At 43.4% G+C, this 57671-nt stretch carries 56 protein-coding genes (2 of these 56 only partly in view); 13 read left to right on the top strand and 43 right to left on the bottom strand.

Features of this window, described 5'->3' with window-relative positions:
* The 3 genes from ACYUCY_RS01250 to ACYUCY_RS01240 form a co-directional block, all read right to left on the bottom strand.
* Window positions 1–204 carry the 5' portion of a hypothetical protein gene (locus ACYUCY_RS01250; RefSeq protein WP_460224619.1) on the bottom strand. Its footprint begins 135 nt before the window's first position, so only the first 204 of its 339 coding nucleotides appear in the window; the start codon lies at window positions 202–204; the stop codon falls past the left edge of the window.
* Window positions 205–292: 88 nt separating this feature from the next.
* Window positions 293–640 carry a DUF6559 family protein gene (locus ACYUCY_RS01245; protein ID WP_460224618.1) on the bottom strand — a complete coding sequence of 116 codons (348 nt, stop codon included), beginning with the start codon at window positions 638–640 and terminating at the stop codon, window positions 293–295.
* A gap of 87 nt (window positions 641–727) precedes the next feature.
* Window positions 728–1111 carry a hypothetical protein gene (locus ACYUCY_RS01240; RefSeq protein WP_460224617.1) on the bottom strand — a complete coding sequence of 128 codons (384 nt, stop codon included), beginning with the start codon at window positions 1109–1111 and terminating at the stop codon, window positions 728–730.
* Between the two features lie 1438 nt (window positions 1112–2549).
* Here ACYUCY_RS01240 and ACYUCY_RS01235 point away from each other — a divergent pair.
* The gene (locus ACYUCY_RS01235) at window positions 2550–3596 is read left to right on the top strand and encodes an integron integrase (protein WP_460224616.1); all 1047 of its coding nucleotides are present in this window, start codon (window positions 2550–2552) and stop codon (window positions 3594–3596) included.
* 45 nt (window positions 3597–3641) lie between these two features.
* Here ACYUCY_RS01235 and ACYUCY_RS01230 read toward each other — a convergent pair whose 3' ends face one another.
* On the bottom strand, window positions 3642–3824 hold the full coding sequence (locus ACYUCY_RS01230) for a hypothetical protein (RefSeq protein ID WP_460224615.1): 183 nt from the start codon (window positions 3822–3824) through the stop codon (window positions 3642–3644).
* 84 nt (window positions 3825–3908) lie between these two features.
* Between ACYUCY_RS01230 and ACYUCY_RS01225 the strand changes: the two genes are divergently transcribed.
* The 3 genes from ACYUCY_RS01225 (at window position 3909) to ACYUCY_RS01215 (ending at window position 6222) form a co-directional block, all read left to right on the top strand.
* Window positions 3909–4415, top strand: coding sequence for a hypothetical protein (locus ACYUCY_RS01225; RefSeq protein WP_460224614.1), 507 nt, complete (start codon window positions 3909–3911; stop codon window positions 4413–4415).
* Window positions 4416–4578: 163 nt separating this feature from the next.
* On the top strand, window positions 4579–5577 hold the full coding sequence (msrP, locus tag ACYUCY_RS01220) for a protein-methionine-sulfoxide reductase catalytic subunit MsrP (protein WP_460224613.1): 999 nt from the start codon (window positions 4579–4581) through the stop codon (window positions 5575–5577).
* A 3-nt stretch (window positions 5578–5580) separates the two neighbouring features.
* Window positions 5581–6222 carry a protein-methionine-sulfoxide reductase heme-binding subunit MsrQ gene (locus ACYUCY_RS01215; RefSeq protein WP_460224612.1) on the top strand — a complete coding sequence of 214 codons (642 nt, stop codon included), beginning with the start codon at window positions 5581–5583 and terminating at the stop codon, window positions 6220–6222.
* 69 nt (window positions 6223–6291) lie between these two features.
* Here ACYUCY_RS01215 and ACYUCY_RS01210 read toward each other — a convergent pair whose 3' ends face one another.
* The 4 genes from ACYUCY_RS01210 to ACYUCY_RS01195 form a co-directional block, all read right to left on the bottom strand.
* Window positions 6292–7536, bottom strand: a complete 1245-nt coding sequence (locus ACYUCY_RS01210; RefSeq protein WP_460224611.1) for a serine hydrolase domain-containing protein — start codon at window positions 7534–7536, stop codon at window positions 6292–6294.
* Between the two features lie 267 nt (window positions 7537–7803).
* Window positions 7804–9030 carry a serine hydrolase domain-containing protein gene (locus ACYUCY_RS01205; RefSeq protein ID WP_460224610.1) on the bottom strand — a complete coding sequence of 409 codons (1227 nt, stop codon included), beginning with the start codon at window positions 9028–9030 and terminating at the stop codon, window positions 7804–7806.
* A gap of 385 nt (window positions 9031–9415) precedes the next feature.
* On the bottom strand, window positions 9416–9820 hold the full coding sequence (mscL, locus tag ACYUCY_RS01200) for a large-conductance mechanosensitive channel protein MscL (protein WP_460224609.1): 405 nt from the start codon (window positions 9818–9820) through the stop codon (window positions 9416–9418).
* A gap of 462 nt (window positions 9821–10282) precedes the next feature.
* Window positions 10283–10930, bottom strand: coding sequence for an MBL fold metallo-hydrolase (locus ACYUCY_RS01195; protein WP_460224608.1), 648 nt, complete (start codon window positions 10928–10930; stop codon window positions 10283–10285).
* Between the two features lie 231 nt (window positions 10931–11161).
* Here ACYUCY_RS01195 and ACYUCY_RS01190 point away from each other — a divergent pair, with 231 nt between their 5' ends.
* Window positions 11162–11587 (top strand): ion channel, encoded by a 426-nt coding sequence (locus ACYUCY_RS01190; protein WP_460224607.1) that lies wholly within the window; start codon window positions 11162–11164, stop codon window positions 11585–11587.
* On the opposite strand, the gene ACYUCY_RS01185 is transcribed toward ACYUCY_RS01190, so the two are convergent.
* Complete coding sequence (locus ACYUCY_RS01185) at window positions 11584–12516, bottom strand: PhzF family phenazine biosynthesis protein (protein ID WP_460224606.1); 933 nt, start codon at window positions 12514–12516, stop codon at window positions 11584–11586. The two genes, ACYUCY_RS01190 and ACYUCY_RS01185, sit on opposite strands and share 4 nt — an antisense overlap.
* A 199-nt stretch (window positions 12517–12715) precedes the next feature.
* On the opposite strand from ACYUCY_RS01185, the gene ACYUCY_RS01180 reads away from it, so the two are divergent.
* On the top strand, window positions 12716–13432 hold the full coding sequence (locus ACYUCY_RS01180) for a glycerophosphodiester phosphodiesterase (protein ID WP_460224605.1): 717 nt from the start codon (window positions 12716–12718) through the stop codon (window positions 13430–13432).
* A 78-nt stretch (window positions 13433–13510) separates the two neighbouring features.
* Here the strand turns inward: ACYUCY_RS01180 and ACYUCY_RS01175 are convergent, their stop codons facing one another.
* The 15 genes from ACYUCY_RS01175 to ACYUCY_RS01105 form a co-directional block, all read right to left on the bottom strand.
* Window positions 13511–15568: a thioredoxin domain-containing protein gene (locus ACYUCY_RS01175; RefSeq protein ID WP_460224604.1), complete on the bottom strand. Its 2058-nt coding sequence runs from the start codon at window positions 15566–15568 to the stop codon at window positions 13511–13513.
* Window positions 15569–16000: 432 nt separating this feature from the next.
* Window positions 16001–16540, bottom strand: coding sequence for a GNAT family N-acetyltransferase (locus tag ACYUCY_RS01170; RefSeq protein WP_460224603.1), 540 nt, complete (start codon window positions 16538–16540; stop codon window positions 16001–16003).
* A 77-nt stretch (window positions 16541–16617) separates the two neighbouring features.
* A complete protein-coding gene (gene lipA / locus ACYUCY_RS01165) occupies window positions 16618–17601 on the bottom strand; it encodes a lipoyl synthase (protein WP_460224602.1) in 984 nt (327 codons plus the stop codon).
* Window positions 17602–17686: 85 nt separating this feature from the next.
* Entirely contained in the window at window positions 17687–18343 is a 657-nt protein-coding gene (gene lipB / locus ACYUCY_RS01160) for a lipoyl(octanoyl) transferase LipB (RefSeq protein WP_460224601.1), read from the bottom strand.
* Window positions 18343–18615 carry an HP0495 family protein gene (locus ACYUCY_RS01155; protein ID WP_460224600.1) on the bottom strand — a complete coding sequence of 91 codons (273 nt, stop codon included), beginning with the start codon at window positions 18613–18615 and terminating at the stop codon, window positions 18343–18345. The genes lipB and ACYUCY_RS01155 overlap by 1 nt, the downstream gene beginning before the upstream one ends.
* 57 nt (window positions 18616–18672) lie before the next feature.
* Window positions 18673–19794, bottom strand: coding sequence for a D-alanyl-D-alanine carboxypeptidase family protein (locus ACYUCY_RS01150; protein WP_460225101.1), 1122 nt, complete (start codon window positions 19792–19794; stop codon window positions 18673–18675).
* Between the two features lie 205 nt (window positions 19795–19999).
* Window positions 20000–20890, bottom strand: coding sequence for a septal ring lytic transglycosylase RlpA family protein (locus ACYUCY_RS01145; RefSeq protein ID WP_460224599.1), 891 nt, complete (start codon window positions 20888–20890; stop codon window positions 20000–20002).
* A 72-nt stretch (window positions 20891–20962) separates the two neighbouring features.
* Window positions 20963–21961, bottom strand: a complete 999-nt coding sequence (gene mltB, locus ACYUCY_RS01140) for a lytic murein transglycosylase B (protein WP_460224598.1) — start codon at window positions 21959–21961, stop codon at window positions 20963–20965.
* Between the two features lie 59 nt (window positions 21962–22020).
* Window positions 22021–23169: a rod shape-determining protein RodA gene (gene rodA / locus ACYUCY_RS01135; protein WP_460225100.1), complete on the bottom strand. Its 1149-nt coding sequence runs from the start codon at window positions 23167–23169 to the stop codon at window positions 22021–22023.
* Window positions 23169–25061, bottom strand: a complete 1893-nt coding sequence (gene mrdA / locus ACYUCY_RS01130) for a penicillin-binding protein 2 (RefSeq protein WP_460224597.1) — start codon at window positions 25059–25061, stop codon at window positions 23169–23171. The genes rodA and mrdA overlap by 1 nt, the downstream gene beginning before the upstream one ends.
* A gap of 277 nt (window positions 25062–25338) precedes the next feature.
* Window positions 25339–25806, bottom strand: a complete 468-nt coding sequence (gene rlmH, locus ACYUCY_RS01125) for a 23S rRNA (pseudouridine(1915)-N(3))-methyltransferase RlmH (protein ID WP_460224596.1) — start codon at window positions 25804–25806, stop codon at window positions 25339–25341.
* Between the two features lie 17 nt (window positions 25807–25823).
* On the bottom strand, window positions 25824–26165 hold the full coding sequence (gene rsfS / locus ACYUCY_RS01120) for a ribosome silencing factor (protein WP_460224595.1): 342 nt from the start codon (window positions 26163–26165) through the stop codon (window positions 25824–25826).
* Between the two features lie 70 nt (window positions 26166–26235).
* Window positions 26236–26883: a nicotinate-nucleotide adenylyltransferase gene (gene nadD, locus ACYUCY_RS01115; protein ID WP_460224594.1), complete on the bottom strand. Its 648-nt coding sequence runs from the start codon at window positions 26881–26883 to the stop codon at window positions 26236–26238.
* Between the two features lie 16 nt (window positions 26884–26899).
* Complete coding sequence (locus tag ACYUCY_RS01110; RefSeq protein WP_460224593.1) at window positions 26900–28159, bottom strand: glutamate-5-semialdehyde dehydrogenase; 1260 nt, start codon at window positions 28157–28159, stop codon at window positions 26900–26902.
* A gap of 207 nt (window positions 28160–28366) precedes the next feature.
* Entirely contained in the window at window positions 28367–28996 is a 630-nt protein-coding gene (locus ACYUCY_RS01105) for an LON peptidase substrate-binding domain-containing protein (RefSeq protein ID WP_460224592.1), read from the bottom strand.
* Between the two features lie 68 nt (window positions 28997–29064).
* Here ACYUCY_RS01105 and ACYUCY_RS01100 point away from each other — a divergent pair, with 68 nt between their 5' ends.
* From ACYUCY_RS01100 to ACYUCY_RS01085, 4 genes are all read left to right on the top strand, one after another.
* Window positions 29065–29610 (top strand): glycine zipper 2TM domain-containing protein, encoded by a 546-nt coding sequence (locus ACYUCY_RS01100; protein WP_460224591.1) that lies wholly within the window; start codon window positions 29065–29067, stop codon window positions 29608–29610.
* A gap of 153 nt (window positions 29611–29763) precedes the next feature.
* On the top strand, window positions 29764–30084 hold the full coding sequence (locus tag ACYUCY_RS01095; protein WP_460224590.1) for a PepSY domain-containing protein: 321 nt from the start codon (window positions 29764–29766) through the stop codon (window positions 30082–30084).
* Window positions 30085–30124: 40 nt separating this feature from the next.
* Window positions 30125–30805 carry a response regulator transcription factor gene (locus ACYUCY_RS01090; protein ID WP_460224589.1) on the top strand — a complete coding sequence of 227 codons (681 nt, stop codon included), beginning with the start codon at window positions 30125–30127 and terminating at the stop codon, window positions 30803–30805.
* A gap of 3 nt (window positions 30806–30808) precedes the next feature.
* On the top strand, window positions 30809–32149 hold the full coding sequence (locus tag ACYUCY_RS01085; RefSeq protein WP_460224588.1) for an ATP-binding protein: 1341 nt from the start codon (window positions 30809–30811) through the stop codon (window positions 32147–32149).
* Window positions 32150–32177: 28 nt separating this feature from the next.
* Here ACYUCY_RS01085 and ACYUCY_RS01080 read toward each other — a convergent pair whose 3' ends face one another.
* The 13 genes from ACYUCY_RS01080 to ACYUCY_RS01020 form a co-directional block, all read right to left on the bottom strand.
* Window positions 32178–33209, bottom strand: coding sequence for a LysR family transcriptional regulator (locus ACYUCY_RS01080; RefSeq protein WP_460224587.1), 1032 nt, complete (start codon window positions 33207–33209; stop codon window positions 32178–32180).
* A 929-nt stretch (window positions 33210–34138) separates the two neighbouring features.
* Window positions 34139–35431, bottom strand: coding sequence for an adenylosuccinate synthase (locus ACYUCY_RS01075; RefSeq protein ID WP_460224586.1), 1293 nt, complete (start codon window positions 35429–35431; stop codon window positions 34139–34141).
* Window positions 35432–35515: 84 nt separating this feature from the next.
* Window positions 35516–36718 (bottom strand): ATP phosphoribosyltransferase regulatory subunit, encoded by a 1203-nt coding sequence (locus tag ACYUCY_RS01070; RefSeq protein ID WP_460224585.1) that lies wholly within the window; start codon window positions 36716–36718, stop codon window positions 35516–35518.
* Window positions 36719–36781: 63 nt separating this feature from the next.
* Window positions 36782–36967 carry a DUF2065 domain-containing protein gene (locus ACYUCY_RS01065; protein ID WP_460224584.1) on the bottom strand — a complete coding sequence of 62 codons (186 nt, stop codon included), beginning with the start codon at window positions 36965–36967 and terminating at the stop codon, window positions 36782–36784.
* Window positions 36968–37316: 349 nt separating this feature from the next.
* Window positions 37317–38192, bottom strand: a complete 876-nt coding sequence (hflC, locus tag ACYUCY_RS01060; RefSeq protein ID WP_460224583.1) for a protease modulator HflC — start codon at window positions 38190–38192, stop codon at window positions 37317–37319.
* 2 nt (window positions 38193–38194) lie between these two features.
* A complete protein-coding gene (gene hflK / locus ACYUCY_RS01055) occupies window positions 38195–39367 on the bottom strand; it encodes an FtsH protease activity modulator HflK (RefSeq protein ID WP_460224582.1) in 1173 nt (390 codons plus the stop codon).
* Between the two features lie 163 nt (window positions 39368–39530).
* Window positions 39531–40853, bottom strand: coding sequence for a ribosome rescue GTPase HflX (gene hflX, locus ACYUCY_RS01050; protein WP_460224581.1), 1323 nt, complete (start codon window positions 40851–40853; stop codon window positions 39531–39533).
* 13 nt (window positions 40854–40866) lie between these two features.
* Entirely contained in the window at window positions 40867–41118 is a 252-nt protein-coding gene (gene hfq / locus ACYUCY_RS01045; protein ID WP_460224580.1) for an RNA chaperone Hfq, read from the bottom strand.
* Window positions 41119–41431: 313 nt separating this feature from the next.
* Window positions 41432–42403: a tRNA (adenosine(37)-N6)-dimethylallyltransferase MiaA gene (gene miaA, locus ACYUCY_RS01040; protein ID WP_460224579.1), complete on the bottom strand. Its 972-nt coding sequence runs from the start codon at window positions 42401–42403 to the stop codon at window positions 41432–41434.
* A gap of 102 nt (window positions 42404–42505) precedes the next feature.
* Window positions 42506–44380, bottom strand: coding sequence for a DNA mismatch repair endonuclease MutL (mutL, locus tag ACYUCY_RS01035; RefSeq protein WP_460224578.1), 1875 nt, complete (start codon window positions 44378–44380; stop codon window positions 42506–42508).
* Window positions 44381–44444: 64 nt separating this feature from the next.
* On the bottom strand, window positions 44445–45800 hold the full coding sequence (locus tag ACYUCY_RS01030) for an N-acetylmuramoyl-L-alanine amidase (RefSeq protein WP_460224577.1): 1356 nt from the start codon (window positions 45798–45800) through the stop codon (window positions 44445–44447).
* Between the two features lie 24 nt (window positions 45801–45824).
* Window positions 45825–46343, bottom strand: a complete 519-nt coding sequence (gene tsaE, locus ACYUCY_RS01025; protein WP_460224576.1) for a tRNA (adenosine(37)-N6)-threonylcarbamoyltransferase complex ATPase subunit type 1 TsaE — start codon at window positions 46341–46343, stop codon at window positions 45825–45827.
* A 4-nt stretch (window positions 46344–46347) separates the two neighbouring features.
* Window positions 46348–47946, bottom strand: a complete 1599-nt coding sequence (locus ACYUCY_RS01020) for an NAD(P)H-hydrate dehydratase (protein ID WP_460224575.1) — start codon at window positions 47944–47946, stop codon at window positions 46348–46350.
* A 166-nt stretch (window positions 47947–48112) separates the two neighbouring features.
* On the opposite strand from ACYUCY_RS01020, the gene queG reads away from it, so the two are divergent.
* Complete coding sequence (queG, locus tag ACYUCY_RS01015; protein ID WP_460224574.1) at window positions 48113–49198, top strand: tRNA epoxyqueuosine(34) reductase QueG; 1086 nt, start codon at window positions 48113–48115, stop codon at window positions 49196–49198.
* Between the two features lie 47 nt (window positions 49199–49245).
* Here the strand turns inward: queG and ACYUCY_RS01010 are convergent, their stop codons facing one another.
* Both ACYUCY_RS01010 and orn read right to left on the bottom strand, forming a co-directional pair.
* Window positions 49246–50097 carry an alpha/beta hydrolase gene (locus ACYUCY_RS01010; protein WP_460224573.1) on the bottom strand — a complete coding sequence of 284 codons (852 nt, stop codon included), beginning with the start codon at window positions 50095–50097 and terminating at the stop codon, window positions 49246–49248.
* Between the two features lie 51 nt (window positions 50098–50148).
* Window positions 50149–50697, bottom strand: coding sequence for an oligoribonuclease (gene orn, locus ACYUCY_RS01005; RefSeq protein WP_460224572.1), 549 nt, complete (start codon window positions 50695–50697; stop codon window positions 50149–50151).
* A 178-nt stretch (window positions 50698–50875) separates the two neighbouring features.
* On the opposite strand from orn, the gene ACYUCY_RS01000 reads away from it, so the two are divergent.
* Window positions 50876–51679 (top strand): sulfurtransferase, encoded by an 804-nt coding sequence (locus ACYUCY_RS01000; protein ID WP_460224571.1) that lies wholly within the window; start codon window positions 50876–50878, stop codon window positions 51677–51679.
* A 67-nt stretch (window positions 51680–51746) separates the two neighbouring features.
* Window positions 51747–52607, top strand: a complete 861-nt coding sequence (gene asd / locus ACYUCY_RS00995; protein ID WP_460224570.1) for an archaetidylserine decarboxylase — start codon at window positions 51747–51749, stop codon at window positions 52605–52607.
* Between the two features lie 55 nt (window positions 52608–52662).
* Here asd and ACYUCY_RS00990 read toward each other — a convergent pair whose 3' ends face one another.
* From ACYUCY_RS00990 to gltB, 4 genes are all read right to left on the bottom strand, one after another.
* Entirely contained in the window at window positions 52663–54072 is a 1410-nt protein-coding gene (locus tag ACYUCY_RS00990; RefSeq protein WP_460224569.1) for an HD-GYP domain-containing protein, read from the bottom strand.
* 280 nt (window positions 54073–54352) lie between these two features.
* A complete protein-coding gene (gene hemE, locus ACYUCY_RS00985) occupies window positions 54353–55426 on the bottom strand; it encodes a uroporphyrinogen decarboxylase (protein WP_460224568.1) in 1074 nt (357 codons plus the stop codon).
* Between the two features lie 96 nt (window positions 55427–55522).
* Window positions 55523–56941 carry an FAD-dependent oxidoreductase gene (locus ACYUCY_RS00980; protein WP_460224567.1) on the bottom strand — a complete coding sequence of 473 codons (1419 nt, stop codon included), beginning with the start codon at window positions 56939–56941 and terminating at the stop codon, window positions 55523–55525.
* Between the two features lie 57 nt (window positions 56942–56998).
* On the bottom strand, window positions 56999–57671 hold the 3' end of the coding sequence (gene gltB / locus ACYUCY_RS00975; RefSeq protein ID WP_460224566.1) for a glutamate synthase large subunit. Its footprint extends 3776 nt past the window's final position; only the last 673 of its 4449 coding nucleotides appear in the window; the start codon falls outside the window, past its right edge; the stop codon is at window positions 56999–57001.

Genomic DNA, 57671 nt, shown 5'->3' with positions numbered 1-57671 from the left:
ATATTCATGGTATTCAGAGATTTCCTTTGGATTAAACCTTCGCGTCGCCAAATAATATATGGCACAGTAAGAAATCATTAAGACGATTTTTGAAGGAATCGATCCCATGAACTGAAGTAATACAAAAAATGAGAAGAACCACAAAAATGGTCCATAAGCCCGAAGGAAATAATAAGCTGGTTTTTCTGGGGGCTCAATTTTCATTTATGTATAACGCCCAAAGCACGGGCGAGCGACAGCGAGTCCAGCCCGCGTCTTTTTGCGGGCGATTGTGCCTTTGTTTGTTAAATTATTACTCGACATAGTTTGAAGACCCGCCTACCGAGTTACCTACTTTACCAATAGAATTATTTTTAGTTTTGAAATATGGATTGCCATGAAAAAGTACATGCCCAACTTCCTTTTTTAGAGCATACGCATCTTCATTGATCCCGCTCTCTCGTATATATGCAGGAAGCTCGTCATGATACAAAAATATTGCATACGCGTAACGTTCATATTTCGAGCTTAACTTGAGAATCCCTATCGATTTCTCAATTTGTTTGATTGTATAGAAATTCGACCCGCCATATTGTCGCTTAAGATGCGGTGCTAGTTTTCTATAAGCCTTTTTAATATATTGTTTTTCAAATATCTTCATGGGCTTAATTAAATTTAACGCCGCGATGTGCGGATTTTATAAGTGGAGGCGAAGCCGGAGCTTATAAAAGTCCGAACGATTGCCTTGTTAAGCATTTTTTGGAATTTTTACTTTTAGTGGATTTGATAAAGAATACTTGCCACCACTGAGCTCTACAGAACCTGATTTTAGTGCTTGCCTAACTTTAGAAGTAACCTCGTTACCTATAATTAGCTTTACTCCAAAATACAAAACTATAAGAACAGCAGCCAAGGCTTGAAGTAGAAAACTAGCGATATACGCGCCTGTCATGAGCAGGATTAGTATTACAACAAGAGCCCAGCTATAAAGTGAATTATATTGATAAGTAATGCTTGTATCTGATTCTTCAATGACTTTGTAAGGATTCAGCATACTACCTCTTTTATTTTTATGCTTAACGCCAAGGTTTGGGGCGCGACGCCAGGAGCGTCCCGCCGCGTTTAGCGGCATACAACACCGCCTTGTTACGTGTTTTTAGTTTGTGTTTCATTTAAGGCACCATTGCTGCCGATACGTACAAACAAAAAATTTGAAACTACCGCGATTGTTTTAATTTAGCAAGTTCCCGATTAGAACGTTATTGCTGCAAAAGTACTTGCGATAAACATTACAGAGCCGCAAACCACGATACTTATAGAATGAAATTTTTAACCTTGCTCCGTGGCTTCTTGACCCTGCGATAGGGTTTGAGTTACTACCGTGTTCTCTAGCATCTTTTGTAACTTAAAGAATGCACTTTTATTTTTGCGGCGACACTAAATTATAATTTTTTATACACGTAACGCCCACAACAGGGGAAAACTTGTAGTGCAACGGAAAGTTTTTCCCTGCTGCTTGTGCTTGTTAAATGTTTATTCTTTTGGCCCATCACTCATACTTACCTAATAGAAGTCTTATGAACTTACCGATTGCAATAGCCCAACCGTACGCAATCAATATAAAACCACACAGAATACCAATTAACGTCATAGTTATAGAGATGATGAATAGGAACTTGAATTTAAAATAAGAAGCTATAAATCCCAGCAGCACCCCAATCAGTACGACGCAAAATACGACAAAGCCAGGGAACATTCTTTTATTATTCTGATCTGGCAGAAATTTATCAAAATTCATCTTAGCTCTATCAATTACGGACATTTAACGTCCCAAACACGGGCGAGCGAAACAACGTGTAGCGAGTCCGCGCCCAGCGTTTTTTGCTGGGCGTTTAGTGCTTTGGCTTGTTATATGGCTTGCCATGCTAGATTAATCTTGATTGCTTTATTTCTAATGGTACGACGATTTCCCTTAGTATTTCCGATGCTACCCAGACAGTTATTACTAAAACAGCTGACAATGTGGAAAAACCAAAGTTACTTAAGATGGTGAAGCTAGCTAAAAGAGCTGCTAAGTAGAGCACGAAAAAACACAATACATTTATTAGCCAATGTGTGCCAACCAAAGCGCCGCAACTTTTACACTTGGATCTACCCATTAATAAAGAAAGCTTTAGAACAGAGATCGTTTTATTTTTGCAACTAGGGCAACTTCTTTTCATCATACTTAAGCCATATAACAGTTTTAATCATTTGAAAGGTTCTTATATTTACATGTCGAGTATTTCTACTCAAGCACATGGCAAAAAACCATAATTTATTTTTAATTCAATCGGTTAAAGCGTTTTTAGGTTTTGCCGCTGAGGAAATATGGGATCGTTATCAACATATCTTTAATATGTGGAAAGAGTCAACAAAATAATTTTCACCGCAAATCAATAGCTTACGATAACAACACCTAAATACTCGGAATAAGTCAACTGAAAAGCTTGACTTGAGGTCATATAATTTTCATTATACTGTACATTAAAACAGTATTAACTAGATTTCGGATAAGAAGGAAAGATGTAATGGACGACATACGCCACTATGTATCCGCGGATAAACCTAAGCTTTTAGATCGCGTGCGGATTCATATTCGCAAAGCAGGTTTAGCTTATGCCACTGAGAAAACTTATATTCTTTGGATGCGTCGTTATATTAATTTTCATCAGAAAAAACATCCTGCAAAAATGGGAAAGGATGAAGTCGCGGAATTTTTAAATTATCTGGGAATACAAAGGAATTGTTCGGTCAACACGCAGAAGACTGTCTTAAATTCATTAAGTTACTTATATAACAAATTTCTGTTTATCAACATTGATAATTTAGACTTTAAGCCCGCCAGAAATTTTCGTCGTTTACCTGTTGTCTACGACCAAGAAGAGTTGTCGAAAATATTTTCTACTTTAAAAGGGGTTCACCGCTTACAAGCTTCGTTGATGTATGGCACGGGAATGAGATTGGCAGAGTGTTTATCGTTGCGTATTAATGACGTGGATTTTTCGAGTAATAATATTTTTGTTCGCAACGGAAAGGGTGGTAAGGATAGAGCAACGATATTGCCTGAAAAATTGATCCCTCAATTGAAGCGACAAATAGAACAAGTAAAAATTATTCATCAGCAAGATTGTATTGATGGCTATGGCGATGTCTACCTGCCCAATGCACTCAGTAAAAAATACCCGAATGCTGGGCGTGAGTTAATGTGGCAATATTTTTTCCCGAGCGCCAGAATCGGTATGGATCCACGCAGCGGTGTACTCCGTCGGCATCATGCTCACCCAAGCTCTATCAGTAAAGCCTTAAAAAATGCTATGCGAAAATGCAATATAAACAAACCCGCTAAAACCCATTGTTTTCGCCACAGTTTCGCAACGCATTTACTAGAAGCGGGGTACGATATCCGAACCATTCAAGAATTATTGGGGCATTCGGATATTTCAACCACTGAGATTTATTTACATGTCATCAATCGTGGCGGCAAAGGTGTACTGAGTCCCTTTGATCGCACGGCTAATATTGGGGGAGTGGGAGTAGAAGAACCGGAAACTTTGTATCTCACCGCGACAGCATAGCGGCATTAATTCTTATGCTTACTCGTTGTTAATTTTTTACATAAACTAATGCGACTCCAAATACGCTTCGATTCTCAATTGGCGATTTAACAGTTTTAAAAATAATTTTCGCAGCCAGTATTTTCCTTTTTTATCCACACAGGAAAAATCATTCACGGTAATCGCGTTTTCAGCGAGGAGCTGATCCAATTTATTAGCATCGACTTCTAATAATATTCGCTCTGGCATAGAGAACCCCTTTTCAGGCTTGACCCTAATTTAGAATGCCGCTATCTTATTGCAAATGACAATCATTATCAATAAGGAATTCCTATGGCCTATCTTTGTCCTCGCCACCAAATAATCATTTCAGATAATAATCAGCTTGCCCATGAACTCTGGACTGGCGCTATGGAAAGCGGCTACGAGGCGCTGAACCAGCATAATTTCAGTGACGCTCGTAACTTTTTTGGTTCTGCTTACGAAATTGCCATACTTCGAAACCGCGCTAAATTAGCGTCGCCAGCCCCTGAATCAGGGGCTTTTGGTATAGAGCATCTGCTGGATTCCGGGAATTTATTGCTCAGGGTGCTAATGGAGCTAGGCTTATTTGACGAGGCGGAAGTTTGCCTAATGACGGTACACAACAGCTTGCTACAGAGTGCTGCGACTGAACCAAAGCCCTGCAATCTGCGTAGAATGAGGTTATTGAGATCGGCAAATGACAGCTTGGACCGCCTTACAGACGAATTGTCGATTAGCGATAAACTAGAGTTTTATAGGCGATCGAGAGAGCAAGGGGCCATTAAAAATTTATCTAAGAGTGCGAGTCTCCATTAGCTACTAACGATCCGGCATCGCGAGCATGCTTGCAACGGTCCGCAATAATGTATGGGTAGCGGCTCAGTTCTCCAACTTTAATTTCCAATACATGAACCTTTTCGCTATCCTTTTGATCAAAGCGAAGACTTTAACCAATCCAACGCGAGCCAAGTGAAATACTATGCTGATTAAAACTGCAAAACCCAGCCAGGTAAAAGAAAATGAAATCACTCCGGAAACGATCTATACGGAGCGTCGAAATTTACTACAAGGCATGGGGCTGGCCGGATTAAGTTTGGCAGGTATGGGCTTAAGCACTTCTAGTCAGAATACTCAGGCGCAGTCAGCTGCCGTAGCTGTTGGTAAGAATTTAGATTTTAAGAATCTGCAAAACCCAAAACCCGATTTCGACATGACACCTGTCGATAAAGCAACGACCCACAATAATTTTTATGAGTTTGGCACCCGCAAATTCGAACCCGCGATGAACGCCAAAGATTTTAAAGTCGACCCATGGACTTTAGAAATTAGTGGCGAAGTTGACAAGCCCGTTACCATTGATGTTTGGGAATTAATTAATTCAACCGCATTAGAAGAACGCATTTATCGATTTAGATGTGTAGAGGCCTGGTCGATGAATATCCCCTGGATAGGAATCGAACTTGCACAACTTATTAAACAGGCGCAACCAAATAGTCGCGCAAAGTTTGTCGCTTTTGAAACGCTTTATGACCCTGAACAAATGCCCGGACAAAAATCGCGGCGAATTGGTGGGGGCATTGATTACCCCTATGTTGAAGGGTTGCGTATCGACGAAGCCATGCACCCACTAAGTATGATGGTCATCGGTATGTACGGTAAAACTTTGCCTCCACAGAACGGTGCGCCACTACGATTAATGTCACCCTGGAAATATGGTTTTAAAGCCATTAAATCTATCGTAAAAATAAAACTCGTTGAAAAAATGCCGCCCACAACGTGGAATATTCTTGCCGCGAATGAATATGGGTTTTATGCGAATGTAAATCCTGAAGTCGATCATCCTCGATGGTCACAAGCGAGCGAACGCTTTGTTGGCGAAGGTCGACTTGCAAAAAGAAAAGCGACTCTCCCTTTTAATGGCTACGCGGAAGAAGTGGCAAGCCTCTACAGCGGAATGGATTTAACCCGCTGGTTTTAATAAGTGACATCATCTATACAAAGTAACAATAAAATTAAACTCAGTATTGGGCCTCGCTCTGCTCTCGGTTTACAGATTTTCTGTCATATCGCTAGCGTGACTCCTTTGTGTTGGCTGTGCTGGGCTTTTTTCCAAGACCGTCTTGGTGGCGATCCGGTTCAATACATTACCCATTTTTTGGGCTTGGGTGCCTTACGCTTACTCTTACTCAGTTTATGTATCACGCCCTGTGCTAAATTCTTTTCCTCGGCGCGCTTGTTAAAACTTCGCCGGCCTTTGGGTTTATGGTGTTTTGCATGGGCAAGCTTACACTTTGCTGTTTGGATTTCTTTAGACTTGCAGTTTTTTTGGAGTTTAATTGGAGAGGAAATAGTTGAACGGAATTATTTACTCGTAGGCTTTGGTGCTTGGCTTATATTGCTGTCTTTGGCGCTGACGTCTCTCCCCCAATTACGACGAGTGATGGGACGCGCATGGAAGAAGTTACATAATTGGATTTATCTCGTGACGATTTTAGCAGTGGTGCATTTTCTGTGGGCGGTTAAGAGCGGATATATTGAACCAGGGATTTATATTTTAGTTGCCTTGATATTACTTCTACTGCGGAAAGATGTTTTATTAAAATACTTTGTTAAAAAAAGATAAGGTAAAAATAAAAAAGGCCAGCGCAGTTGCTGACCTTTTTACTATATTCATCTATTTTTTCAATATAGCTTAGAGCGGCTTATACATAAGTTGTTTAACTTGGCTTTGCAATTGGCGCGAATAGCGAAGATCGCGGTTCTGAATCATACCTATGAAAATAATGTTTTCGACAGGGTCAATCCAAAACCATGTTCCGGCGATCCCCCACCACCAAAAACTACCTTCTGATACACCATCAGCCGCTTCTGAATCATTCACAACAGCGAAATCTAAACCGAACACGTTGCCGGGGTAACCGCGCCCGATACTTTTTACGGAATCGGGTAGATGATTCTGACGCATTAGTTGTGCGGCTTGTTTCGATAAAATTCGTACACCATTTAACTCGCCCTCATTTAAATGCATTTGTGCAAATTTCAAATAATCACTGGCTGTCGAAGTCAAACCACCACCGCCTGAAAATAGTGAAGGCTTTTCAAGAAATGCGCTATTTTCTGCACTCGTTAATTTTCCACCTTGTCCCGGCGCATATTGCCGTGAAAGTCGATCAGCTTTTTCTGGCTTTACATAAAATGCTGTGTCATTCATTTGGAGAGGATCGAATATTCGCTCCTGTAAATAAACATCAAAAGATTTTCCGGAGAGCGCCTCAACTAAATAGCCTTGAACGTCAACCGAAACGCTGTATACCCATTGTGTACCTGGTTGATGATTCAAGGGGATTTTTCCCATCTTGGTCACCATGTCTTTTAAAGTTGAGTTGCGATCGAGTATGCCTTCTTTGGTGTATAGCTCAGCAACAGGACCCCGCGATAAACCGAGGGTATAAACCAAACCACCCGTATGGGACATCAATTCTCGAATTGTCATTGGGTGATCAGCAGCAACTGTTTCTAAATTTTCTAAAGTAGCGCCGTCTTTTAACACACGCATATCTTTAAATTCTGGAATGTATTTTTCTACAGGATCGTCGAGTTTAAATTTTCCTTCGTCGTACAAGGTCATTAACGCCGTTCCAGCAATAGGTTTGGTCATAGAAAATATACGGAAGATAGTATCCTCGGTCATTGGCGTTTTATTTTCTAAATCGCGATAGCCATGAGATTCGAATAACTGTACCTCACCCTCTTTCGCTACCAATGTGACAATACCCGCTAACTTTCCATCGTCGACAGCTTGTTTGGTTACTGAAGAGATCGCATCGAGACGCGCCTTATCGATTCCTGCTGCATTAGCGCCGGCCCAAGATGCAACAAATACTATGGTCGTTATCGCTGTTAAAATTTTACGTCTTATGAATTTTTTATTGTTCATATTATTTTCCTATCAAAGAAAAGGGCCACTGGCTTTAAATTAAAAATCTCGCTATAGCTACAGAGGGGCTCCAAACAAGTCGTGATCACTGGTGATATTAGATCACCAAGCACGGGACATCTAGCAAACTGCTGTGTAAATTTGTGAAAACCTCAGGAGCAGATACTCATTTGACAGCGCTCACAAGGGACAAGGAGGGAGCAACAACAAAAAAGCCACCCAGAATAGGTGGCCTCTTATCAAATCGTACTAAGTGATACAGAACCGCTACAAGGGCTTATACATTAGTTGTTTGATTTTGTTCTGTGTTTGCATTGAGTAATAGAAGTCGTCATTTTGAATCATGCCGATAAAAATAATGTTTTCAACAGGGTCGATCCAGAACCAAGTACCTGCAATGCCCCACCACCAATGCGTTCCTACCGGCGCACTCGCCTTCTCAGCGTCATTCACTACAGCGAAGTCAACGCCAAATACATTACCCGGATAAAACGCACCAATGTTCTCAATATTATCGGGTAGTAAATTTGATCGCATAATATCTATCGCCTCTTCCGACAAAATACGCTTGCCGTCTAACTCACCTTTATTTAAATGCATTTGTGTAAAGCGCATATAATCGCTCGCAGTTCCTGTTAAACCACCGCCGCCAGAAAAGAATGCTGGTTTCTCTAAAAATGAGCCGTCTTCCGTACTAATTAATTTTCCATCTTTAGGCATATACTTTCTTGCGAATCGATCGGCCTTTTCAGGTGCGACATAAAAACTTGTATCCTTCATGCCGAGAGGGTCAAATATTTTCTCTTGTAAATACACATCAAGTGTTTGACCAGACAACACTTCGACTAAGTAGCCCTGAACATCAACAGAAACACTGTAAACCCACTGCGAACCCGGCTGATGATTTAAAGGGATTTTCGCTAAGGCTGGGATCATCTCATTGAGAGGAACATTTCTGTCTAAGATTTTAGCGTTAATATATGCAGTAGGAATTGGGCCTGCAGAGAGTGGTGGCATGTAGGTTAAGCCACCGGTATGGCTAACCAACTCTTGAATAGTCATCGCGTGGTCTGCCGCTACGGTTTCAAAACTGCCATCTTCATTTTTTGATTTAAATACTCGAGCGTTTTTAAATTCGGGAATGTATTTTTCTACTGGATCACTAAGTTTAAACTTCCCTTGATCGTGTAAGGTCATCAAGGCAGTACCAACAATGGGCTTCGTCATCGAAAAAATTCGGAAAATACTGTCGGTTTTCATCGCAATTTTATTTTCAATGTCTTGATAACCATAAGCTTGAAACATTTGAACTTTGCCATCTTTAGCTACCATAGTAACGGCGCCGGACAATTTGTTCGCATCGATTCGCGCTTGCATTTCTTTAGCGACTGCATCTAAACGCGCCTGTTCAATTTCTGCCGCTGATAACAATGACGAAGACAACACGCCTAAAGTTGTTATCAGCAACAAAGCATTACGTAATGTTTTATTCATTTTTGATTCCTATTGACTAGCTAGAATTTCAAAGTTTTGGTTATTGTGAGAGATGGCAAGTGCTTGGTAGCGGGAGATAGCTACGAACGACACTTTAGTAAAAATCGCCAGTTGAAATTTGGCCTATTAGAGCATCAAATATTATCGACATCCACACCACAAGTGGATATTCAATTAAATTTTTCGAACTATAAAACAGATCTAGTGAGTTTAATAAGGATCGCGTATAGATTGAGAATAAGTGGCAAATAAGATCAGCCACCCGAAAGTTTGCCTGGGCCTTGCCAAACTCGATCCGCTTGTTATTTTTTCACCACAAAAAAACGGGAACTTGTGAGTTCCCGTTTTTATGACAAACTTAACTGATCAGCTAAGCAAATACAAACTACCCTTTATTTCTTAAGGCATCTCGTATTTCGGTGAGCAATACTTCTTCTTTAGAAGGTTTTGGCGGCTCTGTCGGAGCTTCTTCTTCTTTTTTCTTCATGGAGTTTATCGCTTTCACACCCATGAAGATCGCGAAGGCTACAATAATGAAATCGACCAAAGCTTGAACGAATTTGCCATAACTGATGACGACTGCAGGGTTTTCACCGACGGCTTCTTTGAGAACGAAAGCTAGATCTGAAAAGTCTACTCCCCCCAACAAGATGCCAATCGGCGGCATAATGACATCACCAACAAACGATGAAACAATTTTACCAAAGGCCGCACCAATGATAATACCAACAGCCATATCAACTACATTTCCCTTTACCGCAAAACTTTTAAATTCACTTAACATTCCCATGGTTATTGCCCTCTATTTTTTAGCATTGATTGATTAATATTAAACTTTTAGATTTTTATATGCGCTTCGAGATAAATCGAAAAATATTTAAAATAAATCTAACCCCATCACGTCTGGCTATTAAGTTATCGATAACTTAAGTATGTCAAATCTCAAGATGAGAAAGCCTTAAAATACTGGGGATTAAAACTGGCGCTTGTAAAAAGCAAACGTAAGTATGCTGAAGCTTAGAAGTAGAAACAATTAGTATCTCAACTGAAATTGTCAATTATTGTCATATATCTGGGATCCGATAGAAATTTGATCGCTCCAAGAGAAAACCTCCTACTTTTTTATTATTCTTACACCGTCGCTTGTCTAACAAGCAAGTTCGCTAAGATTGCGTCGAAATAGAGATAGCTAAGGCGCTCCATCAACGTTAAATTATCGCGAAAACCGATATTCTGAATTTTTTATAGATGCCTAGCGATATTTATGATCCGCGACAAAGGGATTAGTCGCTCGCTCCTGCCCAAATGTCGACATCGGACCGTGGCCAGGAATAAATTTTACGTCATCACCCAAAGGCCAAAGTTTTTCTCTAATTGATCGAATCAGGGTGTCATGATCACCACGAGGAAAATCACTACGGCCAATCGAACCTTGGAAAAGTACATCACCCACTATCGCCAACTTGCTTTGTGGGTCGAATAAAATAACATGGCCAGGGGTGTGACCAGGAGTATGGATAACATTGAGTTCGACATTTCCTACTTTCACCGTATCCCCTTCGTGCAGCCATTGAGAAGGCTCAAAAGCCTCTGCCGGAGGAAAGCCGGACATACGGCACGCTTCCGGTAAACCATCTAACCAAAATTTATCGTCTTCTTGCGGCCCTATCACCGGCACTTTATATTTACCAGCCAAGTCCATCGTGCCCGCGACATGATCAAGATGACCATGGGTCAAAATAATTTTACGCAAATCAAGTTGATACTGGTCGAGTACAGATTGGATCATATAGAGGTCACCACCGGGATCAACAACAGCCGCTTCATTGGTTTCATCACACCAGAGCACGCTGCAGTTTTGCTGATAAGGGGTAACAGGTACGATTCGGTAGTTCAGCATATTATTTCCAATAACTATCACGACAGTTTTATTTGCCAGGGATTTTAAACTAGATTCGCTGGATATGCAGCCACTCTTCTGAGTGAAGTGCAGCCGCATTTAAGGTGTGCGCAAAGTTTTTATGTTTGCATAATCCACTGTTTTTTATCTAGCGAAATAGTGTAATGTTAGCCACTCGCAAAGCACCAATTTAGGAATTAAAAACATTATGGCGTCAGCCAGAAAAAGTTCATGTTTATAACAATAATCATTAACATCATTATCGTTATGCTAGTTGTGCTGATTCATTACGAAGCACTCAGCCTGATGTCGAAAGGTTTAGTTCGCTTCAAATCACGCCACCGTATTATGGTTGTCGCGGGTGTATTAGGCGCTATTCTTGCTCATGTTACTGAAATATGGGTTTTTGGTTTTGGATTTTACTTTATGTTACACATGGAGGGTCTTGGTGAACTACAAGGAAATTTTGATGGCAGTATTGTCGATTGCGTTTATTTTTCTATCACGAATTATACCTCTTTAGGTTACGGAGATATTGAACCCTTAGGGTATATTCGTTTTCTCGCTTCGATGGAAGCGCTTACCGGATTGGTGCTGATTACCTGGAGCGCATCCTTTATGTTTATCGAAATGCAGAAATTTTGGAAAAACAATTAATGTATTTGGATGATTCCTTCGCAAACTAACACTGCGGTCCCACCAATACGTAGAGTTAAAGTGTCAATTTGTTTATTGTCAATTTCAACATGTAACAAACTTTGGCGTTTTTGTTTTAATCCTCGCTCTGCGATAAAACTATAAGTTCCTTTTTTAACATGTTTATGGGCACACAAAAACGCAGAAAAAGCAGGAATGGCGGAACCAATCGGGGGATCATTCGCCTCGTCGATTAGTGGCCCCAGTAAACGCAAGTGGAAATCGCTTCCGGCAGTTTCAGTTTCTTGAGAAAACAAAATAATTTGCTGTGCTAGGGTGTTGGGAGCGAGGGATTGATTCCACGCTTGCTTATTAAATGAAGCCTCGTAAACTGCTTTCAGTGAGCGGATGGGGACAACAATATAAACTCCTTGATTAGCGACCAGGTAACTTTGGAAATTTTTGATCCCTATTGCCGAGCTAGGAATAGAAAGTAGTTCTGCTAACTCTTCGTTACTAGGAACATAGTTGTCAACAACTGGCTCGGTAACTAAAGACAAAGTGGAAAACAAACTGTCTTTTTCAGTTTGCGTGACATGTACATCGAGGCTGCCATGATTGTGGTCGAATTTTAAGGGAGTGTGACCTTTTTGTAGCTTTAATCGATCAGTAGAGGCTAATACATGTGCCGCAGCAATCGTAGTATGACTGCCAAATTCAATTTCTTTGTGCGGTGTAAATAGACGGAGGCTAAAATGATTATCGCCACCGTCATTTCCACTAACAAAAGCGGTCGACCACAAATTTAGTTCGCTTGCGATTTTCTGCATTTGTTCTTTATTCAGAGTTTCAGCATCAGGGATCACGGCAACTTGCGCGCCACCAAAAGTTTTATCGGTAAAAACATCGGTGGTATAAAAAGGAATTTTTGTTATCGCAGCTTTACTCATTATTTTATGCTCCTAAATTTAAAACAAACTATTATGCATATTTATTAATAGTTCAAGGAAAAAATAGTTGGAGGCAAGTACAGTGTTTTGGAATCTGCACAATATTGGGGCGATCGCTAAAATTTAGCCGTCGGTTTGATTTTTCACGGATTTAAAAAATAATATTTTGAGCTAAATCGTAAGGTCAGAGGAAATCTTAATGCCAGCACAACCACTACTTTGTTTCGCCCACCGTGGCGGTCGGGGCCACGGAACTGAAAATACTTTGGATACGATTCGCCAAAGCCTTGCTCTAGGTGTCGACGCGATTGAGATCGACGTTTGGTTAATCGGGGATACGCTATTAGTGACTCATGATCGCCGCTTGGGCAGAGTTATTCGTGGTGAAGGCCTTCTCCTCGACATTGATACAAGTTTAATTTCAGAACTTCGAAATTATGATGATTCTACGGTGGCAAATTTACGTGATGTATTGGAACTGATTGGCGACAAGGCGATGCTGAATATCGAGATCAAGGGGCCAGATTCTGTAACAACAATCGTCGACACTCTTAGGGTATTCGTTAAAGAAACAGGGATAGACCATCGCAACTACATAATTTCAAGTTTTGATCATCAGCAATTATTTTGGCTAAAACAAAACGCACCGGAATTTCGACGTGGAGTCTTGATCTGCAATATTCCGCTGGATTATGCCGCGTGTTGCGACGCGATAGATGCCTATTCATTCCATCCTAGCATTGATTTTATCAATCAGGCGCTTGTTGACGACGCAAATAAACGCGGTTTAAAAATCGTGGTTTACACCGTGAATGATGAAGAAGATTTTAGAATGCTTAGCGAGATGGGCGTTGCCGGTGTTTTTACTGATTACCCTGACCGTCTTATTGCTTTTAATAATTCGCTTAATAAATAATTTACTTCTTATAGACGACATTGAAAATATCGGCAACGTTATAAGGGCGCGACCCCTGAAAGCACGAACGCTGGATTGTTACACAACAACTTCAGACAACTGCTCTAACAAAGCCGCCAGATCATCTTGCGGCTCAAGACATTCATCGCCGACGCAAACAAGCCCTTGCTCATCTTCCAATAAAAATAATTCTGGCGGATGAATATCGGAATCAAGAGGCACCCAGTAACAATGGACAAGCTCGCCATATTGTATTTGTATAGTTTGTCGCCATTCGCGCATTTGCTCTCCGCCCTTCAGCATAACTTGAACCGGTGCCGAGAGAAATTCAGCCAAACCTAACAATGCATTGTGATGGTTTTTAGGTTGATTAAGCATCGACGCCCAACCACTTAACAAAGTACGCTTTGCGCAATCCAGATAGCGAGGCTCAGCACATAGATGCCCCATACGACCAAATATTTTTGCCGCGACTCCATTACCGGCCGGTAACACACCATCTGAAAATGGCTTCCCGCGGTATGCTAGTTCTTCGTGATCGTGGGCAGAAAAATAAAAACCGCCATTTTCTTTATCTTCGAAATTTTCAATTAAGGATTCCGCTAGACCACACAAAAATCGGTAGTCTTCATCACGCCACTCAATTCTTAACAGCTCGCTTAAACCGTCCATTAAAAATACGTAATCGTCCAAGTAAGCCGTATACTTGGCCTTATCATTCTGCCATGTAGCATATAAACGTTGATTCAACCAAAGATTGTTACGAATAAAATCGACAGCTTGCTGTGCTGCTTTTCGATAACTATCGTCTTGAAAAATTCTCCCCGCAACTGCAAGGCCGCGAATCATCAATCCATTCCAAGCTGTCAGAATTTTATTGTCGCGTATTGGTTTGATTCTTGACGTTCTAGCTTGACGCATTTTTTCGTGGGCGGACTCTAGCAACTCATTAACATTGGTCTCATCTAATTCTAATTCTTCGATGATGCTTCCCCAATCCCGCTCACGGTGTAAGTGCCAAAGATTTTCAAAGTTGGGCACTTTATCGAGTTCGTAAACCGCTCTCACTACGCCGTTCTCTTTGGCACTCAACAATTCATTCAGTTCTTCCACATCCCAAGTATAAAAACCACCCTGACGATTATCAGCATCTGCATTGAGCGAGCCGTAAAATGCGCCATTACTTGAACGCATTTCTTCAAGCGCCCACCGAGCAATACCGCGGGCGCATCGTTCAAAGTCTGAGTAACTGAAAATCGACCAAGCTTGAGAATAAATCGCTAGCAACAATCCATTGTCATAGAGCATTTTTTCGTAATGAGGGATCATCCACTCATCGTCGGTTGAATAGCGAAAAAAACCTCCGCCAATTTGATCATTAATCCCTGAGCGACACATCATCAACAAGCTGCGTTCGAAATGATTGCGTGCACCCTGCGTCAATTCGTTTTTATGCAACTGTGTTACAAATAATCTCTCCAAGCTTGTCGCCATCGCAAATTTTGGAGCACGACCAAATCCCCCGGATTGCAAATCAGCATCATTTAACAAATCAATTGCTGCTCGCTCGATAGGAATTTCGTTAAGTAAGGTATCTGAATGGTCAGCACTTTCTTGTTCGGCCAAACTTTCAAAACTTTCTCTTACTTGGTCCAACACAGAAACAAAATCTTTACCTCGAGTTTGATAATAGTCGTTCACTTTAAGTAGTAATTCCTTAAAGCTCATGCGACCCTGCGTATTTTGTTTAGGAAAATAAGTACCAATTAAAAACGGAAGCTTGGTTCTCGGGCACAAAAATGCTGTCAATGGCCATCCGCCTGGCAAGCCGGTTAAAAATAAATGTGAGGTTTGATAGACAAGATCAATATCGGGTCGTTCTTCACGATCGACTTTAATATTGATGAATTTTTCGTTCATCAATTCTGCTGTTTCTTCATCTTCGAAAGATTCTTTAGCCATCACATGACACCAATGGCAAGCAGAATAGCCAATAGATAATAAAATGGGCTTATCTTGCTGATCGGCAAGCTCCAACACCTCGTCAGTCCACTGTTGCCATGCAACGGGATTGTCTTTGTGTTGTAGGAGATAAAGGCTCGTTGTCGCGCCCAAGGTATTTTTGATAATAGTCATGATTACCGGCAAATAAGGTACAGCTGAATCCCCGCTATAGTGATAATCGGCTCCGCCGATTTATTGCTTATGATCGTAAGAGTTGACCAAACGACCAATCAAATCTTGCAAGCAAACTCGCCTCTTGAAACAGCCAAAACCGTTGTGTTTATTTGCTCTTTTAGAGTCTTATAGCCACATTGATTTCGGAGAAAGTCTGAGCAATGATCTTTAATTCACTACACGCCCCAATGTTGATTAATGCACAGTAACCAATTCAATTAATGAGCGCTAGTAGCATACCCAAATCTACTTACTCAACGGAAGATTTTGTGGATGATCACACAAGAATTCGGCCTAAAAATTTCCCTAGAAAAGGGAACCACTTAGTCGCATAGCTATGTAGACTGAATGATTATGCTAGCAAGATGTATATTCATCATCGCTAGTTTTCTAGCAGGCTTTTAAAGCATTGTATTCCGCAGCGAGCATTGAATAGATGGCTTGGTCTACATACTTTGAGTAGAGCCACTCACTCTGCCTTAATGTTGCTTCGTAAGTGAAACCTAGTCGCTCTGGTATCGCTCGGCTTTTCTCATTGCCAACGGCACAATGAATCTCGATTTTATTAAGATTAAATTCACCATAGCCAATTTCTAGGATTTCAGTGATGGCATGGGAAATAATTCCCTTACCCTCAAAGGGTTGAGCTAACCAATACCCGATAGAACCAATTTTGTGCTGTTTATTTATTTCATGGAAGCCTGCAACACCGCAAATAACGCCTTCATATTTAATTGCATAATTTCGAGCGCCGCCAGTCGAAGACTCTGCAATAGTAGACTCAATGAATTTTTTTGTGTCATGACTCGATTTAATAAAGTCTAACCAAGGAAGCCATTCCCTAAGATGCTCTCTATTTGCTTCCGTTAGATCATACAGCTCCTGGGTATGATCCAGCGTAAGTTGTTCCAATATGATCTCCGGTTTCACTCGATATTCCATTTGTAGTGATATTTAGCAGTAAACTTAGAAGGCGTCGAGAAATGATAATGAATTCGAGAACATAGTTATAAGACTATCTCACCGGACGCCTGTTTATCGGCATGGTAGGAGGACCGAACTAATGGTCCGCAGGCGGCGTGAAGAAAACCTAGCTCTTGTGCAAGCTGCTGATACTCTGCAAATTCGTCGGGATGAACATAACGGTCAACGGGTAAGTGGTCACGTGATGGCTGCAAATATTGCCCTATGGTTAACATATCGACATCGTGCTCACGTAAATCTTTTAGGACTTGAAAAATTTCTTCCTTTGTCTCGCCTAATCCAACCATCAAACCGGACTTTGTTCTCACATCAGGTCGCTTTGCTTTAAATTCTTTTAATAGTTTTAATGACCACTGATAATTCGCTCCGGGTCTCGCCTGACGGTATAAACTCGGTACAGTTTCGAGATTATGATTAAAGACATCTGGCGCATGTTCCTCGAAATGAATTAAAGCCTCTTGCATTCTGCCACGGAAATCTGGTGTTAAAACCTCTACCGTTAAATTCGGAGAGAGTGCACGCGCTTCGCGAATACATTCTGCGAAATGTTCTGCGCCGCCATCTCGCAAATCATCTCTATCAACCGAGGTGATTACGACGTATTTTAATTTCATTTCCGCAATCGCTTCGGCGAGATGTCTTGGCTCATCGACATCCAGAGGGTTGGGTTTTCCGTGGCCTACATCGCAAAAAGGGCAACGTCGTGTGCAGATATCACCCATCACCATAAATGTCGCAGTGCCACCCGAAAAACATTCTCCCAAATTCGGACAACTGGCTTCTTCGCAGACACTGGATAAATTATTTTTTCGAAGGATTTTTTTAATGCGGTCAACTTCTGGTGACGCAGGAACTTTAACTCGTATCCACTCGGGTTTTCGTAACAAGGTATCGCTAGCGATTACTTTAACGGGAATGCGCTCTACTTTATCAGCATCTCGTAATTTTTCGCCCTGAGCTCGACGTCGAGTACGTTGAACAGGAATTTCATCGGAACCGTTTTTCATAATGCTAAGGACACTAGTTTATATTTTAATAAAAGTTTATTGGATACGTAAACGCCGCAACTTAGTTGTGTAATTTCGCGAGGACTCAAGTATTCGGTGGGAATATTTTTTTAAAACTCAATACTTCACAAAATTTTTCTACTAAAGTGGCGGCGACTTGGTCAACATCAATATTTAAATTTTTTGGAGCTTTATCTATCATTTGAACCACGCCCAAGCCTGGATAACCACAGGGATTAATTCTCGTAAACGGCTCGAGATCCATTGCCACATTCATACTCATACCATGGAAACTACACCCTTTTCTAACGCGCAAACCGAGCGCCGCAATTTTTTCATCGTTAACATAAACACCCGGCGCACCATCTTGCCTTTCGGCTCGTATTTGATATTCGCTCAGGGTTTGAATTAAAACCTCTTCAATCTTTTCAACCAATTCACGCACGCCAATTTTAGCGCGCTTTAAATCAAGTAAAGAGTAAGCAATAAGTTGGCCGGGGCCATGGTAAGTTACTTGTCCGCCTCGGTCGCACTGCACGACGGGAATATCTTTAGGCAAGATAATATGTTCTTTTTTACCTGCCTGGCCCAAAGTAAATACAGGTGAATGTTGAACTAACCATAATTCGTCAAGAGTATCTGCATCACGCGTATTGGTGAAGGCTGTCATTGCCTGCCAAGTTTTCGAATAATCCTCGACGCCGAGATCGCGAATTATTAACGCTTGTTCGTTATTTACCACTACAACACCATTTTAACGGCTTGTATGGTTTTCAACTCTTCAAAAATGGATTTCAATTGTGGTTCGCCTGTCGCGGTAATATATACGGTCACCGCCGTATATCGTCCGTTTCGGCTATCGCGAACAGTGATTTTAGTTTGATCGAAATTCGGCGAATGTTTTTCAACAACGGTAACGACTACAGAGTGAAAATCATCAATCGCATCGCCCATGATTTTTATCGGGTAATCTTCGCAGGGAAATTCGATTTTTGGTGCTTCTATTTCACTCATAACACTAACTCATCAATCCTGTCTTTATAAAATATTTCAAATTTGATTGGAAAAATTTTACAGCAAACCAAACAAATTCATAAAAAATAACTTGATGCTATCCCAAGTTCGCGCAAAAAAGCCGGCCTGCTCGATCTCTTGCTTAGCTACTAAAGGCAGCTCTAAGATTTGCTCGCCATCTAAGTCGATAGTGATTTTTCCGATTTCCTGACCAAGCTTGATTGGCGCTTTAATAACTTTGTCGATATGCATTTGTGCTTGCAACTTATCTTGCGCGCCTCTTGGCAAGGTAAGGTTGGTATCTTCTGCTACGCCCAGACTAAGCTCATCGGTTTTACCAGACCACACTCGGATTTTGCTAACTTCGTCGTTTACTGAGTATAGCTGATGGGTTTGAAAGTAACGAAAACCATAAGTCAGTAGCTTTTGCGATTCCACCATACGGGCATTATCGGACCGAGTTCCCATCACAATAGCGATAAGACGCATGCCATTTTTCTTGGCCGATGACACTAAGCAATAACCCGCTTCTTCGGTGTGACCGGTTTTTATACCATCAACACTGGGGTCTCTGGATAACAATCTGTTTCTATTGGGCTGGTTAATATTGTTATATTCGAAGCTTTCTTCCGCATAAATTGCGTAGTGCTCGGGGTGATCATTAATAAGCGCTTTGGCGAGCAACGACAGATCTCGCGCAGTCGTTAAATGGCCTTCTGCTGGCCATCCCGTCGCATTTTCATAATGTGTACTATTCATTCCCAACAAAGCGGCTTGTTGATTCATGATGTCAGCAAAAGCCGATTCACTGCCTGCAACATGCTCAGCTAATGCAACGCTAGCATCATTTCCCGATTGAATAATGACTCCCCGCATCAAGTCACCGACCGAGACTTGCGTTCCTTCGCGAATAAACATTTTGGAGCCTTCCATCTGCCAGGCTTTAACACTGATATTCACCATCGTAGATTCGGACAAGTTACCTCGTTCAATCTCTCCGGAAACAATGTAGCTCGTCATCATTTTTGTAAGGCTTGCTGGCGGAAGTTGCACATCCGCATTCTTTTCTACGAGAACCTCTCCAGTGGTCGCATCAATCAGTAAGTATCCCGACGCTGCCAATTGTGGCGGGGCAGGAATAATGATGTCTTGTGCAAGGGCGCCAGATAAAACCACCATGCAACAGATTCCAAAAACTGATTTTTTCAATACAGCAAACAAAATAATTCCCCTTCTTTTACTATTTGTATTCATTTATTTTCCTAAACTCAACGAATCGCTACTCAACTCATCGCAACTACCGCGAAACACCCTTACTCCGTTGGTAAAATTTTCTGCAGATAAAATTTACGCCGGGATTCTAACATTTGATCTTAAGAATGGCCTATTCATAAACCACATAAGGCTGCGCTAGTTTTTGCTTAATCAATGATTCCTGCAAATTCACCAATTCCCAATTGTCGTCTATCGGACCAACGCGAACTTTGTACAAAACGCTTGCGGAAACCGAGCGAATTATTGATACCGGATAGCGCGTCAATGAGGAAATTTTAGCTTGCAAATTTTCTGCAGAAGCCTGCGAGCTAAACGCCCCCGCTTGCAAATAGGTATTTTCTGGCAAGCGGTAACCCGCCGAATTCACTGGTGCCGGTGCCGATTGCTCACCCGAGCTCTGACTCCTGGTAACACTATTGGATGGGTTAGAAGACTCTCCCGAACTATAGGTGCGAGGATCAATCAATTTAACTTCTACTTGAGCTGTACCAATATGCTGAAAGTCTAGTTTTTTTGCTGCGGCATAAGTTAAATCAATTATTCGGCCATCATGAAATGGGCCGCGATCGTTCACCCGTACAATAATTGTTTTTTTGTTTTTTAAGTTGGTCACTTGAACAAACGAAGGGATGGGCAGCGTCTTATGGGCTGCGGTCATACCGTACATATCATAGACTTCGCCATTTGAGGTGCGTCTGCCATGAAATTTATTTCCGTACCAGCTGGCAATGCCGCGCTCTTGATAACCACTGGGATCACTCATCACCCGATAAGTTTTACCCATTACGACGTAAGGTGATTTATTTCCGGCGGCAGTGATCGGCTCAACTCTTGGAACCGCATCAGGAATATGAGATACGTCCATAGGTCTCGCAGGCCCACTATCCTTACCGGGCGAAGGAGAAGTCGAAGAAGTACGAAAACCGGAAACGCAACCTGCCAGTGATATCGACATTATGCTAAGCAAAATAATTAAATATTTTCTGTTTATCGCTACCATTTTAACGCTCGAACTCCCAAAAAATTTAAAAACAAACTTACTCGACTCTCTATCTTACTAAAACTGCTAGCCTTACATTTGTTGCTTTATCGCCTGACTCAATTGATACACAGCCATCGCGTACAAATGGCTGTGATTGTAGCGAGTAATAACGTAGAAGTTTTTCAAGCCCAAATAATATTCCATACCCTCATCACCCTCTAGCGCCAGTGGGATCGCTTGTTGATCTGAGTCAACGGTTTGATTTGGAACAAAGTTTGAGGCGCTGAGCGTTGAAATAGTTTTCTCAAGCTTTAACTTATTGGTGTCGAGGCTGTTTAAATCCACGCCCGTATACTTCGCTGGCACAAGGACTGCTCCACCCGTCGACCAATGATGCTGTTTAAAATAATTTGCGATACTGCCAATCGCATCGACCGGATTATTCCAAATATCGGCGAAACCATCTTGATCATAATCGACGGCGTAGGCTCTATAACTAGAGGGAATGAATTGTCCGTAGCCCATGGCGCCAGCGTAAGAACCGGTTAAACTGACAGGATCTTGTTTTTGCTCTCTCGCCAACAATAAAAAATTTTCAAGTTCCTTACGGAAAAATGCTGCGCGAGGAGGATAATCGAACCCAAGTGTTGAAAGCGCGTCAATCACTCGGTAACTACCTTGCACTTCGCCGTAACGTGTTTCTACTCCTAAAATAGCAACGATTACTTCAACATCAACACCAAAGTCTTGCTGCGCTTTTTCGAGAGTGGCTCTATGTTTCTGCCAAAATTTCGCGCCCTTTTCAATACGCTCCGGCTTTAGAAAGATATTTCGGTATTGCGCCCAAGTTAAGGTTTTTTCCGCCGGCCGAGAAATAGCATCAATTATCTTCTGCTGTTTATTGGCCTGGGAAAATAGTGAGATTAGATCAGATTTGGAAAATTGATGGCTTGAGACCATGTCATCAATAAATGCGACTGCGAGAGGATTTTTCGTATAGTCGGAATGGGTATTAAAACTGACAATACCCAAAAACAAAAAAACGCATACTGAAATATATTTTTTAGTTAAAAGATAAATGATTTTCAAAATGCCCCCCGGCAAATAATGTTCCCACTAAGGAAATATTTCATTTTAAAAAGTTAATATTAAACCGTGACTCTGCGCTGTTCGGTACTGATCGCCATCAACAAACCAAAGGCCATCATCAGTGTTATCATTGATGTACCACCGTAGCTCACTAATGGTAATGGCACTCCCACGACGGGCAATAATCCCACCACCATCCCGACGTTCACAAAGACATAAACGAAAAACGTTAACGTGAGGCTACCGGCCAATAGGCGCCCGAAAGTATCTTGTGCATTCAGAGCGATAACAAAACCCCGACCTATAATTAACAAATAAATCGTTAACAAAGCAAGAATCCCGATCAAGCCAAATTCTTCAGCTAGCACGGCTATAATAAAATCGGTATGACTTTCGGGTAAAAAATCTAGATGCGACTGCGTACCTTGCATCCAACCTTTCCCCGACAAGCCGCCAGAACCAATTGCCACTTTCGACTGAAAAATATTCCAACCTGCACCCAGTCGATCATCATCCGGTCGGAACATGGTAAGAATTCGTTGTTTTTGATACTCACGTAAAACAAAAAGCCAAATTGGCCACGCACTAGCGACCAACAGAACCAAAGCACCTACAATATAGCGCCAACGCAAACCCGCCAAAAATAAACCCGCCAAGCCCGAGGCCGCAATCAACAAGGAGGTACCTAAATCAGGCTGACGTAAAATCATTAGCGTGGGAATAAAAATGATAATTAACGCCCACACCACGTGTTTAATATTCGGAGGTAAATGTCGCTGTGATAAATATCCAGCGACAACGATGGGCAGGGCTACCTTTACAATTTCTGAAGGCTGAAATCGAAAACCACCCAAACTTAGCCAGCGCTGAGCGCCTTTTGAACCACTACCAAAAAACATCACCAACACTAGAAGAACAACACCGATGATCCAAAAATAAGGCGCCCAACGAATTAATGCATGTAACTGAACTTGTGCGACAACCAACATAATTAAAAACGCGACGCCCAAGCGAATCACTTGTCTTTCAATATAATAATGGCTTTCACCACTAGCGCTATATAAAACGACCAAGCCAAAAGTAGACAGAGCCATCAACATAAACAATAAAGGGACATCAATTCTAAACCGGGCCGCCAGACTGCTGCGACGACGTAAATCGTGACTCGCCTCGGGCATGCGCCTTAAAAAATCTTGATCGGACACTATTACTCCGCCTCGGTGGATAATAATTTTTCGCGCTCTAACTCAACTCGATAATATGTATCCAACACTTTACGCGCGATAGGTGCGGCAATTTCACCGCCGTGGCCTTTATTTTCTACAATGACAGAAATAGCAACTTTAGGTTTGTCGGCAGGGGCATAAGCCACGATTAACGCATCATCACGATAGCGCTCGGCCAACTCGTCTTCTTTATATTTTTCATCTTGCCCTATGCTGATCGATTGCGCAGTTCCGGTTTTTGCTGCCATCCGATAATCCAAATCCTTACTAATACTACGAGCCGTTCCCTTTGGGTGATGAACAACTTGCTCCATAGCCGCCAACACATAATTCCAATTTTCATCTTTCGCGACGACAATATTTTTCGGCTTCGCAACAACCTGATCCATCAATAAAAGATCTGATTGCCATTTTGGCTGTACGACTTTTAATTTCGGCCGCTTGCCGCGCGATGCCATCGTTGCGGTCATAACCGCGAGTTGGGCAGGCGTTAATAGCACATCACCCTGACCAATACCCACATTTAAGGTGTCGCCGAGACCCCAAGATAACCCGCGTTTTTCGCGCTTCCATTGCGGCGAGGGCCAAATTCCCGAACCTTCGCTTGGAATATCGATTTCTGTTTTTTCACCTAACCCAAATTGCCGGCCGAAGGGTACAACTTTATCAATTGTCATTTCGTTGACGAGGTTAAAGAAATACGTATTACACGACTCAATAATTGCCTGTTTTAGGTCAACTGCCTTTCCGTGACCCCAACTTATGTGATCGCGAAAGCGGCGCTTTACACCGGGCAACTGAAAAAAACCGGGGTCATTAATTGTCGTGTGAGGAGTAATAACACCCGCTTCTAATCCAGCCAAGCCCAACATCGGCTTAAGTGTCGAACCCGGTTCGTAAGCGCCTTGTAACGCGCGATTAAACAATGGGTTTTCTGTTGACTCGTTGAGTGCACGATAATCTTTGCTCGATATTCCGGTGACAAAAAGATTTGGGTCAAAACCAGGGTTAGAAACGATAGCAATCACGCCGCCAGTTTCAACTTCGACGACGACAATCGCACCGCGTAAATCTTGCATTGCCTCAATCGCCGCAGCTTGGACTTTGGCGTCGACATATAAATGCAAATCTTGCCCCGGTAACGGATCGAAGCGCTCTAATTCTCGTAGTACTCGACCGCGTGCATCAGTTTCTACATTGCGATAACCCACGGTACCTAGCAACATTTCTTCGTATTGTTTTTCAATGCCAATTTTTCCGATCGCGTTAGTGCCACGATAACGCTCATATTGCTCTTCTGAAAAACCGGATAATTCTTCCGCATTGATTCGACTTACATAACCGACGCTGTGTGCAAAAGCCTCACCAAAAGGGTAGTAACGAACTAATTGTGCCTCTACTTCTACGCCAGGCAAACGAAATTCATTCACGGCAAAACGTGCAATCTCTTCTTCGTTTAATTCGCTACGCAATAATACCGGCTCAAAGGGGCGACGACGTTGTGCAAGATTTTTTTGGAAGCGTTCAAGGTCTGCTTCACTAACCTCTATTAAACTTCCGATTAACGCGAGAGTTTCATCGATATCGTTTACGCGTTCTTTAACAATGGTTAAGGTATAGCTGGGTCGGTTGTCTGCAAGTAAGACACCGTTGCGATCATAAATAAGGCCACGTGTAGGAGGGAGGGCCTGGACTTGAATCCTATTGCGATCTGATTGCGTCGCGTAATCCTGATAATCGGTTATTTGCAAATCATAATAACGATACACCAGCAAACCCATGAGAAAAATAACGACCGCGAACACAAACCATACGCGATGACTAAATATTCGCGATTCATTGTAATGATCTTTTAATTGCAAATGATCAGACATAGAACAAGATTCGTTTTGTGGTTTTATTTTTAAATTGAGATTGAACTGTGTTTATATCGAACAATACTGGCAATTCTGTGTTCTCGTTTTTACATATTCGCCACAATTCCCCGTCGAACATCGCGCAAAAAAAATGGAGGCAGAAAATATAAAACCTAATTGTTTTGCTTTTTAAAAAATTGGTCCATCGACACAACAATTTATCAAAGTAAAAAATAAAATCGAAAAAGCCAAATTAAAATAACTACATTGAAAAAATACTAAAGAACCAACAAATCTACTTATGGTAAGGATGATTGTTTAACAAACTCCAAGCTCGATATAGTTGTTCGACAATAACCACTCTGACCAAAGGGTGAGGTAATGTTAACGCTGACAATGACCAAACCGTGTCCGCTCTTTGAATACATTTCTGCGACAATCCATCTGGTCCGCCCACCAAAAAATTAAGGTCGCGACCATCCATCTGCCATTTCTCTATTTGTTCTGCGAGCTGCTCAGTATTCCATTGCTTACCCCGACTATCGAGGGCAACTACACATTGTTTTTCTTGTACGGTGCTCAGTATTTTTTCTGCTTCTTGATCTTTGGCTTGCTGCACCGAAGCGGTTTTTCCTCGATGGGCGAGAGGGATTTCTTTCACCTCTATAGAAAATTCTTTAGGTAAACGTTTTTGATATTCAAGAACGCCACTGCTCACCCAGGTGGGCATTTTTGTTCCAATCGCTGTTAGCAGAATTTTCATCGCAGAAAGAAAATGCTTTAGTCGCCAGTCCTACCGACCGGCTCCAACGACCACAGCTTTTCTAAATCATAAAATTCGCGCGTGCTGGGCAACATCGCATGTACCACGGTATCACCAAGATCCACCAACACCCACTCACCGTCTTCTTTGCCCTCAATGCCCAGCGGCTGAATACCGGCGGCTTTAACGTCGGCGACGACATTATCCACTAAGGATTTAACATGGCGGTTCGATGTACCGCTGACAATAACTAAAGTGTCCATTACATCAGACATCTCTCTTACGTCAAGACTGACAATATCTTTGCCTTTTAGATCCTCTAGTGCGTTGATAATAATTTCGTTTGTCGAAGACGCCATATTTAAACCTATTCACCCTACTTAATTTAATAAAATTTTCTGTTTTGAATCACAGCTTTTTGATTGCCGCTTAATGCGAACCATAAAGATTATTCGCCTTTATATAGCGTAGTACTGAATCCACCAACAAAAACTGCGGCGATTCCGCCTTTGGAATCATTTCTCGAATCTCGGTTGCGGATATCGGCAACAAGGTCGACTCCAATATCACGATCGACCCCGATGGCCGAGCATGTAAATCGCCCCCACTGCCTTGATGTTGCTGGATAAACTCGGCGATTTCGCCAGATTCTGGTAAGGCTGAGTTTGGCCTTGCGGCAACGATGATGTGACCAAATGACAATAACTCCCGCCAACGATGCCACGTCGATAAATTAATTAACGAATCCATTCCCATCGACAAGCACAACGAAACATCAGAACCCAGTTGCTCTCGCAATACTTCCAAAGTGTGAATTGAAAATGAAGGCTCCGGATTGGCAAGCTCGATCTCATCGATTTGTAAGTGTGGACAATCACTTATCGCTAACTTCACCATGGCCGCGCGCTGTTCTGGACTAGCGACAGGCTCGTAACGATGAGGGGGAATGTGGCAAGGAACCAAGCGCATTTCATCTAAGTGCAATCGCTGCTTTAGTTCCAAGGCGACTCTGAGGTGCCCAACGTGGATGGGATCAAAAGTACCACCAAATAGACCAATAGTTTTTCGCGAAGTCATTAATTACCTTGACCGACTAGGGTCGAATGGTGCCATCGCCAATAACAATCCACTTTTGAATAGTAAGTCCTTCCAAACCAACGGGACCACGCACATGAATCCTATTCGTCGAAATACCAATCTCTGCACCGAGGCCGTATTCAAAGCCGTCGGCAAATTGGGTAGAGGCATTAACCATCACAGAACTAGAATCAACTTCCTTCAGGAAACGCTGAGATTTAGCTAGATCGTTGGTCATGATTGAATCGGTATGCTGCGAACCATAAGTATTAATATGATCGATTGCCTCATCAATCCCAGGAAGAATACGAACCGACAAGATAGGGCCAAGGTATTCGGTGCCCCAGTCCTCTTCCGTCGCCGGTTTAACATTTGCAATTAAGGAGCAGGTTTTTGCGCAACCTCTTAGCTCTACGCCGTGCTCCAAGTAAGCTTCTGCCAATCTTGGCAACACATCTTTCGCCACGTCCTCTGCAACGAGTAAGGTTTCCATAGCGCCACAAACACCGTAGCGTCGCGTCTTCGCATTCAAAGCGACGTCAAATGCCTTATTTAAATCGGCATCCGAATCGATATACACATGGCAGATTCCATCGAGATGTTTAATCACCGGTACTGTTGCATTATTCGCAATTCTTTCGATAAGACTTTTACCACCACGAGGAACGATCACATCAACGAATTTATCCATGGTAATCAGCTCGCCAACCGCCTCGCGATCTCGGGTATTCACTACCTGAACGACGGTATCGGGAAGATTTGCCGCCACTAAACCATTTTTAATACAGGCGGCAATGGCCTGATTGGAATGCATTGCCTCACTGCCGCCACGAAGGATGGTGGCGTTCCCAGACTTCAAGCAGAGACTGGCAGCATCGATTGTTACATTCGGCCTAGATTCATAAATAATGCCGATAACGCCTAAGGCGACTCGCATTTTGCCGACTTGTATACCACTGGGGCGATTCGCCATATCGGTAATCTCACCGCAAGGGTCGGGCAAACCGGCTACCTGTAACAGGCCTTCAATCATGCCGTCTATACGCGCCGGGGTGAGTTCAAGGCGATCCAGCAATGCGTCATCCAGGCCATTTGCTTTACCTGCATCCATATCAAGCTTATTTGCATCAGCAATCGCTTGGCGAGACGCATTCAGAGCATCTGCGGTTGCGGTTAATGCAAGGTTTTTAGTGCCGGTGCCTGCCGCCGCAATCACTTTCGCCGCAGCGCGAGCATTTTGACCTAACTCGGCCATATATTCTTTTGTCGTCGTCATTCAAATCACATAATTCGTTACAGAAAATCAATATCAAGGATAGAGAGGACAATCTAGCTAAGGCCTTGATTTCGCTTCAGATCACCAGACAAAAGTGCCTGACCATCGAAGCCGCGCATTATATCGGTTTTGTGGGAATAAAGCGCCGCAAGACTCGCTAATCAAGTCGCATTTGTGAGCGCCGGCGCGGCCATTGAGATTTTGATCTCAAGCTTCAGCCAAGAGACGGATTTGCTCAGCCAAAAAATCCAGTCGCTGGATCGAATTATCGATCTGCATAGCAGTCATTTTTACCGGGGTAGATAGGGGCAGCAGTTGCGCTAACTGCGAGCTCAATTGGCCAGCGGTGCTTGGCTCAGGTAGGTCCATCTCGGCGAGAGCCGGATGGCGCTTCAATTCTTCCAACAAGTTTTGCAAACCGTCGTGATCCGCAGGGATCGGCTCAGGCCCATCAGCCTTTAATTCTTTTATCGTACCCATCATCAGCTGATCTGATTCAATCTCCTGGTCTATCACCTCAAAAACTCTTTTGCCACACACTTTGATACCGAGCAGTTGGTTCGATTGCTGATACCAATCAACGATTTCAACCTCTACACCAAAAGGATAGATCGACGGCGCCTTCCCGACCTCCGCCCCTTCTTTGATCGTCACCAAACCAAAACTTTCTTCGCGTTTTAATTGCCGAGCAATCATATTTAAATATCGTGGCTCGAAGATCTGCAACGCCATGGTGACCCCAGGAAACAGCGAAGTACCTAGAGGAAACAGGGGTAAACGTCGAGCCTGTGCATTGCCGTCGTTGATGAATTTTTTTGTTTTTGCTTCAGCTTTCATTCAGGTACCGGGGATTAATCTAGGGGCACGATTGAGCGATTACTTTATACCAATGAGGTACAACTATCATGAAAAAGCACTTACAGAAAATGACTGCGACAAAGAAAGCGTTTCTCACTATGGCATTAGTTGCTGGCACATCTAGTGCGTTTGCGGGTCCTCACCGCCATACCGACTTTGCCAGAGTGACGGACGTGCAACCCATCTATAAAACAGTTTCTCACCGCGTTCCAGTTGAACAGTGCCGGATTGAACGGGTAAAAACTAACAACCACCACAGCCGTCGCCACGCCGCAGCGGGCACCATTATAGGTACCGTAATTGGCGCTAATATTGGGAACGAAGTCAGCCATAACCGACGTGTTGGGACAGTTGCCGGGGCAATTATCGGCGCCTCGATCGGCAATGACATTGCCCGCAAGCACGATAGGCGCCACCACAGAGGTGATTATCATGATGTTGAACGCTGCGAAACTCGCTACGAATCACGGTCCGAAGAAAAATTGGTGGGCTATCGGGTGCGCTACAATTATCACGGTGGGGAGTACCACACCAGAATGGATCGGCATCCCGGTCGACGAATCAAAGTAGTCGTTTCAGTAAAACCTGTATGAGGATGCGATCGATTATTAGTTTAGATTTGTACTAAGTTTATAGCGGGTACAGTAAACTACGCAGATAATACTTCCAGGACATTGTTTACTGTACCTTGCTTTACTCTACTTTCACTTCAAAAGTAGATGACAAACTTGAACTAGGATTTTGCCATGTATTTTCGATTCCAAAAATTCATCTCAACCATAGTCCTTATTATGGTTGTTTGCAGCTTTTCGAATATCTCTTCTGCGAAAAGCTATGAGATAGGTGAAAATAATTTTCGGAATGGGCAGATCCAGCTCGCACAGTTATCAATAAAACAAAAACAGAAAAAAACAATTAGCAAAGCCGAAGCAGCAGAGATCGCTCAGAAACGCCACGGTGGAAAAGTGCTGAGTGTCGATACAAAAAAGACCGAGTCAGGCGTCCAGTATCGCGTCAAGCTTTTACTCGATAATGGACGCATTCGGACGGTCACAATAAAAGGCTAGGTGCACTTTACCGAAACAATTTCACAAGGAATCTAAAACCATGCGATTACTAATTGTCGAAGACGAAATTAGCTTGCGTGATCAGTTAGAGAATTATTTACGAAGCTTAGATTTTACGATTGATTCTGGGTCTGATGGCGAAGAAGGGTTTTATTTGGGTTCCGAATATGACTACGACCTGGCGATTATTGATTTAGGTCTACCAAAAATGGATGGCATAAGCCTAATAAAAAAACTGCGCGCCGCAGATAAGAAATTTCCCATTTTAATTTTGACGGCGCGCGGAAACTGGCAAGACAAAGTTGAGGGCTTAGAATCAGGCGCCGACGATTATTTAGTTAAACCATTTCATAATGAAGAGTTACGCGCACGAATTAACGCGCTGGTACGCAGATCATCGGGCCATGCGAGCCCAATCTTTGAATTTGGCAAATTAAGCATCGACACTATCGCCAAGAAAGTAATTGTCGACAATAAAACCTTAGAGCTGACTAGCTACGAATACAACACGCTGGAGTACCTAGCACATCACGCCGGTAAAGTAATCTCAAAAACCGAACTTACCGAACATTTATACGATCAGGATTTTGATCGAGACAGCAATGTAATCGAGGTTTTTGTTGGGCGCCTTAGAAAAAAAATCGACCCTGATGGATCTTTGAAACCGATTTCAACTGTTCGCGGCCAAGGTTATCGCTTTACATTGGAAGCGCAAAATTAAATCATGCCTCGCTCTCTAGCCGCACGTTTTTTTGTCGCTTCGTTATTAATTCTGCCGATTTTGATGGGAGCGAGTGTTTACATGCTCAACCTCGCCTTCAAGCGCAGTTTACTAGCGGGTATTGAAGAGCGTTTGGCAACACAGGCTTTGTTGGTGCTTGCGGTAACTGAAGTGACTGAAAACGGTTTAGAAATGCCCGCTACGCTCCCCGAGCCGAGACTAAACCAAAGCAACTCTGGACTCTACGCGTACATTTATTCCGACGACTTCTCCAAGCAATGGCAATCGCCTTCTACCCTTCTACTCGATGAAAGTAAGTTGTTTTTTGAGAAAAATCCCGTTATCCCCAACAGCTCCCAATTCATTTCGGAATATTCGAGTGATGCTTCTTTATTTAAATACAATTTTGATTTTGCATGGGAGATAGATGAAAACGATGAAAGACTTTATCGTTTAACAATATTTTTCGATCAAGCGCCTTTCCTGGCTGAACTTAACAGTTACCGCAACCAGCTATGGCGCTGGCTTGGCTTAATTGGCATTCTTATAGTAATTTCCCAAGCGTTGATTTTACGTTGGGGTCTACGACCACTAAAAATACTTGCCAAAGATTTAAAGGATGTTGAATCGGGAAAAGCAACAGCACTCGAAGGTGTTTACCCAAACGAAATCCAAGCGGTCACCAATAATCTCAATACCGTATTAAACAGCGAAAGGAATCAGCGCGAGCGTTACCGCAACACCCTTGATGATTTGGCGCACAGCCTAAAGACCCCCCTCGCAGTGATTCAAAGCAGCTTACAACAAGGCTCGGATAAAGAACTCGTCGCAGAACAAGTCGATAGAATGAATAAAATTGTCGGCCACCAACTGAAACGCGCTGTTATTAAACATTCAAACCAGCTCGGCGAAAAGATAAACATTTTAGTAATTGCGAGCAGAATCATTACCACCTTGCAAAAGGTATACAAAGATAAAAATATTTCTGCGAGCGTAGACGTAGAAACTGGCATTACATTCCGCGCCGACGAACAAGACTTGTTTGAACTTTTTGGAAATATTTTTGAGAATGCTTTTAAATACTGTAAACGACAAATTCAAATCCATATTTTTTCAAACGACTCGTTTTTAATGATTGAGGTTTCGGATGATGGCGAAGGTGTACCAGAGAGTAAGCGAGAAATGATCTTGCAACGCGGTGCGCGTGCTGACACTGCCGCCAAGGGTCAAGGAATAGGCTTAACCGTCGCAATTGAGATCATCAGTAGCTACCAAGGAAGCTTAAGCATTTCCGAATCAACACTTGGTGGTGCAACGTTCACAATTCAATTGCCGTTAAATTAAATCGTTTCCGTAACTTCCGATTAAACACTTAGTCTTTTTTTGGCAAAGGCGAAAAAAACCCAAGCCGCCGCCCTACCTTGTAGTCTGAATATGGATCGCCGCTTTCAGTCTCTTCATCAAAACGATGCACGATATTAATTATTTTTTGCCGCAACCATTGATGCACTCCTGAAGCTTCTACACGCCGATGACTCGCTAATACGTAATGAATATACATATCTTCTCCAACGGGCAATTGAATGCTGGTTATGCCGACACCCAATTGTGGATGCCGAGTAATAAATGGCGGTCCATACAATACGCAGTTAGTGCGCTTAACGACTTCGATGGCAGTAAACATATGAGAAGTTTCAAATACGACTTCCGCAAACTTTTGTGCTGTATTTGCCGGGCTATCGCGCTGACCAAAATCAACTTCATCAAGATCAGGGATATACAAACGCACTTGCGGATACGTTGTTACTAATTCACGCATATCCTCCATTGAGAAAACATCTTTTCGCTGAGTTAGAAGAGGATGTCCCTGACGCATCAGTAAAACGGGAGGTAAGTTGGCGATGGGGTCTAAGGTGTAGTCTTGGCCGTAATTCGCATATTTAACATGAATTGCCAAATCCAAATGGCCGCTAGCTAATTGCTCCAACTGGTGCTCAATTCGACTAATTGCGATGAGGCGAAGATGGGGCGCCTCTTCTTGGAGTTCTTCCAGCAAAACCGGTAGTACCGCCATCCCTATATATTCGGGAACGGAAATTTTCAATTCACCTTGGAATGTCCAAGGATCGAATTCTTTGGCTGATACAAGCCCTTGAACACCCTGCAACACTTCCGTGAGTTTCTTTTGCAACTCTTTCGCTTTCGGCGTCGGCACCATGCCATGGGAACTTCGCGTAAATAAGGGATCATCAAACAACTCTCGCAAACGACCCAGCGTCTTACTCATCGCTGATTGCGTGATAAACAGTCGTTCAGCTGACTTGGATACATTGCATTCCTCAATCAGCACCTGCAAAGCAACCAATAAATTCAAATCAATTCGAGAAAGTTGGCGCGTATCCATAACGATTTCCAGATCATGAATCTAAATCATCAATAATATCAAATTGTCGACCAACAGGACTAACAGTTTATTACTCAAAAAAGCCCTAAAATCAGCACGTTATCGCTGACAAAGCTCAACACTAGAAAACTACTGCTCCAGAAAAACATCTACAGCTCAACAAAATCAAAGATATGAATGAAATTCATCAAGAAGATGACTCCATCCCATTTGAAACATAACAGCGATACGCCTATCCTTTGTGCAAGTTACACATTTAGCCAGATTGGCAAAGAGGAATATCATGTTATTAGCAACCTTTGGAGTTTACCTCGCAATACTCGCGGTAGTCGCCTGGGAAGATTTACGATTAGGTCAATACGAGTTCACACTCAAAGCCTAAGTTTATTACCCCCCGAGATTAAGTCAGTTATCTCATATATTTACACTTCTAGCTTATTTCGCCCGTCACCTTGACGGGCTTTTTTTTGCGCTCAATCGCCCCTAAGTGACAATGTGCAAACTTTTTAGGGAAAATTTCCGACATCAAAACTAAGAATTCATGACTTCAGGAACCCAACTATCAGCCCTCATTTTCAAGGAGAGCGCTTCTTTATACGATATGAATACTATTCATATTTAAAATGATTTAACTCCATTTGAAACATATCAGACCAATCCCTATAGTTACCCCATTCACGCGATTCACACGAAGGAGATACGCCATGATGATCACAGCCGCTTTTGGAATTTACTTTGCTTTGCTAGGCGTTATTGCTTACGAAGATTTGAATATTGGAACAGGCGAGACAGGACTCAAAGCCTAAGATTTTCCCTCCGAGGTTGAGCTTTCAACCTCTTTTCCTAAGCTTCTAGCTTACACTTCGCCCGTCAACCTAGACGGGCTTTTTTTATTTCGAAACCGAGTCGCAAGATTTTAATAAACTTGCCTAGTTAAAAGGCTGGCGTAGAACAATTGTCTCCACGCGATCTGGGCCCGTAGAAATTATATCGATGGGGACTCCAACCAAAGCTTCAAGTCGCTTGATGTAAGCCAATGCTTCTTCCGGCAAGTCTTCGACGCGCTGCACACCAACAGTTGAGGTATCCCAACCCTTAAGCTCTTCATATTGAGGAACGACTTCTGCCCAGCCTTCAGCGTCGAAGGGCATTGGAACTGATTCGCCATTTTTATTTTTATAACTCGTGCAAATGCTAACTGACTTCAGGCCATCCAATACATCAAGCTTGGTAAGACATAATCCAGAAATTGAATTAATTTGGATTGCGTAACGAACTGCGACAGCATCGAACCAACCACAACGACGCTCTCGACCCGTAGTTGCTCCAAATTCATGTCCTTTCGTGCCCAGGTGCTTACCGATCTCGCAACTTAATTCTGTCGGAAAAGGGCCGGAACCAACTCGAGTTGTATAGGCTTTGGTAATTCCAAGTACGTAATCTAAATAAAGAGGTCCAACACCAGAGCCAGTAGCGGTGCCACCTGCCGTAGTATTTGAGGAAGTTACAAAGGGGTAGGTGCCGTGATCAATATCTAACAACGAACCCTGAGCACCTTCGAACATGATGTTTTCACCACGAAGCCTAGCTGCATGTAGAGTATCAACGACATCGGTGATTAGCGGTATTAACTGTTCGCCCCAAGCCAAGGATTGCTCAAGAACAGACTCATAATTAATCGCCTCTACCTTGTAATAATTGGTGAGCATGAAATTATGAAAGTCGATAACTTCTTTTAATTTTTTGGCGAAGCGATCTTTATGTAGTAAATCACCAAGACGCAAACCACGCCGTGCGGCTTTGTCTTCGTAGGCAGGACCAATACCTCTCCCTGTGGTACCAATTTTTTTACTGCCTAACGCCAACTCTCTCGCTTGATCTAATGCGACATGGTAAGGAAGAATTAAAGGGCAGGCTGGAGATAACCTTAAGCGTTCTCGAACGGGAATATCCTTGGCTTCAAGTTCAGCTATCTCCTTCAGTAACGCTTCAGGGGACAGGACTACGCCATTGCCAATCAAACAAGTGACATTCTCACGTAAGATACCGGAGGGGATAAGATGTAAAACTGTTTTTTTGCCATCGATTACGAGGGTGTGTCCAGCGTTATGACCGCCTTGAAATCGAACTACCCATTCGACTTGGTCTGTTAACAGATCAACAACTTTACCCTTTCCTTCGTCACCCCATTGGGTGCCTAATACAACGACATTCTTACCCATGCTTGCGCAGCTCTCTTTGCCATGGACTTAAACCATGATTTGGTTGATAAATTTTAATGGAAAATATTTTATGCGTTTTCGAGTTTATAAAGGCCAATCAACAACTTTGTATTCGCCCTTAATGTTTTCTAAACGTCTGTCGCAATTTATTTCTTGACGAAAAACTTCCTCGTTTTCAAAACCATTCACAACGATCTCGCCTTGTTGTCGCAATCGTTGTACCGCTTGCCACTGTTTGCTGTCTTCCGAAAACGGCGCGTAAATTCCAGGCTTCGCCACAGTATCGTTATCAATATTTTCATTGGTCAACAATTGATTTAATGCCGTAACGTCAACATGAAAACCTGTAGCGGGGCGCGACCGACCAAATACATTGCCGACGTGATCATACCGACCACCCACAGCCAATGCGCGACCAAAGTTGGGCGCGAAAGCTGCGAATACCAGCCCGGTGTGATAATCAAAACTATGTAATTCGCTAAGACCAAAATATATTTGCGCCTCAGGAAAACGCTGAGCGATCTCTTGTGCCATTCGCTCTAACTCTTCAATTGCAGCCAACACGGCTTTTGGTGCCGAATGTAATTTCTCTCGCGCACTCGCTAAGGCTAAGTAATCGCCGTCTAACTTTGGCAGGGTACAAATTATCTCCCCTATATTTTTGTCCGCGATATTTGCGTTGACCCAAGTTTTTGTTTCTGCAAAGGCTTTGCGTCGCAAGAGATCAAACAGTTCTTCTTGCTGGGCTTCCGATAATTTTGACTCAGTGATAATTGCGCGATAAATGCCTACATGGCCAATCTCAAACGCCGCTTTCTGTAAGCCAGACACACGCAATGATTCTAATAATAGGGAAACAACTTCGATATCTGCGCCTAGGCCTTCTTCGCCATAGAGTTCAACGCCAGATACGATGGGGGTTCGCGTCGCGAGAGGAGCTTTAGGTTTGGTATACAAAACGTGGCCCGCATAGCAAAGCCGATTCACACCTTGTAACTTCAAACTATGTGCGTCCATGCGTGCGGTCTGCGGCGTTATGTCCGCACGAATACCCAAAGTTCTGCCAGACAATTGATCAGTGACTTTGAAAGTCAAAAGATCCAAGTCTCGCCCCAATCCCGTCAATAATGAATCGGTGAATTCCACCAACGGCGGGATGACGAATTTGTATCCCCAACTTGAATATAAATTTAGCAACTCTCGACGCAAGTTCTCGATTTGTTGAGCTTGTTCAGGAAGGATTTCTTCAACACCATCGGGAAGCAACCAACGGTCGGCGGAAGTCATGAGGCACTCTCTAACTTAAGTTGATCAAGGGGTTTTCGAAACATGATTAGACTAGAGATATTTTCAGTGAATTAAATATAACAATGCGAGACCCGCTAGCATCGAGACCAGGCCCATTACACGTAATTTGGCGTCATCCATCGTGGCTAGCACAGCCACTAACTGCCGCCAACGACCAGGGTATAAAAATGGCAATATACCTTCCAATACTAATAGCAAACAAAACGCAGTTAAAAAATTCTCCCACATCTGCCGCTCTCTTCTATTGAGTCGCTATACCCCGAGCAAGGAGTTAACAAGCCACAAAATCAGCGAATCGGTGACACAAAAAAACCGGGTTGGAAACCTGTAGGTCTTTGAATTCGCGCTCAACTCGCAAAAAAAGGTCGCGGTCGAGACCAAATTCAAAATCCAACAAGCTTCTATAAGCCCGGTTAACGCATTCTATCACTATTCGACGGACAAGAAACCTTTGATTGCCCCCTCACTCCCTCGAAAACACTAAGCCATTGAAAATACGAGAAAACTAAAATTTGGCCGGCATGCTCAAGGTATTTATTTGATATTCGAACACACCGCCAACTTGTACTCTGCTCTGTTATTTCTCTCCGCCAGAATCTTTCAAATATCTAAAGAAATCACTATCGGGATCAACCAGTAATACGTCACTGCGAGAATTAAAGGTGTTTCGATAAGCCTGGAGGCTTCTGACGAAAGAATAGAATTCAGGGTCTTTGTTGTATGCATTAGCATAAATCGCCGCCGCTAAAGCATCGCCTTCACCGCTGATTTGCTCCGAGTCACGATAGGCTTCAGCTGCAATCACTGTTTCTTGCCTATCGGCATCGGCACGAATCACTTCCGCTTGCTCCTTACCTTTCGAACGATGCTCTCTAGCTTCCTGTTCTCGTTCAGCCGTCATTCGGGTAAATACGGAACTACTCACTTCTTCAGGGAGATCGATACGCTTCACACGAACATCAACAATATCTATACCCAAAGATTCCTGGCTAAATTTACTGACTTCAGTGATCAAAGCTTGCATCAATTCTTCTCGCTCACCACTTACGACCTCTTGTAGCGTTCGCTCGCCAAACTCATTCCTCAAGCCTTCATTGATTGGACGAGAAATCGCCTGATCTGCACTGGCCTCATCGCCATTGGTAGCAGTGTAAAATTTGCTAACGTCAGAAATTTTCCACTTCGCGTAGTAGTCAACAATCATCCCCTTTTTTTCTACCGTCAAAAATCGCTGAGCTTGTGTCCGAGAAGTGAGTACGCGTCCATCAAATTTTCTAACTTCGTTAACCACCGGCCATTTCCAATGAAGTCCAGGCGCAATGTCAGCGACCGATACTCGACCAAATTCCAACATTACTGCTTTCTCATATTCTTTAACGATGTAGAGAGAATTCGCAGCTAACAAAATGGCTGCGCCGACCAAAACTAAAACCGCTATAAGCTTTCCATTCATGTTTAACGAGCCTCTCTTCTGCGCGATGATGAGGAATTTGACTCCAGGCGCTGCAAATCACTTACACGCTGGCTAACTTCCCGAATTACATCATCTGAAATAACTTGCGACACCGGCGCAGGGCCTTGATTTTGCTGGACCATTTTGTCCAAAGGTAAATACAACAGATTATTCCCACCTTCGACATCAATCATTATTTTTGAACTTTTTGCCATCACATCTTGTACCGCTTCTAAATACAAACGTTCACGTGTAACTTGCGGCGCTTTTTCATATTCAGTTAACAAGTCTTCAAAACGTTTTGCTTCACCTTCGGCTCGAGATACAACTTGTTGTTTGTAGCCATTTGCTTCTTCAATAACCCGTTGAGCACGCCCTCTCGCTTCTGGAATAATACCGTTCGCATAAGCTTGCGCTAAATTCTTTTCCCGTTCTTCATCTTCACGTGCGCGGTTAACATCATCAAAGGCGCTTTGTACTTCATTGGGAGGTGTGGTCTCTTCGACATTGACGGCGCGGATTAAAATGCCGGCCCCGTAATCATTCAGGTAATCCTGTAATAAATCGGTAATTTGTGTAGCGATTAAGCTTCTCCCCTCGGTGAGCACCTCATGCATTTCTGTCGACCCAACAACATGTCGCAAGGCACTATCCGTTGCTTCTTCTAAGCTCAAGCCGGGGTCGCGTAGATTTAAAACAAAATCCTTCGCATTGCTAATACTCCACTGCACGGACAAATCCGCTTCAACGATATTTAAATCGCCCGTCAACATCGATCTGTCTTGAACATTATGGAATCGAACACGTGTGACATTAATTGGATATACGGTATCGATTAACGGAGGCGCCCAATTGAAACCAGGGTTTAAGGTTCGATGATAAACGCCAAGTCGCAACACTACCCCGCGCTCTTGTTCGTTTATTATTTGGATACCCGAAGATATATAGATAACTGCGAGGACAACAGCAACGATACCGAAAGCTGAACCAGATAGGCCGCCACCAGAACCACTTTTACCACCGGATCCACCGCCACTGCCAAATACGCCGTTAAATTTCTGACGTATCTTTTTCAGAACCTCGTCCAAATCAGGAGGACCATCATTATTGTTATTACCACGGTTACCGCCGCCCCAGGGATCTTTATCACCGCCACCGGGTTCATTCCAAGCCATAATAGTCTCCAAAATTCCGAATCAATTGCCACATTCAAGGCAAGGTTTTTAAATGAATAATTTTAATTATTCGTTTTTATATTTTCGCAACTAGTTTCATTAGAAAGTAGAGCACAAGATCACGATGCCCAATATTAAAAACAGTTAATATTATCATCGAAGCTTATCTAGATGCTTCAGAGGTTTTACTTTCATTCGAGCGCCAATCTAATTCGTCCCAGTTTAGATTGCTAGCACTTAGCAACTGCATGAATTCCGTTTTCGCCAAGCGTAAGTCGATATCACTAGATCCGTCGTCCAAATAACTCTCGCTAACAACCGCATTTTGCTCGTATAGCTTTGCGCGCAACCTAGCACGATTTGCCGGCAAGTGCAGCCTTTCTTCCAATATATCGGTCGCCAACAATTCTGACACAGCCGTCATCAAATGCTCGACTCCCAAGCCGTCTTTCGCAGACAACCAGACCGCCTGCGGCACGCCCTCAGCATCGCGTTCAATTCGAGGCTTTTGATCCTCGATCTGATCAATTTTATTAAAAATCTTGAGCGTTAAACGCTCGTCCGCACCGATTTCTTTGAGCACGCTTTCAACATGATGGATATTTTCTGAAGGATTTTCAGCCGCTGAATCGACGATATGCAATAGCAGATCAGCATTCGACACCTCTTCGAGCGTCGCTCGAAAAGCTTCCACTAAGCGATGAGGAAGGTGAGAAATAAAGCCAACCGTATCAGCTAAAACTATCGGGCCAATATCGGGAAATTCAACCCGGCGCATAGTTGGATCCAGTGTCGCGAACAATTGATTTTCCGCATACACATTCGCTTTAGTCATCAAATTAAATAAGGTCGATTTACCGGCATTGGTATAACCAACCAACGAAACCGTAGGGATGGCTGCACGCTCTCGAGAGCGTCGGCCTTGTTGGCGCTGCTTTCTGACTTTTTCAAGGCGCGCCTCTATAGAGCGAATTCGAATTCTCAGCAAGCGTCGATCAGTTTCGAGCTGGGTTTCACCCGGACCACGTAATCCGATGCCGCCTTTTTGCCGCTCCAGGTGAGTCCAGCCGCGAATTAATCGAGTAGATATGTGTCGCAGCTGCGCCAACTCAACTTGTAACTTACCTTCATGGGTTCGCGCGCGTTGCGCAAAGATATCGAGAATCAAACCGACTCGATCAAGAACTCGACACTCAATGACTTTTTCAAGATTACGTTCTTGGCTTGGCGACAATACGTGATTAAAAATCACCACTTTCGCTTGATGCAATACAACCAATTCTCGGAGTTCTTCAAGCTTGCCGCTACCGATAAAGTATTTTGGATGCGGCGCTACCCGATTACCTCGCAAAAAGGCAACAGGATCCCCTTGGGCTGAAAGCACCAACTCTTCAAATTCCCGGGGATCTTCCGGATTATCGTAACGACTTATATCAAGGTGAACTAGAACAGTAGCTTCACCGGATTCAGGGCGATCAAAAAACAAACAGGATTCTCAACTAACTCTCTTCGCCTTCGTCTTCCTGAGGATTCGTCATCGGGATACGGACAGCTCTGGCTGGAACAACGGTAGAAATTGCGTGCTTATAAACCATCTGACTGACAGTATTTTTTAGCAACACAACGAATTGATCAAAAGACTCTACTTGGCCTTGTAACTTAATACCGTTTACGAGGTATATGGAGACAGGGATGCGCTCCTTTCGTAGCACGTTTAAGTAAGGGTCTTGTAAGCTATGCCCTTTCGACATGGGTCATCTCCTCAATAATTAAAATAAGCAAAAAACAGAATGGTTGAACGACCAAAATTCGCTCCACAATGGTGCGGGAAAATTAGAGGTCAAGAGTACCAACTAACAACAAATGACTAAGTAATTTGGAACCGTTCAAGAACGAACGAAAAAAGCCCCAGGGATACTGACGTCAATAACTACAACCTGACTTAACAATAGAAACTTACTTAACAATAGAAAATCCAACCGGACTTAGACACATAAGTTAAATATAGCGTAAGTTTTCTAAGCTGCAGCCTCTTAGGACATCAAAAGTTTAAAGTCGTTGCTATTATATCGTTACGGAACGCAAAGAATTCAAGGCTAGTTGACAAATTTCATCTTTTTTTAGTGATTCTTGTTCATTTTCTGATTCAGTGTAAATCCATTGCAGTGATTTCCAAGAACGCAGCCAAGTAAACTGACGTTTTGCTAGCTGCCGAGTTGCTACAACACCCCTTTCTCGCATTGTTTCATAATCGATATCACCCGCCAGGTAATCCCACATTTGACGATAGCCAACTGCGCGCATGGCCGGTAGATCCAAATGTAAGTCGCCGCGTGCTTTTAGTCGCCGTACTTCCTCCTCAAAACCCTTGTCGAGCATAGTGTCGAATCGAAGCGCAATTCGTTCGTGCAAGGTTTGCCTATTCCTAGGCGCGATAGCGAGCTGAGTTACGGAATATTGATCCAAGAAATTGGCTTGTTCTTGTTTCGCTTCTCGACGTCGCCACTCGGACATACTGATGCCACTTTTTCGGTACACTTCCAGAGCCCGACTTATTCTCTGAGAATGATTCGGGTGCAAGCGGGCGGCAGTGTCCGGATCAACATCGGCGAGCTGTCGATGCATAGCTGGCCAACCGCTAATCTGTGCTTCCTCCTCGATTTGCTTGCGTATTTCCAAGTCCGCCGGAGGAGAATCACTCAAGCCTTCGATGAGTACGTTGAAATACAACATGGTCCCGCCAACCAACAGTGGAATACGATTGGCTTCATGGGCAGCGGTAATTTCCCGTAATGCATCACTACGAAAACGACCTGCTGAATACACCTCAGTTGGATCGCAAATATCTATGAGCTGCTGCGGGGTCTCCGCTAACTCTTTCGCGCTGGGCTTGGCAGAACCAATATCAAGTCCTCTATAAACCTGAGTTGAATCAACGCTAATTAAATCTATCGGCAGGTGTTTCGTTAATGCTACGGCGAGATCAGTTTTACCTGATGCAGTGGGACCCATTAGAAAAATGATCGGTTTTGCCATTGGATTTGCGGAATCTAAGGGTGACGTTACTGAGGAGAATATAGTTAAAAAAGATATAAACCAAAAATATTTTTAATGACGACTATAAGATCTAGAAAAACTTTATTGACCACGCATAAATAACTTATCGAGTTCATCCAAACTCATTGCGGACCACGTTGGTCGGCCATGATTACATTGGCCGCTGCGTTCGGTTTCTTCCATATCACGAAGCAAGGCATTCATCTCCGGGATCGTGAGCTTCCTATTTGCACGCACCGATCCATGACATGCCATCGTACTTAAAATTTCGTTACTGTGCTGTGTTATTCGCTCACTAGTTCCATACTCAACAATATCTGCCAACACATCACGAACCAATTGCTCAACATCGCTGCGATCCAACATAACCGGAATCTGACGCACTAAAATTGTTTCTGGGCCCGCTCGTTCGATTAGAAAACCAAGAGAATTAAAAATTTCGGATTGATTCTCCGCACAATCTGCTTCTTTTTGACTGACCGCGATTGACTGAGGCACCAAAAGTGGTTGCGCCTTTACGCCATCATTCGCCATTGCGCGCTTCATTCTTTCGTAAGTTATCCGCTCATGCGCTGCATGCATATCGACAACAATAAGACCATGGGCATTTTCGGCGAGTATATAAACTCCTTTTAATTGCGCAATAGCAAAGCCTAGTGGTGGAATATCTTGTTCAACATTATCAATAATCGGCTCGACTGAAGGTAATGCATTTGTTGAAAATCCCGCTTCGGTTTGAAATTCTTCGCTGTTATGTAACGCTTGATACACTTTCATATCTTCGCGAACTTGATCAACAGATTGTTGTGGCGCCTGAAAAAAATTAATCGGTCGTTGTTGCCGACCTGTCGATGTTAACGAATTCACCTGCTGGGCTTCGAGCGTTTGCGTGGTCGTTTGCTCAACAACATCGGAAGTACTTGGGCGAACTTCAGCTAAAGCATGATGCAAACTACGATAAAGAAAATCATGTACCAACCGGCTATCTCGAAAACGAACCTCATGTTTTGTAGGATGAACATTTACATCAACCGTCGCCGCATCAATCTCTAAATTCAACACAAAAGCTGGGTGTCGACCATGATACAAAACGTCGCTATAAGCTTGTCGGACGGCGTGAGTTACCACCCTGTCGCGAATCGCACGTCCATTTACGTAAAAATGCTGCAAATCTGCCTGGCTACGAGAAAAAGTCGGCAATGCTACCCACCCCCATAAGCGCAAACCGTTACGTTCAATGTCGATGGCTAGTGCGTTTTCCATAAAAGCCGGACCACATACTTGAGCAACCCTTCGTTCCGTTTCTATGGTTGATTCGGCGGCCCGGTAATCATGAATAACTTTACCATTGTGGCGCAAAGTAAAAGTAATATCGAAATGCGCCAAGGCTAATTTTTTAACTGTATCTTCTATGCGACCAAATTCTGTATTTTCTTTTTTTAAAAACTTTCGCCGCGCTGGCGTATTAAAAAATAAATCGTGAACTTCAACTGTAGTTCCACGCAAATGAGAACTTGGAGAAACCTCAGCCTGCATTTCTCGACCTTCGGCTTTTACTTGCCAACCGTTTGCGGAATCCGTGACATTACTCGATAAGGTTAAGCGTGATACCGAACTAATACTTGCTAGCGCCTCACCTCGAAAACCTAAAGTCGTTACCGCTTCTAAATCATCAAGCTCGATAATTTTGCTCGTCGCATGACGACTTAGAGCGAGGGACAAATCCTCTTTATCAATCCCTCTACCATTATCACGAACGCGCAACAATTTAATACCACCGCGCTCAATATCAATATCAATATGAGTCGCACCGGCATCAATACTATTTTCGAGTAATTCTTTTATTACTGACGCGGGCCGCTCTACAACTTCACCGGCAGCAATTTGATTTGATAAGCGAGGACTGAGCAAGTGAATTCTTTTGTTGCTCGCAACTGGCGCGTCTGTTTGATTCACGATGAACTACTTATTTTGACTAGTTGTATTTAGGATTAAGGTAGGAAAGTATAAAAATTAATTTTTAGGTGGACGGGATTTTCAGGCGTTGCCCAACTCGAATAACCGCAGAAGACAAGCCATTATAAGATTTTAATTCCGCCACGCTAACATTATATCGCTGTGCAATACCCGACAATGTATCACCCCGAGCAATAACATGCTCTGAAGCAGGTCCGCCGCCGCCATTCTTGCGCCAAGCGATATAGCTGCCATGAGGCGGTGTTTCGTAAAAATAACGCTCTATACCATTAAAAATTTGCGTCGCCAACTGCTTTCGATAGTTGGATGTATTTAGCTTTCTCGCTTCACCTGGATTCGAAATATAACCTGCCTCAATCAATACTGAGGGCATATCTGCCGACTGGAGTACGACAAAGTTGGCCTGCTCTACCTGATGATTATGTAGTTTCGCCACACCGCCCATAGAATTTAATATTTGATCTGCTACTTCCAAGCTTGAGCGCAAGGTTTCCGTCATCGACATATTCACCAAAACATCCGTCAACAGCACATCGCGGTTTTTTAAATTGCCAAGATCTACTCCACCGATCAAATCTGCACTGTTTTCTTTTTGTGCCAATTGTCGTGCCGTATCACTGGTGGCTTTCGCACCGCGTGTTGACAAAGCATAAACTGAAGCACCACTAGCGCTCGGTTTACTAAAAGCGTCTGCATGTACGGAAACAAATAAATCAGCGCGTTTTTTTCTCGCGAGTTGGCGGCGCTCTTTTAATGGAAGATAGTAATCACCCGTACGAGTAAGTTCGGCATGATAGCCAGGACGACTATTAATTATTTTTACAAGCTCCTTACTAAGCTCCAAAACAACATTTTTTTCGTATATTCGTCTCGGCCCAATTGCGCCAGGATCTTCACCGCCATGACCGGCATCAACAGCGATAATAATATCTCTTTTACCTGCGGTCTCAGGTGCGACGATTATCGTATCGGGGGAGCTTGTCGATTCTAAATCAAATAAATCAACGACTAGACGATCATTCTTGCCATCAAGTTTTGCCAGCAAGAAATGTTCTGGTCTCACTTTTTCATTTAGATCCAATACAACTCGTAGATCTTTCTTGTTACGCACACCGGTACGAATATTTTTAACTGGAGTATTTTTCAAAGAATCAAAATCAATAGAAGTATTGAACGCACCATTTGTTATATCGATGACTAAACGATTCCCAGAAAGAGGAAAGATTTCGTAGTTGACCGGCCCACTTAAATCAAAAACGACTCGCGTGTTGTCAGGTGCTCGCCATAAACGCACACCATCAACGGTAACGGCCAATGCAGTGTTGGCGAAAATTAATAGCGCGAGACAAACACTCGCAACAAGCTGAAATCTAATACTCTGATATTTTTTGCTCATCATTATTTACAACTCACCATTCACGACTTACTGCTGCACGGTATACATCTTACCCAGAATCGTTTTACCTTTTTCACTATAGGCCGTTAATAAAAACTTTCGCGCACTTCCGACGACCGTCACTTTAACTATTAAATCCGCCGCTGGCAAAAAACCTTCACCGCGATCGGGCCATTCAATTAAACACAAGCTTTGTTCACTAAAGTAGTCTCTAATACCGATGTATTCCAATTCCTCTGGGTCACCCAAACGATACAAATCAAAATGGAAAACTGATCGACCCTCAGCAAACTCATAGGGCTCAACAAGTGTATAAGTCGGACTCTTAACCGCAGCTGAATGCCCAAATGCTCTCAACACGCCGCGACAAAATGTCGTTTTGCCTGCGCCAAGCTGGCCTTGCAAAAATACCACACCACCAGAATTAGCCGACTCACCGAGTTTCTTGCCCAAAACAACGGTTTCTTCCTCACCCTGAAGCGTTAGTGATAACTCACCAACAGCGTTCGATCCTTGGTTTGTTTCACGTTCCGTAGGGCTCACCATAGATTTATCGGTTCACCAATTGTCGCAAGTAAGGCAATAAATCCGTTGCTAGCATGCCTCTTTGCCCATCTTTCTGCGCCGCTCGATCGGCGGCGACGCCATGCAACATCACACCGAGACTCGCGGCCGATGCTAAATCCAAACCCTGCGCCAAGAGACCGCCGATTACGCCGCTCAATATATCTCCCATGCCGCCACTTGCCATGCCCGGGTTACCGACATTGGCGACTGCAATTGGATTTTTCCCGTCCGCAATTAATGTTCCTCGCCCTTTTAACAATGAGACGCATTGGAATCGAGCCTGAAGATTTGCGACGCTGGCAAAACGATCCGACTGTACTTCGCTGATACCCATATTCAATAAACGAGAGGCCTCTCCCGGATGAGGGCTTAATATCCAATTATTTTGCTTGCTTGCAAAGGAATCACCCTGTTCCGACAAAAGATTGAGTGCATCAGCATCAATCATTAGAGGAAGAGCGCTTTTGATGGCGAGTTTAAATAATTGCTTCGACCACTCTGACTGACCGAGCCCCGGCCCAATCACGATCGTCGTCGCTTTTTCGATGAGAACAACGAGATCATTCGTCGATTCAACACCCTTCACCATAATCTCAGGACGGCGTGCCAGCATGCTCAGACAATGTTCTTCTCTAGTGGCAAGCGTCACTAGCCCGGCACCCACTCGAGCGGCAGCCTCTGCTGCCATCATCGCCGCACCACCAAATCCATGATCACCGCCAATCACCAGAACGTGTCCGAAATCGCCTTTATGTGAATCCAATGATCTATCAGGAAGAGCAGCAAGACATTCGGGTAAATTAAGCAAGCGCGCCGAAGGCAATTGGGAATTGACTATATGCGCTGGAATACCAAGATCAGAAAACTCAATATCACCGATGAGCCCTGGACCTTTTGCGGTAAACAGCCCGCGCTTTAAACCAACAAAACTCACCGTCAGATCCGCTTTCACGGCGTTACTCTTATCTCCGCTACGGCCGCCACTATGGTCATCACCCGTATCCGCATTCAGTCCTGAGGGGATATCGACAGATAACACCGGTAAAGGGCTATGGTTAATCCATTCAATCGCGCTGAGAAAATTAGCTTTAGGACTACCGCTAATCCCCGTTCCCAATAGTGCATCAACGACAACTGTGTTTTCTCTGATGGGCGTTTCATCAAGTGTTTCTAAAGAAAGGATTTGAATGGGGTCACTATTTTTAGAACCTGGATCTGAACCTTTTGCAGCAGCATTGATACCGAGGACATGTTCGAAGGCTAGCTTGGCATCCCCCTTGAGCTTATTCGGCTCGGCCAGCAAGACAACAGTCGTTGGAATTGTCTTTTCAGCCGCTAAAGACGCCATCAGATAGCCATCTCCAGCGTTATTCCCGCTACCACAAAAAACGATAATCCCATCAACATTCGGCCATCGCTCAAGTAGTGAAGTAAATGCAGCTCTGGCAGCACGCTTCATCAATACGATGCCCGATATTCCCTCATCTTCTATCGCACGACGATCAATTTCACGGCATTCTGCTGCGCTGTACAAGGGCATTGAATCTGGCAACTGCGCGAGATCGACGATCTTTGCAAACATAAGCTTCCTAAATTTTGGCGAGTAGAGAACGAACGAAAGCGCAAGTATAAAGCAAGGGAGGAATTAATCAGAAGCTCACTGATGGTTTTTCTGGCAAAATTACTCACTTAAACTCAAGCAACTGCCACGCCGAAATCGAACCAGGCTTATTGTTACAACAGCATCCATGAAATCCGACCCCCCTGATTATCAACAACTCGCGAAGCAAATTAAAATTTGGGGACGTGAATTGGGTTTTCAGCACATCGGCATCACCGACACTCAGCTCGACCAACACAACAAGCACTTGGAAGATTGGCTTGAAAAAGGTTATGAGGGAGAAATGTCTTGGCTCTCAACGCACAGCGATAAAAGAAAAAAACCAGAGTCTCTTCATCCCGGAACCTTGCGAGTTATTTCTGCACGAATGGATTATTTACCTGGGGATACCCAACAAACAAAATTGCTCGCCGAGGGGGATAAAGCCTACATCGCGCGCTATGCACTAGGCAGCGACTACCACAAATTAATTCGCAAACGATTGGCGGTTTTAGCGGAAAAAATATCGCAAGCAATTGGCAGTGACATATCGCAACGTCCTTTTGTCGACAGTGCACCAGTGTTAGAAAGAGCGATGGCAGAAAAATCTGGGCTTGGCTGGATTGGCAAAAACACAATGCTCATTAACAAAAAAGCCGGGAGTTGGTTTTTTCTTGGGGAATTATTTACCAGCTTACCGTTACCAACCGAAACCGATACCAGCAAAAATCATTGCGGGACCTGTCACGCTTGCTTAGATATTTGTCCGACCCAAGCGTTTGCCGGACCATATGAGCTCGACGCGCGCAAATGTATTTCGTATCTAACCATTGAACATAAGGGCAGCATTCCTGTTGAGCTGCGCAAAGCAATTGGCAACCGCGTATTCGGATGCGACGACTGTCAAATTGTTTGCCCATGGAATAAATTTGCCAAACCAACCGAGGAAAAACGTTTCTTACCTAAACATGGTTTAGATAACCCTGATCTTTGCGAATTATTTTTATGGTCGGAAAAAGAATTTCTGAAAAATACTGAGGGCTCAGCCTTAAGACGTTCTGGCTATGAACGATGGTTACGCAACTTAAGTGTTGCACTTGGCAATGCGCCAAGTGCACCAAAAATTATTGCTGCGCTAAAACAACGCTTGAATCATGAATCGCTCTTAGTTCGCGAGCATGTTGAATGGGCTCTCAAGCAACACGAAAATAAAATCGCATTGATTGACATTTAAAATCATTCGCTTAAAAAGCAATCAAATTAGCATTAAATCCGATCAAGCTATCGAGGGCCTGCCAAATATTTAGACATATAAATTAAGGCATCACCAATTGTCGACTCCCATACACTCCATTCATGATCTCCATCGACAACACGATATTCAACGTATTCCGGCTGAAACTCGCGCATAACTTGATAAAAATACGCACCATGATAAGCGATATCAAAACGATCATGATCACCGCTATTAATATACAGCGGTACTTTTATATTCTTAGCTCTGTAAGAATCGATATGCGAAGTCCAATTTAATTTTTCCCAAACCTGTGGGTCTAGCTCACCATTGGTTTGGAATACTTTATGTCGATAAGCGGAAGAACCCTTGGGCGGAACCGGTGTATAGACGGCAGGACTCAATGCAGCCCCCGTCGCAAACATTTCAGGGAATTGTAAAATCAAATTAACAGTTCCAAAACCACCTGCCGACAATCCTGCAACAGCGCGGTTTCTTTTGTTGTCTGTGGTCCGGTATTTCTTCTCAATCCGCGGAAACAAATCCTCAAGCAATGCGGTTTGCGCTTTCTCATCGTTGCCATCTGCCCACCAAGATTCATTGTGGCCAGGCATGACAACTATCAATGGTGCAATTACTCCCTCATTAATTAATCGGTCTAATGTGGCTTTCACCTTGCCTTGGTTTAACCAAGACATTTCACTGCCATTAGAACCGTGCAGCAAATATACGACCGAGTATCGAAAATCTGCATCCGCATATCCATCAGGCAGATAAATTGTATAGGCATATTCTCGCTTTAATACTGACGACTTAAAAACGTCCCGCTCTACCGTACCCGCGAAAGAAAAAAAAGAAACTGCCAACAAAAGTAAGCCAAACACGATTTTTTTATACACACACATACTCCAACTCCAACTCCAACTCCAACTCCAAAACAAATTGAATTTTTAGCTGGCAAGTTTAAAAAATAGTTTCTTATAATGTTGTAGCTCAGCGATCGAATCCTTAATGTCATCCATAGCCAAATGAGAGCCTTGTTTTTTCACACCGGCAGCAATTTCCGGATGCCATTGTTGCGCCAAAATTTTGATAGTACTAACGTCGAGATTTCGATAGTGAAAATAGTTTTCTAAGGTAGGCATTGAGCGTGCCAAAAATCGTCTATCCTGGCAAATTGAATTTCCGCAAATCGGCGATTTTCCTTCCGGCACCCAATCACGTAAAAAATCTAATGTCGCTCGCTCTGCATCATCAACCGTCACGGTGCTTTTTTTGACGCGGTCAATTAAACCGGATTTACCGTGCTGATTGGTATTCCACTCATCCATGGCCGCTAGAATTTCATCGGGTTGATTAATTGCCAACACCGGACCTTCAGCCAACAACTCCAGATTCGCGTTCGTTATTAATGTTGCAATCTCAATAATGACGTCGTTATCGGTATCCAAACCCGTCATCTCTAGATCAATCCAAATCAAATTATTATCTTTTAGCATGTTTAGTTACCGGCGGTTTCATAAAATCGACAAGACAAAGTTAGCGCAATAGCCGAAGCATACTAGCAAACACCAGGATTTTGGCCAACAATGCTCGCAAAGTCTGCTATTCTATCGCCACTTTACCCAACTTGACTTGTCGTATCTTTTTTACCTTCGAAACGGAAAACATAGCGAGATGACTCTGCCTTTAATCATTGAACCAGAACAACTCAAAGCGCATTTAGGCGATGAAAACTTGTTACTCATTGACTTATGTAATGAGCAAAATTGGCAGCATGCTCACTTACCTGGCGCCATCCATGTTTCGCCTCAAGAGCTGGTGAGTGGTGAAGCGCACGCTCCGGGTTCGCTTCCCGATATTGATCGCTTAAATAACCTCTTCACTCGTATTGGTTTAACAGAAGATTCTCATTTGGTTGTTTATGACGACGAAGGTGGCGGCTGGGCCGGCCGTTTTATCTGGACGCTCGATATTATTGGTCACAGCAATTACTCCTACCTCAATGGCGGCTTGCGGGCATGGCACGACGATGGTGGCGAATTGACACAAAGCGTTACCAATCCCGAGGTAAAACCACAAGCCGTAAAACTATTTTTCCAAGCGATGATGGAAAAAGAAGACATCCTAAAACGCTTAGGAGATGCTGATTTCTTAATATGGGACGCTCGCGGCCCAGAAGAGTATCGAGGCGAGAAAATTACTGCGAACAAGGCGGGTCACATCCCCGGCGCAGTGCATTGCGAATGGACCGAGCTAATGGATATGGACAATAGTTATCGGATTCGCAAAGACGCTGAAGCCTATTTAAAAAACAAAGGAATAGACACCAATAAAACCATCGTCACCCATTGCCATACTCACCACCGCTCTGGCTTCACTTATCTCGTTGGCAAAAGTCTGGGCTTTGATATAAAAGCCTATCCCGGATCTTGGTCTGAATGGGGCAATGACCCCGATTTGCCTGTACAAACCGGCTAAAATGGTCTGAAGTTTAATTTGTGCCATTTTAAAATTAAAAAACTTACCATCCTAAGTAGATGATCCTATGCTGAAATACATCTTCGTGTTTTTCCAATACATTATTCCGCAAAAATTTCTTTCCCGCGTTGTGGCGATTTTAGCCAATGCGGAAAGCCCTCTGATTCGCTTACCTTTTATAAAACTTTTTATAAAAATTTTTAAAGTCGACATGAGCGAGGCGATTCAAGCGGACGCTAGTCACTACCCTTCTTTCAACGCTTTCTTCACTCGGGAAATAAAGCCAGAATTGCGGCCTCTATGCACAGAAACCGACGCTATCGCGAGTCCTGCAGACGGAACTATTAGCCAAATTGGAGATATTGATTACGGGAATTTATTTCAAGCAAAAGGCAAAGAGTTTAGTTTGACGGAATTACTCGGCGGCGATGAATACTTAAGCCAATCTTTTGTGGGCGGAAAATTTGCCACTATTTATCTTTCGCCAAAAGATTACCATCGCGTACACATGCCTTACGACGGTCAGCTGCAAAAAATGGTGCATGTGCCAGGGCAATTATTCTCGGTAAATAACACAACGGCTGAATTGGTGCCAAGGCTCTTTGCACGTAACGAACGTGTGGTGACGATCTTTGATACCAATACTGGCCCTATGGCGGTTGTTTTAGTCGGGGCGATGATTGTTGCCAGCATAGAAACGGTTTGGGCTGGGCAAATCACCCCCATACAATATGAAGTTCGTACCACCGATTACCCAAACACAACATCAGAAGTGAGCTTGGCGAAAGGTGAGGAAATGGGGCGCTTTAAACTTGGCTCTACCGCTATTGTTTTATTTGGACCTGATAGCGTGGAATGGAATGATCATTTAGAAAACGGAACGAAAGTACAAATGGGTGAAAACCTGGGTAAATTAATTAACGCTTAAAATTATTATTTGGATTAACAGTCCGCAGAATTCAATTTGTTTTGCTGTTTTTATTTTAATCCCAATCGCGTTCACGCTTTAAACCTAACATAGCCAAAAAGCCTTTGCGTTTTTTTGGCTCATCAAAATCATCGCCGCCACCTGAATCAAAGATATAGCTATCACGAATTGCCGCAATATCAATATCGTAACTTCCTGGCTCCAGATCTTGCGCGATCTCAATTTTTTCCACTTCGTAAGCGGTCATTTTCCCTTTATCAATTAGCGCTTGCTTTCGTTTTTCATCCTCAGCCAAGTCCAACAAGATTGGTTTATTTAAAGGGTTTTTAACTGAATCTAGCATCAACATAATTTTTGGCTTAAGTCGCCGTTCAAAATTTTGCTCGACTACGACACCCACTTCACCAGTGCTCAACTCAACCAAAGTGCCTGTCGGATACAATCCAATTGCTCTAATAAACTCCACTACGAGTTCTTCCTGAAACTCGGTATTTCTTAGTTCATATAGTTTCGCAACGGCCTTAGATGGAGCGATGGGATATTTTTCGCCACGTGGATTTGTTGTTTCATCATAGAAAGTCACAATACCTGCGACTTTGCCTAGCAAGGGAATCCTGTCACCGCGCAAATGTTGCGGGAACCCGCTGCCGTTTAAACGCTCGCAGTGAGTTTTCACAACAGAAATCACGCGAGGTTCAATCCCTGGTGTTTCTCGTAAAATTTGCGCACCTAATTCTACAAACTTTTCATATTCTGAGGTTTCCGCTGATGAGCGAGAACTCTTAGATACCAAATCTTGGTCGAGCTTTGTCTTACCCACATCTTTAAGCAAAACCCCAATAGCCAGAGTATCGAGATCCTTTTTGGGTAATCCTATATGACGGCCAAATAAAATACCCCAAACCGCAGACCGCACTGCGTGACTATAGGTATACTCATCAACTTCTTGGACTCTGGATAACCAACTAAAAGCATCAGGGTTACGCAATATACTATCAACCATGTCGCTGGCGAGTCGCTTGGTATCTCCGAGGGGCACATTGCCACCGCCTTCAAGATGACTCATTACCTCGCCAACAGCGCGAAACACACGCTGATGCAATTGCTTAGCACGCTTTACTTCTTTCTTTATGGGTTCTTTGTCGGGATAGGTATCGCGTTTAATTTTTAAGGGCGCAACATCAACTTTAACTGAAGATTGCTTTGCAGAGCGGGAGAAAATTTTTGGCTTTTCACCGAAAGTGGCGCCAAGCTTTTTGAGTTTGACCGCGACGGGACCGCGGCCTTTTACAACATCAATGTAGACATGGTTACAGTGGGTCTTGAGCTGCTTAATTTCTTCGATGTCTCGAATATAGAAGCCCTGCAAAGGAAAAGGCGTTTGCGACCATGGCCGATCCAGGCCAGACACAAACATGCCAATGGTGATTTCATTGACATCCAATTTAATTTGCTTAATTGCCACTCAAGCCACTCCATCCCTTTCAATTCGCTTGGCCAGTAGTCACTAAAACTAAGGCTCTCGATTGGCCAAGCCACTAAGTCAACTTAACCCTCAAATTCTTCGTCTTGTTTTTTGCGGTGTTGTTTTTTGCGCCAGCCTTGCGCAGACATCGGCCTGAACCGCCAAGGCCCAACACGGCCAACCTGGTAATGTAAACCAGTTTGGCACAAGCTGCATACCATTTGGGTCGAATTAATGTGACCAAGTGCGTATTGCAGCATCTCAGTGGTGAAAGGTAGAACTAGATGGAGTGGTAATTAGACGAGAGCTCAACAACCGCCTCGATAAAAGCGCCAGCATTGGCGGGGTCAACTTCAGGTGTAATTCCATGGCCAAGGTTGAAGACGTGTCCGGTACCACGACCATAACTCGCCAAGATGGAGGACACTTCGGCTCTAATCTGCGCCGGGCTGCTGTACAACACGCTCGGATCCATATTCCCTTGCAGCGATACTTTGTGGCCGACTCGAGCTCTCGCACTGCCAATATCAATCGTCCAATCCAATCCCAGGCAATCTGCCCCAGTTTGAGACATCGCCTCCAACCATTGGCCACCGCCCTTGGTGAACAAAATGACCGGAATGCGTCTTCCGCCATGCTCCTTAATCAAACCGTTAACGATGCGCTGCATAGGCGCCAAGGAGTACTTTAAATACGCTGCCTCAGAAAGCGTGCCACCCCAAGTATCAAAAATTTGCACAGCTTGTGCGCCAGCGAGGATTTGTGCATTCAAATAATCAATAACCGAATCAGCCAACTTCTCTAACAAAACGCTCACTAATTCAGGCTGGGTATACAGCAAATTTTTTGCAATACGAAAATCTTTACTGGAACCACCTTCAATCATATAAGTCGCTAGCGTCCAAGGACTGCCAGAAAAACCGATTAATGGAACTCGACCATTCAACTCTTTACGAATTGTCCGCACGGCATCTGTAACATAATTTAATTGCTGTTCTGTGTTGATGACTTCGAGCGCATCAACATCAGCGGCGGTGCGAATAGTTTTTCTAAATCGCGGCCCCTCGCCAGTTTCGAAATACAAACCAAGACCCATCGCATCAGGGATAGTGAGAATATCTGAAAATAAAATCGCCGCATCTAAAGGGTAACGCTCAAGCGGTTGCAGGGTTACCTCGCAGGCTAATTCTGGATTGGTACACAAGGCCATAAAGTCACCCGCCTTTTCGCGCGCAGCTCGGTACTCAGGCAAATAGCGCCCGGCTTGTCGCATCATCCAAACAGGGGTTCTATCGACGGGCTCTCTGGAAAGTGCACGTAAGAATCTATCATTTTTTAATTCAGGTTCAGTCATCTGGGATTCGATCTTCTAGATTAAAAGAAAGGTCTACTTAATATTATTATTGTAGGTTGGTTCATTAGCGTATAAAAACACGATGCAAAAAAGGCTCTATAACTTTAGGTAATCCAATATTCCCTCTGCCGCCTTTCGCCCCTCCCATATAGCAGTAACCACGAGATCTGATCCTCGCACCATATCGCCACCGGCAAAGACTTTCGGGTTTTTAGTTTGAAAGGAAAATTCCTGTTGCTCATCTGCAACCACACCGCCCCAATCATTCACGCTCACATCATGCTGCGAAAACCAATCTGCTGGATCAGGACGAAAGCCAAAAGCAATCAACACAATATCTGCATCTAAAATTTCATCGCTACCAGGAATAGGTTCAGGTCGACGTCTGCCATTTTCATCAGCCGCGCCTAATTCAGTAGTGACCATCTTCACGCCAGAGACTTTTGTCTCACCTTCAATGGAGATGGGCTGACGATTAAATAAAAACTCGACACCTTCTTCTTTCGCGTTAGCAACTTCACGTCGCGAACCTGGCATATTTTCTTCATCACGACGATAGGCACAAGTTACTTTAGCAGCGCCTTGCCGCACAGCAGTCCGCACACAATCCATCGCCGTGTCACCGCCACCTAAAACAACGACGTTCTTACCTTTTGTATCAATAAAATCGTCAGCGTTTTTTTCAAAACCTAAGAAGCGGTTAATATTGGCGATCAAATAAGGCAACGCGTCATAGACACCGGGCAAGTCTTCGCCAGAAAAACCGCCTTTCATATAATTGTAGGTTCCCATACCCATGAATACTGCATCATATTCATCAAGCAGCTCTTCCATTGAAATATCTTTACCAATTTCAGTTTCTAAACGAAATTCTATTCCCATATTGGTAAAAATTTCACGGCGCTTCTTCATCACACGCTTTTCTAATTTGAATTCGGGAATACCGAATGTTAACAAGCCACCAATTTCTGGATAACGATCAAAGACAACCGGCTTAACACCATTGCGAATTAAAATGTCTGCGCAGCCAAGTCCGGCCGGACCTGCGCCAATAACGGCAACTTTTTTATCCGTCCATTTCACTTTTGACATATCTGGGGACCAACCCATCGCAAAAGCGGTATCGGTAATATATTTCTCTGCGTTGCCAATGGTGACGGCACCAAAGCCATCATTCAAAGTGCATGCGCCTTCACATAGTCGATCCTGTGGGCAAACACGGCCACACACTTCGGGTAAGGTGTTGGTTTCGTGGCAAAGCTCAACAGCTTCCAGGACATGGCCCTCTGCTATAAGTTTTAACCAATTTGGAATGTAATTGTGAACTGGACATTTCCATTCACAATAGGGATTCCCACAATCTAAACAGCGCTCCGATTGATCAGCAACTTGTGTTTCCGTAAACGGTTCATAGATTTCCGCGAATTGCTCTTTGCGAACAACAATAGGTTTTTTTCCTGGGTCTTTTCTTTCGACATCCAAGAACTGAAAATCATTGTTTTTACGTTTACTCATTTTTTGCACTCAAACTGCTTGCGAATATTTTTTATTTATACTCGCGCTAATTTTCAATCATTCACCGCGCGTTTTAAGATTCACCAGTAATGAATCTAAATCAGCAGCTTTGGGTTTTACCAACCAAAATTTCCCTTGCCAGGCTGAGAAATTATCAAACAATTCCTTACCCCAAGCGCTCCCAGTTTCTTTAGCAAACTCGCGGATAATGTCACGCAGATGCATCTCATGCTCAGCTAAATCTTCGGATTCAATTCGATAAGCATCAACGGAATCATTATTTAATTTATCAGAGAATGTATTGGACTCATCTAAGACATAAGCAATACCGCCGGTCATACCAGCACCAAAATTCACACCGCATTTGCCAAGTACAGTTACAACTCCACCGGTCATATACTCACAGCAATGGTCGCCGGCGCCCTCTACCACTACATGCGCGCCTGAATTTCTCACCGCAAAACGTTCGCCCGCCTGACCAGACGCCAACAATAGGCCGCCAGTGGCGCCATACAAACACGTGTTGCCAATGATTGAAGTTTCTTTACTAGAAAACTCAGAATTTTTTGGCGGACGAATAATAATTTTTCCACCAGCCATACCTTTACCAACATAATCGTTGGCATCCCCTTCGAGATAAATATGTAAGCCTCCCGCATTCCACACACCCAAACTTTGACCTGCTACGCCGGTCAAATTTAAACGAATAGGATTATCACACATGCCAAGA

The organism is Aurantivibrio infirmus, from assembly GCF_054767315.1.
This window is presented reverse-complemented; position numbering and strand designations above follow the sequence as displayed.

Excerpts from the sequence above, each read along its gene's own strand:
- ACYUCY_RS01150 (WP_460225101.1), bottom strand. The coding sequence starts at position 19,794 with ATGGTGGTTTTATCTGGCGCCCTTGCACAAGACATCATTATTCCTGCC.
- hfq (WP_460224580.1), bottom strand. The coding sequence starts at position 41,118 with ATGTCGAAAGGGCATAGCTTACAAGACCCTTACTTAAACGTGCTACGA.
- ACYUCY_RS01110 (WP_460224593.1), bottom strand. The coding sequence starts at position 28,159 with ATGACGACGACAAAAGAATATATGGCCGAGTTAGGTCAAAATGCTCGC.
- hflK (WP_460224582.1), bottom strand. The coding sequence starts at position 39,367 with ATGGCTTGGAATGAACCCGGTGGCGGTGATAAAGATCCCTGGGGCGGC.
- ACYUCY_RS01175 (WP_460224604.1), bottom strand. The coding sequence starts at position 15,568 with ATGACTATTATCAAAAATACCTTGGGCGCGACAACGAGCCTTTATCTC.
- ACYUCY_RS01065 (WP_460224584.1), bottom strand. The coding sequence starts at position 36,967 with ATGTGGGAGAATTTTTTAACTGCGTTTTGTTTGCTATTAGTATTGGAA.
- ACYUCY_RS01155 (WP_460224600.1), bottom strand. The coding sequence starts at position 18,615 with ATGAGTGAAATAGAAGCACCAAAAATCGAATTTCCCTGCGAAGATTAC.
- ACYUCY_RS01095 (WP_460224590.1), top strand. The coding sequence starts at position 29,764 with ATGTATTTTCGATTCCAAAAATTCATCTCAACCATAGTCCTTATTATG.
- ACYUCY_RS01210 (WP_460224611.1), bottom strand. The coding sequence starts at position 7,536 with ATGAACAATAAAAAATTCATAAGACGTAAAATTTTAACAGCGATAACG.
- ACYUCY_RS01195 (WP_460224608.1), bottom strand. The coding sequence starts at position 10,930 with ATGCTGAACTACCGAATCGTACCTGTTACCCCTTATCAGCAAAACTGC.
- ACYUCY_RS01100 (WP_460224591.1), top strand. The coding sequence starts at position 29,065 with ATGAAAAAGCACTTACAGAAAATGACTGCGACAAAGAAAGCGTTTCTC.
- rsfS (WP_460224595.1), bottom strand. The coding sequence starts at position 26,165 with ATGGCGTCTTCGACAAACGAAATTATTATCAACGCACTAGAGGATCTA.
- ACYUCY_RS01075 (WP_460224586.1), bottom strand. The coding sequence starts at position 35,431 with ATGGGTAAGAATGTCGTTGTATTAGGCACCCAATGGGGTGACGAAGGA.
- ACYUCY_RS01085 (WP_460224588.1), top strand. The coding sequence starts at position 30,809 with ATGCCTCGCTCTCTAGCCGCACGTTTTTTTGTCGCTTCGTTATTAATT.
- miaA (WP_460224579.1), bottom strand. The coding sequence starts at position 42,403 with ATGGCAAAACCGATCATTTTTCTAATGGGTCCCACTGCATCAGGTAAA.
- nadD (WP_460224594.1), bottom strand. The coding sequence starts at position 26,883 with ATGACTTCGCGAAAAACTATTGGTCTATTTGGTGGTACTTTTGATCCC.
- ACYUCY_RS01000 (WP_460224571.1), top strand. The coding sequence starts at position 50,876 with ATGACTCTGCCTTTAATCATTGAACCAGAACAACTCAAAGCGCATTTA.
- rlmH (WP_460224596.1), bottom strand. The coding sequence starts at position 25,806 with ATGAAAATTCTGCTAACAGCGATTGGAACAAAAATGCCCACCTGGGTG.
- ACYUCY_RS01205 (WP_460224610.1), bottom strand. The coding sequence starts at position 9,030 with ATGAATAAAACATTACGTAATGCTTTGTTGCTGATAACAACTTTAGGC.
- ACYUCY_RS01185 (WP_460224606.1), bottom strand. The coding sequence starts at position 12,516 with ATGAGTAAAGCTGCGATAACAAAAATTCCTTTTTATACCACCGATGTT.
- hflC (WP_460224583.1), bottom strand. The coding sequence starts at position 38,192 with ATGAATGGAAAGCTTATAGCGGTTTTAGTTTTGGTCGGCGCAGCCATT.
- ACYUCY_RS01020 (WP_460224575.1), bottom strand. The coding sequence starts at position 47,946 with ATGTTTGCAAAGATCGTCGATCTCGCGCAGTTGCCAGATTCAATGCCC.
- ACYUCY_RS01190 (WP_460224607.1), top strand. The coding sequence starts at position 11,162 with ATGTTTATAACAATAATCATTAACATCATTATCGTTATGCTAGTTGTG.
- mscL (WP_460224609.1), bottom strand. The coding sequence starts at position 9,820 with ATGGGAATGTTAAGTGAATTTAAAAGTTTTGCGGTAAAGGGAAATGTA.
- ACYUCY_RS01230 (WP_460224615.1), bottom strand. The coding sequence starts at position 3,824 with ATGCCAGAGCGAATATTATTAGAAGTCGATGCTAATAAATTGGATCAG.
- ACYUCY_RS01240 (WP_460224617.1), bottom strand. The coding sequence starts at position 1,111 with ATGCCGCTAAACGCGGCGGGACGCTCCTGGCGTCGCGCCCCAAACCTT.
- orn (WP_460224572.1), bottom strand. The coding sequence starts at position 50,697 with ATGCTAAAAGATAATAATTTGATTTGGATTGATCTAGAGATGACGGGT.
- msrP (WP_460224613.1), top strand. The coding sequence starts at position 4,579 with ATGCTGATTAAAACTGCAAAACCCAGCCAGGTAAAAGAAAATGAAATC.
- ACYUCY_RS01080 (WP_460224587.1), bottom strand. The coding sequence starts at position 33,209 with ATGGATACGCGCCAACTTTCTCGAATTGATTTGAATTTATTGGTTGCT.
- asd (WP_460224570.1), top strand. The coding sequence starts at position 51,747 with ATGCTGAAATACATCTTCGTGTTTTTCCAATACATTATTCCGCAAAAA.
- tsaE (WP_460224576.1), bottom strand. The coding sequence starts at position 46,343 with ATGGTGAGCCCTACGGAACGTGAAACAAACCAAGGATCGAACGCTGTT.
- ACYUCY_RS01225 (WP_460224614.1), top strand. The coding sequence starts at position 3,909 with ATGGCCTATCTTTGTCCTCGCCACCAAATAATCATTTCAGATAATAAT.
- ACYUCY_RS01245 (WP_460224618.1), bottom strand. The coding sequence starts at position 640 with ATGAAGATATTTGAAAAACAATATATTAAAAAGGCTTATAGAAAACTA.
- hemE (WP_460224568.1), bottom strand. The coding sequence starts at position 55,426 with ATGACTGAACCTGAATTAAAAAATGATAGATTCTTACGTGCACTTTCC.
- ACYUCY_RS01070 (WP_460224585.1), bottom strand. The coding sequence starts at position 36,718 with ATGACTTCCGCCGACCGTTGGTTGCTTCCCGATGGTGTTGAAGAAATC.
- ACYUCY_RS01105 (WP_460224592.1), bottom strand. The coding sequence starts at position 28,996 with ATGAAAGCTGAAGCAAAAACAAAAAAATTCATCAACGACGGCAATGCA.
- ACYUCY_RS01180 (WP_460224605.1), top strand. The coding sequence starts at position 12,716 with ATGCCAGCACAACCACTACTTTGTTTCGCCCACCGTGGCGGTCGGGGC.
- ACYUCY_RS00980 (WP_460224567.1), bottom strand. The coding sequence starts at position 56,941 with ATGAGTAAACGTAAAAACAATGATTTTCAGTTCTTGGATGTCGAAAGA.
- ACYUCY_RS01090 (WP_460224589.1), top strand. The coding sequence starts at position 30,125 with ATGCGATTACTAATTGTCGAAGACGAAATTAGCTTGCGTGATCAGTTA.
- ACYUCY_RS01235 (WP_460224616.1), top strand. The coding sequence starts at position 2,550 with ATGGACGACATACGCCACTATGTATCCGCGGATAAACCTAAGCTTTTA.
- queG (WP_460224574.1), top strand. The coding sequence starts at position 48,113 with ATGAAATCCGACCCCCCTGATTATCAACAACTCGCGAAGCAAATTAAA.
- mrdA (WP_460224597.1), bottom strand. The coding sequence starts at position 25,061 with ATGTCTGATCATTTGCAATTAAAAGATCATTACAATGAATCGCGAATA.
- lipA (WP_460224602.1), bottom strand. The coding sequence starts at position 17,601 with ATGAAAAACGGTTCCGATGAAATTCCTGTTCAACGTACTCGACGTCGA.
- ACYUCY_RS01030 (WP_460224577.1), bottom strand. The coding sequence starts at position 45,800 with ATGATGAGCAAAAAATATCAGAGTATTAGATTTCAGCTTGTTGCGAGT.
- ACYUCY_RS01145 (WP_460224599.1), bottom strand. The coding sequence starts at position 20,890 with ATGGTAGCGATAAACAGAAAATATTTAATTATTTTGCTTAGCATAATG.